This window comes from Caballeronia sp. LZ008 (assembly GCF_031451435.1).
Lineage (GTDB): Bacteria > Pseudomonadota > Gammaproteobacteria > Burkholderiales > Burkholderiaceae > Caballeronia > Caballeronia zhejiangensis.
In genome coordinates, this window is record NZ_JARUXK010000003.1 from 897,349 (window position 1) to 955,019 (window position 57,671).

48 protein-coding genes and 1 pseudogene (1 of these 49 running past the window's edge) are annotated in these 57,671 nt (G+C 64.5%); 22 read left to right on the top strand and 27 right to left on the bottom strand.

Going from position 1 to position 57,671, the window contains the following annotated elements; translation table 11 throughout:
• Nucleotides 1–405: 405 nt before the first annotated feature.
• The 7 genes from QCE49_RS23105 to QCE49_RS23135 all read left to right on the top strand — a co-directional run bounded on the left by QCE49_RS23105 (nt 406) and on the right by QCE49_RS23135 (nt 11,815).
• Nucleotides 406–1,815: a PLP-dependent aminotransferase family protein gene (locus QCE49_RS23105; protein ID WP_250459890.1), complete on the top strand. Its 1,410-nt coding sequence runs from the start codon at nt 406–408 to the stop codon at nt 1,813–1,815.
• 536 nt (nt 1,816–2,351) lie between these two features.
• The gene (locus QCE49_RS23110; RefSeq protein WP_250436763.1) at nt 2,352–3,614 is read left to right on the top strand and encodes an efflux RND transporter periplasmic adaptor subunit; all 1,263 of its coding nucleotides are present in this window, start codon (nt 2,352–2,354) and stop codon (nt 3,612–3,614) included.
• A 43-nt stretch (nt 3,615–3,657) separates the two neighbouring features.
• Nucleotides 3,658–6,870 carry an efflux RND transporter permease subunit gene (locus tag QCE49_RS23115; protein ID WP_175981170.1) on the top strand — a complete coding sequence of 1,071 codons (3,213 nt, stop codon included), beginning with the start codon at nt 3,658–3,660 and terminating at the stop codon, nt 6,868–6,870.
• Between the two features lies 1 nt (nt 6,871).
• Entirely contained in the window at nt 6,872–8,362 is a 1,491-nt protein-coding gene (locus QCE49_RS23120; RefSeq protein ID WP_008348477.1) for an efflux transporter outer membrane subunit, read from the top strand.
• Nucleotides 8,359–9,645 (top strand): paraquat-inducible protein A, encoded by a 1,287-nt coding sequence (locus tag QCE49_RS23125; RefSeq protein ID WP_008348479.1) that lies wholly within the window; start codon nt 8,359–8,361, stop codon nt 9,643–9,645. Before QCE49_RS23120 ends, QCE49_RS23125 begins: the two co-directional genes overlap by 4 nt.
• Entirely contained in the window at nt 9,642–11,231 is a 1,590-nt protein-coding gene (locus tag QCE49_RS23130; protein ID WP_008348480.1) for an intermembrane transport protein PqiB, read from the top strand. The genes QCE49_RS23125 and QCE49_RS23130 overlap by 4 nt, the downstream gene beginning before the upstream one ends.
• On the top strand, nt 11,231–11,815 hold the full coding sequence (locus QCE49_RS23135; protein ID WP_250459887.1) for a membrane integrity-associated transporter subunit PqiC: 585 nt from the start codon (nt 11,231–11,233) through the stop codon (nt 11,813–11,815). The genes QCE49_RS23130 and QCE49_RS23135 overlap by 1 nt, the downstream gene beginning before the upstream one ends.
• 9 nt (nt 11,816–11,824) lie before the next feature.
• On the opposite strand, the gene QCE49_RS23140 is transcribed toward QCE49_RS23135, so the two are convergent.
• From QCE49_RS23140 to QCE49_RS23180, 9 genes are all read right to left on the bottom strand, one after another.
• Nucleotides 11,825–12,826, bottom strand: coding sequence for a hypothetical protein (locus tag QCE49_RS23140; RefSeq protein WP_250459885.1), 1,002 nt, complete (start codon nt 12,824–12,826; stop codon nt 11,825–11,827).
• Nucleotides 12,827–12,828: 2 nt separating this feature from the next.
• Nucleotides 12,829–13,611, bottom strand: a complete 783-nt coding sequence (fabI, locus tag QCE49_RS23145) for an enoyl-ACP reductase FabI (protein ID WP_175981176.1) — start codon at nt 13,609–13,611, stop codon at nt 12,829–12,831.
• Entirely contained in the window at nt 13,608–14,810 is a 1,203-nt protein-coding gene (locus tag QCE49_RS23150) for an acetate/propionate family kinase (RefSeq protein WP_250459883.1), read from the bottom strand. The genes fabI and QCE49_RS23150 overlap by 4 nt, the downstream gene beginning before the upstream one ends.
• A 4-nt stretch (nt 14,811–14,814) precedes the next feature.
• Nucleotides 14,815–15,753, bottom strand: coding sequence for a phosphate acetyltransferase (locus tag QCE49_RS23155; protein ID WP_008348487.1), 939 nt, complete (start codon nt 15,751–15,753; stop codon nt 14,815–14,817).
• Between the two features lie 39 nt (nt 15,754–15,792).
• Nucleotides 15,793–18,084 carry a DUF3141 domain-containing protein gene (locus QCE49_RS23160; RefSeq protein WP_250459880.1) on the bottom strand — a complete coding sequence of 764 codons (2,292 nt, stop codon included), beginning with the start codon at nt 18,082–18,084 and terminating at the stop codon, nt 15,793–15,795.
• Nucleotides 18,085–18,231: 147 nt separating this feature from the next.
• The gene (locus QCE49_RS23165) at nt 18,232–19,926 is read right to left on the bottom strand and encodes a SulP family inorganic anion transporter (protein ID WP_175981178.1); all 1,695 of its coding nucleotides are present in this window, start codon (nt 19,924–19,926) and stop codon (nt 18,232–18,234) included.
• Between the two features lie 25 nt (nt 19,927–19,951).
• On the bottom strand, nt 19,952–20,785 hold the full coding sequence (ppk2, locus tag QCE49_RS23170) for a polyphosphate kinase 2 (protein WP_008348496.1): 834 nt from the start codon (nt 20,783–20,785) through the stop codon (nt 19,952–19,954).
• Nucleotides 20,786–20,886: 101 nt separating this feature from the next.
• Nucleotides 20,887–21,144 (bottom strand): RNA-binding protein, encoded by a 258-nt coding sequence (locus tag QCE49_RS23175; protein ID WP_008348497.1) that lies wholly within the window; start codon nt 21,142–21,144, stop codon nt 20,887–20,889.
• 58 nt (nt 21,145–21,202) lie between these two features.
• The gene (locus tag QCE49_RS23180; RefSeq protein WP_033536232.1) at nt 21,203–21,415 is read right to left on the bottom strand and encodes a DUF2964 family protein; all 213 of its coding nucleotides are present in this window, start codon (nt 21,413–21,415) and stop codon (nt 21,203–21,205) included.
• A gap of 232 nt (nt 21,416–21,647) precedes the next feature.
• On the opposite strand from QCE49_RS23180, the gene QCE49_RS23185 reads away from it, so the two are divergent.
• Entirely contained in the window at nt 21,648–22,574 is a 927-nt protein-coding gene (locus QCE49_RS23185; protein WP_008348502.1) for a hypothetical protein, read from the top strand.
• Nucleotides 22,575–22,584: 10 nt separating this feature from the next.
• On the opposite strand, the gene QCE49_RS23190 is transcribed toward QCE49_RS23185, so the two are convergent.
• The 8 genes and pseudogenes from QCE49_RS23190 to glgX form a co-directional block, all read right to left on the bottom strand.
• Nucleotides 22,585–23,097, bottom strand: coding sequence for a hypothetical protein (locus tag QCE49_RS23190; protein ID WP_008348503.1), 513 nt, complete (start codon nt 23,095–23,097; stop codon nt 22,585–22,587).
• A 35-nt stretch (nt 23,098–23,132) separates the two neighbouring features.
• Entirely contained in the window at nt 23,133–23,732 is a 600-nt protein-coding gene (locus tag QCE49_RS23195) for a hypothetical protein (protein WP_250459878.1), read from the bottom strand.
• A 38-nt stretch (nt 23,733–23,770) separates the two neighbouring features.
• Nucleotides 23,771–24,244, bottom strand: coding sequence for a glycine zipper family protein (locus QCE49_RS23200; RefSeq protein ID WP_033536292.1), 474 nt, complete (start codon nt 24,242–24,244; stop codon nt 23,771–23,773).
• A 21-nt stretch (nt 24,245–24,265) separates the two neighbouring features.
• A pseudogene (locus QCE49_RS34595) lies at nt 24,266–24,493 on the bottom strand (DUF2950 family protein); the annotation flags it as partial.
• An 88-nt stretch (nt 24,494–24,581) separates the two neighbouring features.
• Complete coding sequence (locus tag QCE49_RS23205) at nt 24,582–25,253, bottom strand: VIT1/CCC1 transporter family protein (RefSeq protein ID WP_175981181.1); 672 nt, start codon at nt 25,251–25,253, stop codon at nt 24,582–24,584.
• A 10-nt stretch (nt 25,254–25,263) separates the two neighbouring features.
• Nucleotides 25,264–26,259: a 2-hydroxyacid dehydrogenase gene (locus tag QCE49_RS23210; protein ID WP_008348512.1), complete on the bottom strand. Its 996-nt coding sequence runs from the start codon at nt 26,257–26,259 to the stop codon at nt 25,264–25,266.
• Between the two features lie 42 nt (nt 26,260–26,301).
• Nucleotides 26,302–27,891, bottom strand: coding sequence for a TrkA C-terminal domain-containing protein (locus QCE49_RS23215; RefSeq protein ID WP_175981183.1), 1,590 nt, complete (start codon nt 27,889–27,891; stop codon nt 26,302–26,304).
• An 89-nt stretch (nt 27,892–27,980) separates the two neighbouring features.
• Nucleotides 27,981–30,080, bottom strand: a complete 2,100-nt coding sequence (glgX, locus tag QCE49_RS23220) for a glycogen debranching protein GlgX (protein WP_250457504.1) — start codon at nt 30,078–30,080, stop codon at nt 27,981–27,983.
• A 196-nt stretch (nt 30,081–30,276) separates the two neighbouring features.
• Between glgX and QCE49_RS23225 the strand changes: the two genes are divergently transcribed.
• Nucleotides 30,277–32,013: a SulP family inorganic anion transporter gene (locus tag QCE49_RS23225; protein WP_250457505.1), complete on the top strand. Its 1,737-nt coding sequence runs from the start codon at nt 30,277–30,279 to the stop codon at nt 32,011–32,013.
• Here the strand turns inward: QCE49_RS23225 and QCE49_RS23230 are convergent.
• The 3 genes from QCE49_RS23230 to QCE49_RS23240 all read right to left on the bottom strand — a co-directional run bounded on the left by QCE49_RS23230 (nt 31,995) and on the right by QCE49_RS23240 (nt 37,650).
• Nucleotides 31,995–33,671 carry a fatty acid--CoA ligase gene (locus tag QCE49_RS23230; protein WP_250436811.1) on the bottom strand — a complete coding sequence of 559 codons (1,677 nt, stop codon included), beginning with the start codon at nt 33,669–33,671 and terminating at the stop codon, nt 31,995–31,997. The two genes, QCE49_RS23225 and QCE49_RS23230, sit on opposite strands and share 19 nt — an antisense overlap.
• A gap of 16 nt (nt 33,672–33,687) precedes the next feature.
• Nucleotides 33,688–34,812 (bottom strand): porin, encoded by a 1,125-nt coding sequence (locus QCE49_RS23235; RefSeq protein WP_175981191.1) that lies wholly within the window; start codon nt 34,810–34,812, stop codon nt 33,688–33,690.
• Between the two features lie 162 nt (nt 34,813–34,974).
• Nucleotides 34,975–37,650 carry a LuxR C-terminal-related transcriptional regulator gene (locus QCE49_RS23240; protein ID WP_250457506.1) on the bottom strand — a complete coding sequence of 892 codons (2,676 nt, stop codon included), beginning with the start codon at nt 37,648–37,650 and terminating at the stop codon, nt 34,975–34,977.
• Between the two features lie 137 nt (nt 37,651–37,787).
• Between QCE49_RS23240 and QCE49_RS23245 the strand changes: the two genes are divergently transcribed.
• From QCE49_RS23245 to QCE49_RS23260, 4 genes are read left to right on the top strand one after another with little or no spacing between them, the layout of a single operon-like run.
• Complete coding sequence (locus QCE49_RS23245) at nt 37,788–38,519, top strand: universal stress protein (RefSeq protein WP_250457507.1); 732 nt, start codon at nt 37,788–37,790, stop codon at nt 38,517–38,519.
• Between the two features lie 38 nt (nt 38,520–38,557).
• A complete protein-coding gene (locus QCE49_RS23250) occupies nt 38,558–39,538 on the top strand; it encodes a quinone oxidoreductase (protein ID WP_250457508.1) in 981 nt (326 codons plus the stop codon).
• A gap of 10 nt (nt 39,539–39,548) precedes the next feature.
• A complete protein-coding gene (locus tag QCE49_RS23255; protein ID WP_008348529.1) occupies nt 39,549–40,397 on the top strand; it encodes a TauD/TfdA family dioxygenase in 849 nt (282 codons plus the stop codon).
• Between the two features lie 11 nt (nt 40,398–40,408).
• Nucleotides 40,409–40,966 (top strand): alpha/beta hydrolase, encoded by a 558-nt coding sequence (locus tag QCE49_RS23260; RefSeq protein ID WP_175981198.1) that lies wholly within the window; start codon nt 40,409–40,411, stop codon nt 40,964–40,966.
• On the opposite strand, the gene QCE49_RS23265 is transcribed toward QCE49_RS23260, so the two are convergent.
• Nucleotides 40,963–42,195, bottom strand: a complete 1,233-nt coding sequence (locus QCE49_RS23265) for a Zn-dependent hydrolase (protein WP_250457509.1) — start codon at nt 42,193–42,195, stop codon at nt 40,963–40,965. The two genes, QCE49_RS23260 and QCE49_RS23265, sit on opposite strands and share 4 nt — an antisense overlap.
• A gap of 21 nt (nt 42,196–42,216) precedes the next feature.
• Entirely contained in the window at nt 42,217–43,164 is a 948-nt protein-coding gene (locus QCE49_RS23270; protein WP_250436924.1) for a GlxA family transcriptional regulator, read from the bottom strand.
• A 118-nt stretch (nt 43,165–43,282) separates the two neighbouring features.
• Here QCE49_RS23270 and QCE49_RS23275 point away from each other — a divergent pair, with 118 nt between their 5' ends.
• Nucleotides 43,283–44,095, top strand: coding sequence for an SDR family oxidoreductase (locus QCE49_RS23275; protein ID WP_008348538.1), 813 nt, complete (start codon nt 43,283–43,285; stop codon nt 44,093–44,095).
• Here the strand turns inward: QCE49_RS23275 and QCE49_RS23280 are convergent.
• Nucleotides 44,081–45,292, bottom strand: coding sequence for an MFS transporter (locus QCE49_RS23280; protein WP_175981204.1), 1,212 nt, complete (start codon nt 45,290–45,292; stop codon nt 44,081–44,083). The two genes, QCE49_RS23275 and QCE49_RS23280, sit on opposite strands and share 15 nt — an antisense overlap.
• 164 nt (nt 45,293–45,456) lie before the next feature.
• Nucleotides 45,457–47,049, bottom strand: a complete 1,593-nt coding sequence (gene garD, locus QCE49_RS23285) for a galactarate dehydratase (RefSeq protein ID WP_250457510.1) — start codon at nt 47,047–47,049, stop codon at nt 45,457–45,459.
• Between the two features lie 204 nt (nt 47,050–47,253).
• Here garD and kdgD point away from each other — a divergent pair, with 204 nt between their 5' ends.
• The gene (kdgD, locus tag QCE49_RS23290; protein WP_008348545.1) at nt 47,254–48,171 is read left to right on the top strand and encodes a 5-dehydro-4-deoxyglucarate dehydratase; all 918 of its coding nucleotides are present in this window, start codon (nt 47,254–47,256) and stop codon (nt 48,169–48,171) included.
• Between the two features lie 119 nt (nt 48,172–48,290).
• Complete coding sequence (locus QCE49_RS23295) at nt 48,291–49,643, top strand: MFS transporter (protein WP_008348547.1); 1,353 nt, start codon at nt 48,291–48,293, stop codon at nt 49,641–49,643.
• A 60-nt stretch (nt 49,644–49,703) separates the two neighbouring features.
• On the opposite strand, the gene QCE49_RS23300 is transcribed toward QCE49_RS23295, so the two are convergent.
• Together QCE49_RS23300 and QCE49_RS23305 are read right to left on the bottom strand one after the other, a co-directional pair.
• Nucleotides 49,704–50,036 (bottom strand): DUF2322 family protein, encoded by a 333-nt coding sequence (locus QCE49_RS23300; RefSeq protein WP_008348548.1) that lies wholly within the window; start codon nt 50,034–50,036, stop codon nt 49,704–49,706.
• Nucleotides 50,037–50,117: 81 nt separating this feature from the next.
• On the bottom strand, nt 50,118–50,564 hold the full coding sequence (locus QCE49_RS23305; protein ID WP_008348550.1) for an SRPBCC family protein: 447 nt from the start codon (nt 50,562–50,564) through the stop codon (nt 50,118–50,120).
• A gap of 164 nt (nt 50,565–50,728) precedes the next feature.
• On the opposite strand from QCE49_RS23305, the gene QCE49_RS23310 reads away from it, so the two are divergent.
• The 6 genes from QCE49_RS23310 (at nt 50,729) to QCE49_RS23335 (ending at nt 56,824) form a co-directional block, all read left to right on the top strand.
• Nucleotides 50,729–52,213 (top strand): MmgE/PrpD family protein, encoded by a 1,485-nt coding sequence (locus tag QCE49_RS23310; RefSeq protein WP_250457511.1) that lies wholly within the window; start codon nt 50,729–50,731, stop codon nt 52,211–52,213.
• 214 nt (nt 52,214–52,427) lie between these two features.
• Nucleotides 52,428–53,303 (top strand): glycine betaine ABC transporter substrate-binding protein, encoded by an 876-nt coding sequence (locus QCE49_RS23315; RefSeq protein WP_175981212.1) that lies wholly within the window; start codon nt 52,428–52,430, stop codon nt 53,301–53,303.
• 154 nt (nt 53,304–53,457) lie between these two features.
• Complete coding sequence (locus tag QCE49_RS23320) at nt 53,458–54,819, top strand: MFS transporter (protein ID WP_008348555.1); 1,362 nt, start codon at nt 53,458–53,460, stop codon at nt 54,817–54,819.
• A gap of 13 nt (nt 54,820–54,832) precedes the next feature.
• On the top strand, nt 54,833–55,804 hold the full coding sequence (locus QCE49_RS23325) for a dipeptidase (protein ID WP_008348557.1): 972 nt from the start codon (nt 54,833–54,835) through the stop codon (nt 55,802–55,804).
• A 75-nt stretch (nt 55,805–55,879) separates the two neighbouring features.
• The gene (locus QCE49_RS23330; protein WP_008348559.1) at nt 55,880–56,440 is read left to right on the top strand and encodes a PAS and helix-turn-helix domain-containing protein; all 561 of its coding nucleotides are present in this window, start codon (nt 55,880–55,882) and stop codon (nt 56,438–56,440) included.
• A 180-nt stretch (nt 56,441–56,620) separates the two neighbouring features.
• The gene (locus tag QCE49_RS23335) at nt 56,621–56,824 is read left to right on the top strand and encodes a hypothetical protein (protein WP_250457512.1); all 204 of its coding nucleotides are present in this window, start codon (nt 56,621–56,623) and stop codon (nt 56,822–56,824) included.
• A 77-nt stretch (nt 56,825–56,901) separates the two neighbouring features.
• Here the strand turns inward: QCE49_RS23335 and QCE49_RS23340 are convergent, their stop codons facing one another.
• On the bottom strand, nt 56,902–57,671 hold the 3' portion of the coding sequence (locus QCE49_RS23340; protein ID WP_250457513.1) for a PhoX family phosphatase. Its footprint extends 1,210 nt past the window's final position; the window shows 770 of its 1,980 coding nt (coding positions 1,211–1,980); its start codon lies beyond the right edge, outside the window; it ends in the stop codon at nt 56,902–56,904.

The following is a 57,671-nucleotide window of genomic DNA, read 5'->3' on the forward strand; positions in this document are numbered from 1 at the left end:
GGCCAGTCGCGCGCAATGCCCGTCACGCAGCCCGCGCCGATGATGCCGCCGAGCGCGATCATCGTGACGTGCCGCTGACGCAGCGCGGAGCCTAGCTTGGGTTGCGAGGTTTCAGGCAAGGACATCGGGGAATCTCCTGCGGACAAAGATCGGATGAATCGGGAAGCGCGGGATGAGACACGCACCAGACAAACTCTGATCCTAGAATCACACAATATTTTTTTGTGTGCAATTAAAAGCGTGGTTGTGTGGTCCCGGGATTTTCCCTGAGTGAAGGATGGAGCGGCACTTGCAGAGGCGTTTCAGCTCTCGTACAGACATTGCGTCGGTGATGCGCTGAGTTAGAATCGGCAGACTTCCGCACAAATCGCGGACAAAGCAATGTTTGTATGGAGACACAGATTCATGGCTTCCGACAAGGATCAGACGTTGAGCGCAAACGGCGAAGCCGACGGCACGACGAAGCGATCGACCTATATCGAGGTGTCCAGCTCCATCGAGAAGGAAATCCGCAGCGGCATGTATCCGCCGGGCAGCCGTCTGCCGCCGCAACGGCAACTGGCGAGCGAACTGGGCATCAACGTGTCGACGGTGTCGCGCGCGTACAAGGAGTTGCAGCTGCGCGGCCTCGTGATCGGCAGCAAGCGGCGCGGCTCGCTCGTGACGGGCGGCGCGATGCCGAGCATTGAGATGCCGCCCGCGAGCACGGGCAGCTCGGTCATCGATCTGACGGTGAACCGGCCCGCGACCGGCGAATTCCTCGCGTGCCTCGCGCGCACGATGGGCGAACTGCCGCGCGATCCGCGCTTTGCGCAATTGCAGGAATATCAGCCGCCGCAGGGGCCGTCATGGGCGCGCGCGGCCGGTGCGCGCTGGATGAGCGCGCCGGGTTTCGCGCCGACGGCGGATCAGGTCGTCGTGACGAGCGGCGCGCAGCACGGGCTGTATGCGGTCCTCAACAGTCTGATCGGCACGGACGGCGTGATTCTCGCGGATCAGCTCACGTATTACGGGCTGAAGGCGCTCGCGCCCGTCTTCCAGTTCGAGATCGTGGGCATTCCGAGCGACCGCGACGGCTTGCTGATCGACGAGGTCGAGCGCGTGTGCAGGCGCGTGCCGGCGAAGGCGATTTTCACGGTGCCGAATCTGCAGAATCCCACGGTCACGACGATGAGCCTGGAACGGCGCATGGCGCTCGTCGATGTCGCGCGGCGGCATGGCGTCGCGATCATCGAGGACGACGTGTACGGGCCGCTCGTCGCGCAGCGTCTGCCGACGCTCGCGAGTCTGTGCCCCGAACTGACGTATCACATCTCGGCGACGTCGAAGATCCTAGCGCCCGGCTTGCGGCTCGGTTATCTGCTGAGCCCGCAGGACAACGCCGCGCTATGCGCGGAGGCCGTGCGTACGACGGCGTGGATGCCCGCGCCGCTGTCGATGCTGATCGCGACCGTCTGGATCGAGGACGGCACCGCGCAGCACATCATGAATGCGCAGCTCGCGGAAATCCGCGCGCGGCATGATCTCGCGCGCGAGTTGCTGCCGCAGGAATTCCTGCAATCGGATCCGGCGTGCATGTTCGTGTGGTTGAAGCTGCCGCTGCCGTGGCGCGCGGACGATTTCGCCGCGAATGCGAAGGCGCGCGGCGTCGTGGTGATGCCCTCGTCGGCGTTCGCGGTCGACCGGTCGGAAATCGAGCATGGGGTGCGCGTGAATCTCGCGTGCGCGGAAAGCCGGGATCAGCTCGTCAGCGGATTGCGGATGCTGGCGGGAACGTTGAGAGACCGGCCGCGGGCGCTGTTCGGGCATTTGTGATTCCGACTCGCCGCCGGAAAGCGCACGGCGGCGGCGTCACGGCGCCCAAGTCAGGATATCGACATTTCGGTTCGGCGTTGCATTTATCGTCACGATGAATCCGACGGCTCGCTAAGCCATCCATACCTTCCCCGCCGATTCAGCACGCCAGTTCAGTAATTGCTGCGCATCCCGATCCACACCATTCAGTCAAAATGCCGATAAACGCTATGGCGTTTTCATCCGAGTTCAGCTATTAGTAGACTCGTCACGCACGTCACGCCACTCGGTGGCGAACCAAGAGCATCTCTCTGGCTATAACTCGACCGTCAAAACCGGAGGCAGCTACGCCACATTACAAGCATCAGGCTCGCGCTCGCTGACGTCGCCCTAAGTCCTGTCCCGCGCGATTTCATCGCATGGCGCAGGCGCACCGGAAATGCGCACGCTTTCCGGGCGCATCCGCCTAAACGCACACCGCGAGCATTGTCGTGGCGAGGCGCTCTGTTGGCGCGTTCGCTCATCAACGATCGGCCATCCCAACGGGGGAGGCGCCCATGGCGTTCGTGTCGGAACACGTACTGGACTGCTGCTCGTTCGCTCCACCTTCGCGCTCCATGCGCGCGCTGCGCGTGGCCGCGATCGCCGCGCTCGCGTCGCTCTCGCTCGCGGCGTGCAAGAAGCCGGCGCCGCCAGCGCAGAAGCCCGCCGTCGATGTCACCGCCGTGACTGTCACGGCGCAATCGACGCCCGTCGACTTCGAATTCACCGCGCAGACGCAAAGCTCGCGCGAGGTCGAAATCCGCGCGCGCGTCGACGGCTTCCTCGAAAAGCGCATGTACACCGAAGGCGCGCTCGTCTCGGCCAATCAGGTCATGTTCCTCATGGACAAACGGCCGTTCGAGGCCGCGCTGCAGACGGCCAAAGGCTCGCTCGCGCAACAGCAGGCGCGGCTGCTCGTCACGCAGCAGAATCTCGCGCGCGTGAAGCCGCTCGCCGCGATGAACGCATTGAGCAAGAAGGATCTCGATGACGCCATCGGCAACGAAAAGAGCGCCGAGGCCGCCGTCATCGCCGCGAAAGGCGAAGTGCAGACCGCCGAACTGAATCTCAGCTACACGACGATCCGCTCGCCGCTCAAGGGCCTGTCCAGTTTCGCGCGCATCCAGGAAGGCAGTTACGTGACGCCGACGCAGGGCGGCCTGCTCACCTACGTCTACCAGCTCGATCCGATGTGGGTGAACTTCAGCATCTCGGAGAACGAACTGCTGGGCTATCGCGAGCAGATCAAGAAAGGCGAACTGCGCTTTCCGCCCGACAACAAGTTCGATGTAACCGTCATCCAGGCCGACGGCTCCGTCTTTCCGCAAACCGGTCGCATCGACTTCACGAATCCGGCGTTCAGCACGGAGACGGGCACGTTCCTCGTGCGCGCGGTGTTCGCGAATCCGCAAGGCACGTTGCGACCGGGACAGTTCGTCAAGGCGCGCGTGGCGGGCGCGGTGCGACCCAACGCGATTCTCGTGCCGCAACGCGCCGTGCTGCAGGGCGCGAAGAGTCACTTCGTGTGGGTGCTCGACGAACAGTCGAAGCCGCATCAGCGCGTCGTCGAAGTCGGCGAATGGCACGGCGACGACTGGTTCATCACGAACGGCCTGAAGGCGGGCGAACGCGTCATCGTCGATGGCGCGATACGCGTCGGCGCGGATACGCAGGTTCGCGTCGTCGCCGCACCGGCCGCGGGCGGCGCGGCGGCATCGGGCGCGCAGGAGGCGTCGCTCGGAGACGCGAAGAACGCAAGCGGCGGGACCGAAAAGTGAAGTGATTTGATCTGACGACAAGCACGTCGCGCGGAAGAGGCCAATGAACATTTCACATTTCTGCATTGACCGTCCGATTTTCGCGTCGGTCATTTCGATCATCATCACGCTGGGCGGCGCGCTGACCATGCTCGCGCTGCCCACCGCGCAGTATCCAGACATCACGCCGCCGCAGATCACGATCTCCGCGACTTATCCGGGCGCGAGCGCGGATGTGGTCGCGAACAACGTCGCCGCGCCGATCGAGCAGCAGGTCAACGGCGCGGACAACATGATCTACATGAGCTCGTCCAGCTCGTCGACGGGCAATCTCACGATCAACGCGTACTTCCAGATCGGCACGAATCCGGAACTCGCACAGGTCGACGTGCAGAACCGCGTGAACCTCGCGCTGCCGCAACTGCCGCAGTCGGTGACGGCGCAGGGCGTGCAGGTGCAGAAGAAGTCGCAGGCGTTCATGATGGTCATCGCCATCTATTCGCCCGACGAGCGTTATGACGCGACGTATATCGCGAACTACGCGAACGTGTACGTCCTCGACGCGTTGAAGCGCATTCCGGGCGCGAACCAGAGCGCGATCTTCGGCACGCCCGATTACGCGATGCGCATCTGGCTCAAGCCCGACCGCATGGCGCAGCTCGGCATCACCGCCGCCGACGTGCAACGCGCCGTCGCCAATCAGAACCAGCAGTTCGCGGTCGGCCGTCTCGGGCAATCGCCGACTGGCGCGCCCGTCGAACAGTCCTTCGCGGTGACGACGACGGGCCGCCTCACCGAGCCTGCCGAGTTCGAGAACATCATCATCCGCGCGCAATCGGGCGGCGCGGCGATCGTGCGTCTGAAAGACGTGGGACGCGCGGAGCTCGGACAAAAAGACTATTCGATCCGCAGCCGCTTTCAGGGCAAATCGGCGACGGTGCTCGCGGTGTATCAGCAGCCTGGCGCGAACGCGCTCGATGTGTCCAAGCAGGTGCGCGCGTCGCTCGCGGAAATGAAGAAGACGTTCCCGCAGGGCATCGACTACGAAATCGCGATGGACACGACGGAGTTCACGCGCGCGTCCATCTCCGATGTGGTGCATACGTTCTTCGAAGCGGTCGTGCTGGTCGTGATCGTCGTGTTCGTGTTCCTGCAAAGCCTGCGCGCGACGCTCATTCCGGTGCTCGCGGTGCCGGTGTCGATTGTCGGCACGTTCATGGGCATGGAAGCGCTCGGCTTCTCCATCAACATGTTGACGCTGTTCGGCATGGTGCTTGCCATCGGCATTGTCGTGGACGATGCGATCGTCGTGATCGAGAACGTCGAGCGCAACATGACGGTGCACAAGCTCGATCCGAAGACCGCCGCGAAGAAGGCGATGGACGAAGTGGCCGGGCCGGTCGTCGCCATCGTGCTCGTGCTGTGCGCGGTGTTCGTGCCGGTGGCGTTCCTCTCCGGCATCACGGGGCAGATGTACAAGCAGTTCGCCATCACGATCGCGATATCGGTGGTGATATCGGGCCTCGTCGCGCTGACCTTGTCGCCCGCCCTCGCCTCCTTGCTGCTCAAGCCGGGACATCACGAGAAAAAGGGCTTTTTCCGCTGGTTCGACAATCAATTCGCGCGCATGACGCGGGGCTACACGCACCTCGTGCGGCTCGTCATCAAGCGTTTCGCGATCGCGCTGCTGCTCTTTGTCGGCATGATCGCGCTCGCCGTCATGATGATGCGCGACATTCCGACGGCGTTCCTGCCGCCCGAGGATCAGGGCTATCTGCTCGGCGCCGTCATCATGCCCGATGCCGCGTCGCTCGACCGCACCGGCGCCGTGTCCGACCGCGTGACCGAATACTTCATGAAACAGCCGGCGGTCGGCAGCATCACGACGGTCGATGGCTTCTCCATTCTCGACAGCCAGAACAAGAACAATTCGTCGACGTTCTTCGTCGGCTTCAAGAGTTTCGAGGATCGCTATACGTCGGCGAATATCCGCACGCAGAACGCGCGCGCCGTGCTCGTCGATGCTTACAAGCATCTCTCGCAGATTCGGGAGGGCATCGTCGTGCCGCTGAATCCGCCGTCGATTCCGGGCCTCGGCACGACGGGCGGCACCGAAATGTGGATTCAGAGCAAGGGCGACGCGACCATCGCGCAGTTCGCCGGAATCGTCGACGATTTCGTCGCGAAGGCGAAAGCGCGGCCGGAACTGACGGGCGTGACGAGCACGTTCAACGCGTCGTCGCAGCAACTGCTCGCCAACGTCGACCGCGACAAGGCCGAAACGCTCGGCGTGCCCGTCGAGGACGTCTACAGCGCGATGCAGACGATGTTCGGCTCGCTGTACGTGTCGCAGTTCAATCGATCGAGCCGCCTGTGGCAGGTGATTCTGCAAGCGGAGCCGCAGTATCGGCTGAAGCCCGACGATCTCACGCAGATTTTCGTGAAGAGCAAGAGCGGCGAGATGGTGCCGCTCAAGTCCGTGGTCAATACGAAGTACGTGACCGGTCCCGATCTCATCACGCGCTTCAACAACTTCCCCGCGGTGAAGATCACGGCGAACGCCGCGCCGGGCTACGCGTCGGGGCAAGTGATCGCGGCGCTGGAAGACATCGCGAAGGACTTGCCGAGCGATTACGGCATCGGCTGGAGCGGCGAGGCTTACGAGGCGAAACAGTCGGGCAGTTCGTCGGCGCTCGTGTTCATATTCGGCCTCATCATGGTCTTCCTGATTCTCGCCGCGCAGTACGAAAAGTGGAGCCTGCCGTTCGGCGTGCTGATGGCGGTGCCGTTCGCGATCTTCGGCGCGCTGCTCGCGATCCTCTTGCGCGGCCTGAACAACGACGTGTACTTCCAGATCGGTTTGACGATGCTCGTCGCGCTCGCCGCGAAAAACGCGATTCTCATCTTCGAGTTCGCCGTGCTGAATCGCGAGGCGGGCGCGTCGGTCTACGACGCCGCGATGACCGCCGCCGAAGAGCGCCTGCGCCCGATCGTGATGACTTCGCTCGCGTTCATTCTCGGCTGCGTGCCGCTCGCGATCGCGACGGGCGCATCGGCGAACAGCCGGCACTCGATCGGCACGGGCGTGATCGGCGGGATGCTCGGCGCGACGGTCATCGCCGTGTTCTTCATCCCGATGTTCTTCTGGGGACTCGAAACGATGTCCTCCCGCTCGAAGAAGAAGAAAGGCGCCGAAGCGAGCGCGCCGGATGCCAAGCAGACGCACGGCGGAAGCGGCCAGAACGCGTCGCCGTCCGCTCCGGACAAGGGAGACTGACATGCGGCGCGCCAGCCTCGTTCACTCGTTTTCGGGCATCGCCGCGGCGCTGTCGCTGTCCGGCTGCCTGCTCGGCCCGAACTACTCGCGTCAGCCGGTCGAAACCCCGGCGACGTACCGCTTCGCCGCGCCCGAAGTCGCCGACGCCGCGAACTCGGAATGGTGGCGTCAGTTTCAGGATCCGGTTCTCGACGAGCTGATCTCGACGGCGCTCGCGAACAACAAGGACGTCAAGATCGCGGCGGCGCGCGTCGATCAGTTCATGGGCCAGTTCGTCACGACGCGTTCCTTGCTGTTCCCGCAGATATCGGCGGGCGCGACGGCCTCGCGGCAGCGCGCGTCGGCGGCGGGACCGCAACCGCTCAACGGCTTCGGGCCGGTCTACAACGACTTCCAGGCGTCGATCGCCGCGTCGTGGGAGCTCGATCTCTTCGGCCGCACCCGGCGTCTGACCGAAGCCGCGCGTGCGAACCTGCTGTCGAGCGAAGAAGGACGGCGCGCGACGATCCTGTCGCTGGTGGCGTCGGTGGCGTCGTCGTATCTGAATTTGCGCAGTCTCGACAAGCAGCTCGAAATCGCGAAGGCGACGACGCAAAGCCGCGCCGAATCGGTGCATGTGTTCACGCTGCGCTTCGAAGGCGGCGAAGTCTCGCAGATGGAACTCGCGCAAAGCCAGTCCGAATACGAAGCCTCGCTCGCGACGATTCCGCAGCTCGAAACGCAGATCGCGCAGCAGGAAGACGCGCTGTCTATCCTGCTCGGCGCGAATCCCGGGCCGATCGTGCGCGGCCGAACGCTCGGCGAGATGGCGACGCCCGTCATCCCCGCCGGCCTGCCTTCGGACTTGCTGGAGCGCCGGCCCGATCTGCTGCAGGCGGAACAGGATTTGATCGCGGCGAACGCGCTGATCGGCGCGGCGCGCGCGCTCTATTTCCCGCAGATTTCGCTGACGGGCCTGCTCGGCACCGCGAGCGGCCAGTTCTCGTCGCTGTTCACGGGGCCGTCGCGCATCTGGTCGTTCGCGGGACAGGTCACGCAGCCGATCTTCACGGCGGGCAACATCTCGGGTCAGGTGCAGTCCGCCGAAGCGCAGCAGCAGGCGGCGCTGCTCACGTATCAGAAGGCGATCCAGGTCGCGTTCCAGGAAGTCGACGACGCGCTCATCGCCTCGCAGAAACTGCACGAACAGCTCGAAGTGCAGGGCCGCCAGGTCACGGCGCTCGCGACCTACTCGCGCCTTGCGCGGGCGCGCTACGAAGGCGGTTATACGAGTTACATCGAAGTGCTCGACGCCGAGCGCAGCCTCTTCAACGCGCAGTTGTCGGCGACGCAGACGCAGGCCGCCGCGCTCGTGTCGTTCGTCACGCTCTACAAGGTGATGGGCGGCGGCTGGGTCGTCGCAGCCGACAAGATGACGACGCAACAGCAGTCGGCCACGCCTTCCGCCGATTCGCCCAAACCGGGCCAGCCCGCTTCGCAGACGGTGCAATGAACACGGTCACATCGGAGGATCGCGACGCGCGGCCGCTGATCGCGTGTCACGAATGCGATCTGATGCAGCGCGAGTGCGACGTGCCGCCCGGCGGCACGCTGCGCTGCTGCCGCTGCCGCGCCGTGCTGTACCGGCGCCGCGGGCGCGGCTTCGATCGCGCGCTCGCGTACGCGCTCGCCGCCTGCGTGCTGTGGCTGATCTCGAACGCGTTTCCGATCGTCGGTCTCGCGGTGAACGGCGATCTCGTCGAGACGACGCTCTTCGGCGCCGTGCGCGTGCTCTATCGCGACGGCATGTGGCCGCTCGCCGCCCTCATCTTCTTCACGACGATCCTGATGCCCGCCGTGCAGGCGCTCGGCATGGTGTGGCTGCTGCTGCCGCTTTATCTGGAGCGCCGGCCGTGGCGCGCCGACACCGTGTATCGCCTGCTGCGCGTCGCGCGCAACTGGGGCATGACCGAAGTGCTGATGCTCGGCTTGCTCGTCGCGGTCGTGAAGCTCGCGCATATCGCATCGGTGGTGACGGGGCCGGCGCTGTGGTCGCTCGCCGCGCTGATGCTGCTGCTCGTCGCGGCGTCATCGTCGTTCGATGAACGCGCCATGTGGCAGCGCGTCGAAGGCGCGCCGCCCGGCATGCCCGCCGACACGCCGCTCAAAGGGCGCACGGCGGCGGAAAGCGGCATCTGCGTATGTCACGATTGCGGCCTTTCCACGCGCGGCATGCAGCACCGCGGCCATCTGTGCTGTCCGCGCTGCGGCGCGCATTTGCATCTGCGCAAGCCCGCGAGCCTTTCGCGAACCTGGGCGTATCTGATTTCGGCGGCGATCCTGTATATCCCGGCGAACATCCTGCCGGTGATGAACACGAGCTCGCTCTTCGGCGCGCAGAAAGACACGATCATGAGCGGCGTCGCGTATCTGTGGACGTCCGGCTCGCCGCCGCTCGCGGTGCTCGTGTTCATCGCGAGCATCGCCGTGCCGATGCTGAAGATTCTCGCCATCGGTTATCTCGCCACGAGCGCGAATCTGCGCATGACGCAGCAGAGCGCGTTTCGCGCGCGCGTCTACCGTATCGTCGAATTCGTGGGACGCTGGTCGATGCTCGATATCTACGTGATCGCCGTGCTCGTCGCGCTCGTGCAGTTCAGCGCGATGGCGACGATCGAGGCCGGGCCGGCGGCGATCGCGTTCGGCGCGGTCGTCGTGCTGACGATGTTCGCGGCGATGTCGTTCGATCCGCGCCTGATCTGGGACTTCTCGCCGACTCGGGAAGGTACGCGATGAACACGCCCGATGCCGAAGTCGTGCCGAAGAGGCGCTGGCGCATTCCGTGGGTCTGGATCGTGCCGCTGGTCGCCGTGGCGATCGGCATCTGGCTCGCGGCGCAGGCCGTGCTGGAGAAAGGGCCGACCGTCACCATCAGCTTCAAGACCGGCGAAGGCCTCGAAGCCGGCAAGACGAAGATCAAGTTCAAGAACGTCGACATCGGCCTCGTCAAGACGGTCGCGCTGTCGAAGGATTACACGCGCGTGATCGCGACGGCCGAGCTGACGCGCGACGCGACCAACATGCTCGTCGACGACACGCGCTTCTGGGTCGTGCGGCCGCGCGTGGCGGGCGGCTCGGTGTCGGGCATCAGTACGCTGCTGTCGGGCGCGTATATCGGCATGGACATCGGCCGCTCGAAGCAGGACCGGCGCGATTACACCGGCCTCGAAACGCCGCCGATCTTCGCGAGCGACGTGCCGGGGCGGCAGTTCATCCTGAAGGCGACCGATCTCGGCTCGGTCGATGTCGGCACGCCGATATATTTCCGCCGTCTGCAAGTGGGCCAGGTGACGGCGTTCGAACTCGACAAGGACGGCAGCGGCGTCACGCTGCACGTATTCGTCAACGCGCCCTACGACCGTTACGTGAACGCCGATTCGCGCTTCTGGCAGGCGGGCGGCATCGACGTGACGCTCGGCACCGACGGGCTCAAGGTCAACACGCAGTCGCTCGTGTCGATCCTCATCGGCGGACTCGCGTTCGAGACGCCCGCCGTGTCGCTCAGTTGGGCGGAAGCGCCGCGCGACACCGTGTTCACGCTGCATCCGACACGCGCCGATGCGCTGCGCGTGCGCGAAAGCATCGTCGATAAATATGTCTTCGCGTTCGATGGTTCCGTGCGCGGCCTCGCGGTCGGCGCGCCGGTCGAATTCCGCGGCATTCAGATCGGCGAGGTGTCGGCGATTTATACGCGCTTCGATCCGGTGACGAAGCGCATCAGCATACCGGTCGAGGTGAATCTGTATCCGGAGCGTTTCACGTCGCGCTTCGCCAACGTGCCGAAGGGCGGCCGCCTCACGAACGACCGCAAGGAACTCGCGGACGTGCTCGTCGCGCGCGGCATGCGCGGGCAGTTGCGCACCGGGAGCCTGCTGACGGGCCAGTTATATGTGTCGATCGACTTCTTCCCGGCTGCGAAGAAAGCGAGCATCGACTGGAGCCGCACGCCGCCCGAAATGCCGACGACGCCAAGCGGCCTCGACTCGTTGCAGGATTCGGTCAACCGCATCATGACGCGCATCGACAAGCTGCCGATCGAGGAGCTGACGGCGAGCGCGCGGCAGACGCTCGACAGCACTACTCGGCTGATGCAGGGCCTCAACACGGAAGTCGTGCCGCAGGCCGCGACGACGCTCGCCGCGGCGCGCGCCGCGCTCGATGCCGCGCATTCCACGCTGATGCCGGATTCCGGGCTGCAGCAGGACACGGCCGAAGCGATCCGCGAACTGACGCGCACGGCAGTCTCGTTCCGCAGTCTCGCGGATTATCTGCAGCAGCATCCGGAAGCGTTGCTGCGCGGCAAGCCGGAGGACAAGAAGTGATGCGGCCCGTACTCGTGTCTCTCGTTCTTTCGATGGCGATGCTCGCCGGATGCGCCTCGCCGAGCGCGAGCTTTTATCGCTTGAGCGCCGATCCGTCGCTGACCCCGGCGACCGCGCGCGCCGCATCGAGGCCGGTGATCGTCGGACCGGTGACGGTGCCCGATCTCGTCGACCGGCCGCAGATCGTCACGCGCAGCACCGACAACGAAGTCACGTTGAACGAATACGCGCGCTGGGGCGAGCCGCTCAAGAGCAGCATCGCGGATGCCATCGCGGGCGATCTCGCGCTGCTGCTCGCATCGGATCAGGTCGCGCCTGCATCGCGCGCCATCGCGGATGCGAACGCGTGGCGCGTGCGCGTCGATATCCAGCAGTTCGAATCCGTTCCCGGCGATGCCGTCGCGATCGACGCGCATTGGTCCGTGCGCCGCTTCGGCGACGACAACGCGCTGACCGGCCGTTCGCTCGTGCGCGAGCCGGTCAGCGGAAGCGGCTGGGATGCGCTCGTGGCCGCGCACAGCCGCGCGCTCGCGAGCGTGAGCAGGGATATCGCGGGGGCGATCGGGGGTAGTGGGCTCAAGTAGAAGCGCCCCTCACAGCACCAGCTTCGCCGCCTCATCGAACGCCGCGCCCGCGGGCGGCACATCGCGCCGCGCGATCCGCACGATCTCCACCGCGCGCGTCTGCGGCGGCTGCGTCGGCAAGTGCGCAAGCTCGATCGCGATGTCGGCGTGCGGCTCGTCGCAGCGCGTTTCCATCAGCAGGTTCATCTGATTCAGACACAGCTCGCGATGCGTGACGGAAATCAGCGCCGCCGGCTCGGCGAGCAATTCGACGATGGTCTGAAGCTGCATCTCGATGGAATCGGCGAGCGAGCCGAGTGCCGAGAGCGCGGCTTCGTTCTCCTCGAAATCGCGCTGCAGCCGCGTGGCGTCGCCGGCCAGATCCGTCGATGCAATCAGGCCGCTCATGCCCGCGCCGCGCCGGCCGAGCATCTGCATGCGCGCGGTCAGCAACGCGCGATGTTCCTGCAGCGCGTCGCGCCGCGCGTCGTTGTGCGCGACGCGCGACATCGCTTCCAGCACGAACTGCTCGACGATCCGCTGCACGAGATCGCGTCTGAGCGCTTCGTCCGTTCCGTTGCAAAAGCGCATGCGCTTGTCGTCGAAGCTGACCGCCGTGCGCGCGACGTCCGAACGCAACGCGCCGCCCTCCACCGCCGCGACGAGCACCTTCCGCTCGACGAGCGTCGCGCCCAGCACCGCGAACCCATGATCGGCGGCAATGTTGCCGTCGAACCAGCCGCGCACATCGTGCGATTCGCCGATCACGCGCGCGACGTCGTCCGGCGTCGCGAACTTCGCGCGCAGATACGGATCGTCCGCCCATGCCGCCGGTGTCGCGTCGCGCGGCGCGGGCAGCGCCCCGACGAGTTCCCGCGCGTGATCCAGCGTCTTGCCGACGACCGGCGCGAGCCGCGACTCGTAACGGCTCGCGAGGCGCACCTGAGGCGCGACCGCGACGATGCGGCCGAGCGCCTCCTTGACATCCTCACGCGAGCTCGCGTTATCGCGCCGGAACAGCCAGTTGAACATGCTTATCCCATGATATGCACGCCGCCGTCCACGTACAGCGTCTCGCCGGACATGCGCCGGGCGAAAGGCGTCGCGAGGAACGCGCAGGTAAAGCCGACGTCCATGATGTCGACCAGCTCGCCGAGCGGCGCGCGCTGTGCGGCTTCGGTCAGGAGCAGGTCGAAGTCCTTGAGTCCCGATGCCGCGCGTGTCTTGAGCGGCCCCGGCGAAATAGCATGCACGCGAATGCCCTGCGGACCGAGCTCGTAGGCGAGATAGCGCGCGCACGCTTCGAGCGCGGCCTTCACCGGGCCCATTACGTTGTAGTTCGCGACGACCTTGTTCGCGCCGTGATAGCTCATCGTGAACATCGCGCCGCCGTCTTTCATCAGCGGCGCCGCGAGCCGCGCCATGCGGACGAACGAATGGCAGGAAATGTCCATCGCCTTCGCGAAGCCTTCGGCGGAACAGTTCAGCAGGCCGCCCTGCAGATCGTCCTTCGGCGCCCACGCGATCGAGTGCACGAGAATATCGAGCTTGCCCCACTCGCTCGCGATACGCTCGAACACCGCTTCCAGTTCCTCCTGGCTCGACGCGTTCAGCGGCATGAAGATCGGCGCTTCGAGGGCTTGCGCGTGCGGCTCGACGTAAGGCCGCGCTTTCTCGTCGGCATACGTGATGGCGAGATCGGCGCCCAGTTCGCGGAACGCTTTCGCGCAACCATAGGCGATCGAATGCTCGTTGGCGATGCCGGTGACGAGCGCCTTCGCGCCCTTCAGCACGGGCTGCGGGACATTCAATGTCATGCGGATGCTCCTTCGCGTTTGTCATCGATCAGCGCGAGCGTGTGGCGCGCGATCATGAGTTCTTCGTTGGTCGGAATCACCCATGCGCTCACCTTGCTCGACGCCGTGCTGATGCGCGGGCCGCCGCTCGCATTGGCTTCTGTATCGAGTTCGATGCCCCACCACGCCGCTTCTTCGCACACGCGTTGTCGTATCTCCTTCGAATGCTCGCCGATGCCCGCCGTGAACACGATCGCGTCGAGCCCGTGCAGCGCCGCGCTCATCGAGCCGAGCTCGCGGCCGATGCGATGCACGTAAAGATCGATCGCGAAGCGCGCGCGTTCGTCGCTGCTCGCGAGCAGCGCGCGCATGTCGCCCGACACGCCCGACACGCCGAGCAATCCCGACTGGCGATACAGCATGTCTTCGATCTCGCGCGCGTTCATGCCGAGCTCGTCGAGCATGTAAAGAACCACGCCCGGATCGAGATTGCCGCAGCGCGTGCCCATCATGAGACCGTCGACGGCGGTGAAACCCATCGTGCTGGCGACGCTCTTGCCCGCGTGCATCGCGCACAGGCTCGCGCCGTTGCCCAGATGCGCGACGACCGTGCGCCCGCGCGCGGCATCGGGTGCAACATCCTGCAGGGCACTCGCGATGTATTCGTACGAGAGACCATGAAAGCCGTAGCGCCGCACGCCGTTCTTCGTGATCGATTCGGGCAGCGCGAACGCCTGCGCGAGCGGCGCCTGCGTCGAATGAAAGGCCGTGTCGAAGCACGCGACCTGCGGCAGGCCCGGATTGCGCTCGGCGACGATGCGTATCGGCCTCAAGTTATGCGGCTGATGCAGCGGCGCGAGCGGCGTGAGCTTGTCGAGTTCGTCGAGCACTTCGGGGCTCGTCAGTACGGGCTTCGTGAAACGCGCGCCGCCGTGCACCACGCGATGCCCCACGCCGACCAGACGATGCCCCGCGCCATGCCCGCGCAGATACGCGCCCAGATGCGCGATCGCTTCGGCATGTTGCAGCTTCGCGCCCTCGCCCCATGAATGCTCCGCGGACTTCTCGCCTCGCCTGTCGTAAGCGACGAAATGCGGCGCGCTGAACAGCGCTTCAACCTGTCCGTGCGTGACGAGTTCGAGCGCGTCGCCTTCGACATCGAACGCGCTGAACTTGATGCTCGACGAGCCCGCATTGAGAACCAGAATCACATCGGCCATGAAATCACCCCACTACTTGCGCTTCTTCGCGGCGCTTCGACGCCACGAGCGATGCGATCGCGCACGATGCGAGCCGCGATTGCAGCGAATCGGCGCGGCTCGTCAGAATGATCGGCACGCGCGCGCCGAGCACGATGCCGGCCGCATCCGCATTCGCGAGAAAAGACAGACTCTTCGCGAGCATGTTGCCCGCTTCGAGGTCCGGCACGATCAGCACGTTCGCGCGCCCCGCGACGGGCGAATCGATCTTCTTCGTATGCGCCGCTTCGAGGTCGATGGCATTGTCGAGCGCGAGCGGCCCGTCGACGAGCGCGCCCGTGATCTGATGACGATCGACCATCTTGCAGAGCGCGGCGGCCTCCAGCGTCGACGGCACCTTCGGGTTCACCGTTTCCATCGCCGAGAGAATCGCGACGCGCACTTCCGCGAAACGCAGCGCGTGGCCGAGATCGATCGCGTTTTGCAGGATGTCGACTTTATCGGCGAGCGTCGGCGCGATGTTGATGGCCGCGTCGCTGATGATGAGCACGTCGTCGTGCCCCGGCACATCCATGATGAAGCAATGCGACACGCGCCGCGACGTGCGCAGTCCGCCTTCGCGCTTCACGACCGCGGCCATGACTTCGTCGGTGTGCAGGCTGCCTTTCATGAGCGCTTCGGCCTTCGCCTCGCGCACGAGTTCCACCGCCTTTTCGGCAGCGGCGTGGCTGTGCGGCGCATCGACGATCGGAAAGCCCGCGATGTTGAGGCCGCATTCTTCCGCCACCTCGCGAATGCGATCGCGTGGCCCGACGAGTTGCGGCGCGATCAGACCCATCTCGTGCGCCTTCACCGCGCTTTCGAGCGATGTCCGGTCGCAGGGATGCACGACCGCCACCGCGAGCGGCGGCAACGCCTGGCAAACCTCGATGAGCCGTACATATTTTTCGCGCGGCTGATTCATTTCACCCTCCGTAGTTACGTGTGATGCAACGCCCGAACATCAGTGCGCGGGCGCGGAACGTCTTGGCGCGCGCGCAGCCTTGACCGGCAGCGCCGCGCGGATGCGCGCGAGCATGTCGTGCTGCGCGGCCGTCGGCTCGAAGCCCTGCATGCGGCTGTCGTCGTGCAGCTTGTCGAAGAGCGTGAGGAGCTTCTTGCGGTCGTCGCTGTCGTCGAGCAGACCGGGCAACGACGCGAGCGCCTGCTCGGGCTCGTAGCGCACGATGATTTCCTGTTCGCCGCGAATGCGCCGCCATTCGTCGCGCGGCATCTGCGGCAAATACTCCGCATAGTCGGCCGCGAGTTCCTGACGCAGCACCATGCGCGTGAGCGGCAACGGCTCGTCGTGACGCATGAGCAGGCACGCGACGCGCGCGACGGCTTCCGCGTATCCGCCGTGCGCAACCGACGCGAGCGCTTCCTGAACGAACGGCAGATCGCGCGGATCGGTCCGATTTTCTTGCGTCTCGCGTTCCTGCACGCGCTGTGCCGGCAGCAGGTTGCCGTACACGGAGAAGAACATCGCTTCGGTCGTGGCGTCGCGCATCGCACGATAGAAGTCGAGGCTCGCGCTGATCATGTCGGAGCCGCAATGCTCCGCACGGCGCAACGCGTCGCGTTCGGTGTCGGGCTTGCGCGTGGCCTTCACCGCTTCCGCCGCCGGGCCGAGCCATGCAAGCCACGGATTCAGATCGGAGAACATCCAGCGCTGCGCGCGCAACGGATGGAACGCGCGCAGCATCGTCGCGGTCGCGTCGTTGGCCATTGCCTGAACGAAGGGTTGCGCGAACAGTTCGTACGCACGCTGATTGAAATCCGATACCTGTTTCACCGCTTCGAACGGCAGTTCGTCGATACGCTCGAAACGGTTGAAGCGCGCGGTCACGTCTTCGAGACGTCGCTCGTGAAAGCTCACGTCGTATTCGGTCTTGCCGTCCGCGCTCTTGCGTTCGGCGATCTCCATGCCGTACAGCCCCGGCGGAAACGATTCGATCGCTTCCAGCACCGATGCGATCTGCGTGTATTCCTTCTTCGCGACCTTGCCGCTCACGAAGATGCCGAGATGCCCGATGCTCTTGTGCATCAGTCCGACGATCACTTGCCCGCGTGCCTTGATCTCGTCGGTGCTGCCGTAGATATCCGCGACCCAGTTGAAGGCCTGTTGCGGCGGCGTGATGTTGTCGCCCATCGAAGCGAAGAGAATGATCGGCGATTTGATCGCGCGCAGATCGAACGATGCGCCCGACGCGCCGCGCACTTCGCCCGACCACAGCTTGTTGCCGACGAAAAGATTGCGCGTGATCCATTCGATCTCTTCGCGGTTCATCAGGTAATAGCCGCCCCACCAGCGCTCGAAGTCGAGAAAGCGCGGCGGTTCGGTGTCGATCTTGTCGAACAGCGTGTAGTACTTGTCCCAGAAACTGTTCGCCGGATTCAGGTTCTCGAAGTTCTCGACGAGATACGCGCCGTCGAACTTGCCGTTGCCGAGATCGGCCGTCAGCGAAGCGAGCCATGTTCCGCCGAGCATGCCGCCCGAGTAGCGCATCGGGTTGTCGCCCTCGCCTTCGCTCCACGCGCCGCTCCAGTAGGACATCGGCGCGCCGTTGATGACGAGCGGACCGGTATCGTCGGGCTGCGAGCTCGCGAGCATCATCGCGGCCCAGCCGCCCTGGCAATTGCCGACGATAGCGGGCTTCGGGCTGTCCGGATGCATCTCGCGCACATGCTTCACGAACTGCTGCTCGGCCGCGCATACGTCGAGCAGCGTCTGGCCGGGCTGCGGGTCGCGAAAGAACGTGACGAAGTACACCGGATGACCCGCGCGCAACGCGACGCCGACTTGCGAATCGTCCTTGAATCCGCCGATGCCCGGACCATGCCCCGCACGCGGATCGATGATGAGATACGGCCGCTTCAGCGGATCGATGACTACGCCTTCGGGCGGCACGATACGCAACAGCGCATAGTTCACCGGCCGCGCGAACGTGCGTCCGTCGAGCAGCATTTCATGCGCGAAATGCAGCACCGGTTCGAGACCGCGCTTCGCCTGCTCGATGAAGTTGTTGCCGCGCTGACGCAGGGTGTCCCAGAAGAGCACCGTGCGCTGCATGACATCGACCGCATAGTCGAAGCCGTTGAAACGATCAGCCTCGCCGTTGCCGAGGACACGCACGCCTGCTTCGCGCGCGCGCTCGCTGAATTGATGCTGCGCAAGCTCCGCGCGCTTCTGATAAACGCGTGTGACCTTTTCCGCGATTTTCTGGCTGCGCGCCAGTTGATCTGCATACGTCATGACGTGATCTCCGCGAGGGAACGTGCAAGGGACAACGCAGGAAGCAGATGCATCGGCGGCCATGATGAACGCATGGTCCGATGACTTGGATACCATCATCAAAATATATGCGCAATGTGCGACAAGCAGGTGGCAAAAATTCGCGACTCAACGACGCGCGACTTCATCGCCATTGCGCGAAACAATCTCCTGATACTTCGCGACGACATGTTCGAGGTTATAGAACATGCGCGCTTCGCCGAGCCGCGCGCCGAGCGGCGAGCGCCGCACCGCCGCGAGCACGCCCGGATTCAGGCCCGCGAGCCAGAGCGTGGTGCCGTTCGCGGCGAGGCGCGCTTCGGCTTCGATCATCATCTTGAGCGCGGTGTATTCGACATCGAAGACGCGGCTCAGATCCAGCACGACGATCTTCGCGTCGGAATCGCGCACGAGCGGGCGGATCTTTTCGGCGACACGTTGCGCATTCGCGAAGAATATGCGCCCTTCGGGACGCAGCAGCAATAAGCCGGGAAACGCTTCGTCGTCCGGATGCCGCGACGAAGCGCGCCGGAACACGTTGGTTCCCGGTATCCGCTTCAATGCGTACACAGGCGGATTGGACACCTGATGCGCGAGCGCGAAGAGCGACACGACGATCGCCACCACGATGCCTTCCAGCGTTCCGAACAACACGACGCCCGCGCATGCCGTGAGCGCCCACACGAATTCGGTGCGGCGAATCTTCAGGATCGCGCGGAATTCGGCGGGGCTGAAAAGCCCGATCGAATAGAACACGACGACGGCCGCGAGCGTCGCGTGCGGCATCAGCGCCATGAGCGGCGCGAACAGCAGCATGACGGCGAGCGCGAGCGCCGCGGTCACGAGTCCCGCGAGTTGCGTGCGCGCGCCCGCCTGCCGGTTGACGGCCGTCTGGCTCGTTCCGCCGCCTGAGACCATCGCGCCGAAAAGCGCGCCGGCCGCGTTCGCGAGGCCGGTCGCGAGCAGTTCGCGGTTCGCGTCGGGCGCGGGTTCGTCGTTGCGTGCGAACGCCCGCGCCGCCGCGATGCTTTCGGTGAAGCTCATCAACGCGATGCCGAGCGCGTCCGGCCACAGCTTCAATGCAAGCGACAGATCCGGCCGTGTCCACGACGGCAATCCCGCCGGCACCGCGCCGACCGTTTCGACGCCGTGCGCGCGCAGACCGAACGCGGCCACCGCGACGATCGCCGCCGCGACGACGAACAACGGCGCGGGCGCGCGCGGTGCGAAGCGTTCGAGCGCGATGAGCGCGGCGAGCGTCGCCAACGCGAGCGCGAGCGTGCTCGCCGACAGATGCGGCAAGCCCGCGACGAACGCGCCGACGTTGTGAAAGAACGATCCCTTCGGATAGTGAATGCCGAAGAGCTTCGGCAACTGATCCACGACGATGACGATCGCCACGCCCGCCTTGAAACCGACGAGCACCGGCTCGGAAATGAAGTTCGCGACGAACCCGAGACGCAGGCACGCCCCCGCGACGAGCATGATGCCGACGAGCATCGTCAGCGTCGCGTTGGCGACGGCGAGCGCGTGCGGATCGCCATTCGCGACGGTCGCGCCGAGCGCGTTCGCCGCGAGAATCGCGAGCGTGGTCGTCGTGCTGACGGACAGCGCGCGCGACGTGCCGACGAACGCGTACACGATCATCGGCACGCAGGCCGTGTAGAGGCCGACCTGAACCGGCAGGCCCGCGATGGTCGCGTACGCGAGCGCCTTCGGTATGACGACCGCCCCCGCCGTCAGGCCCGCGACGATATCGGCGCGCGCCCACGGCTTCTCGTAACGAAACAGCCATTCGGGCGCGATGGACGCGCGATGCGGCATGACGATCCCGCGTTCCGAAGTCGCGCTAAAAACGCTCGGGCACGTAGCGCAGCGGCCGATCGCTTTCGCGATAACCCTCCGCCTTCTGGCGCTTCGGCAACTTCACCTTTTCGCGCGGCACGGCCTTGTACGGGATATTCGCGAGCAGATGGCTGATGAGATTCAGGCGCGCGCGGCGCTTGTCGTCGGAACGCACGACGTACCACGGCGCCTGTTCCGTGTCGGTGGCCTCGAACATGTCGTCGCGAGCGCGCGAGTAGTCGTACCAGCGGCTGTAGGAACGCAGGTCCATCGGCGAGAGCTTCCAGATCTTGCGCTCGTCGTGGATGCGTTCCTCGAGACGCCGCGTCTGCTCTTCCTGACCGACCTCGAGCCAGTACTTGAGCAGAATCACGCCCGAATCGATGATCGCGCGCTCCACGAGCGGCACGCCTTTCAGAAAGGTTTTCGCCTGGTCCTCGGTACAGAAGCCCATCACGCGTTCGACGCCCGCGCGGTTGTACCAGCTTCGGTCGAAAAGCGTGATCTCGCCCGCGGCGGGCAGATGCGGCAGATAGCGCTGCACGTACATCTGCGTCTTCTCGCGCTCGGTGGGCGCGGGCAGCGCAACCACGCGGAAGATGCGCGGGCTCACCCGCTCGGTGATCGCCTTGATCGTGCCGCCCTTGCCCGCGCCGTCGCGTCCCTCGAACACGACGCAGACTTTCGCGCCCGTGTAGACGGCCCATTCCTGCAACTTCACGAGTTCCACATGCAGGCGCGCAAGCTCTTTTTCGTACTGTTTCCTGTTCAGGCGCTCATGCACGCCCGCGCCTTCACGCACGCCTCTCGATTCGCCGACAGCCCTCTCTTCGTTCATTGCTGTCTCCCGATATTTTTGGATGCCATCCGCGCGGACGAATCGAGTCCGCCGTCGCGACGATGCGCGCGGCACATGGTCGCGGACCCGTCATGACGCCGTCAGGTTTCGTTGCGCTCGGGCACGACCTGCACCACGAGCGTGCGGTTCTTCCAGAACATGTTGTGGATGCGCGGCTGAAAGGTGCGCAGCACGTGCGGCTCGATCGAATCGAAGGTGACGACCGCGGCCGGATGCTCGCCGGTGCCCGTCACGCGCTGAATCGAATCGTAGGGTGGAAAGCCGTAGCGGCAGAGAAATTCCCTGATTTCGTCGTCGGTCGTGGACTCTTCCACGTTGCCTATCCAGAGATCGCCCATTGCAAGATTCTCCGTTGAGTTGTGCGACGTTTCTTCGACTAATACACCAACGGACGGCTCAGGTCGACCCATCTCGCTTGGCCGATTTGCGCTGCGCGAGCGGATTCAGCGCGACGACGAAAGTCACGATCCCGATGCCGAGCGCCCACATGCCGTAACGGAATTCGAGTTTCATGTCGTACAGAAGGCCGTGGATCGTGAAATACAGCCCGGCGAGCCAGATGAACACGCCAATCGAGGCAACCACCATGCGCGGCTCGTTCAGTCTCATCGATGTCTCCCGGAAGCGGTGCGCGAGATAGCTTCAGTTTAGGAAAACTTCCGTCGTCCTGTGAACACACTCGTGTGCAATGACCTTGGCGCGCCGCGATCGTTAGGCTACATTTCCCGCGTATGGCGGAGCAGCAAATGCAACGCATGACCAACTAAACCAATTAACGTTCTGACGCGCCCCGCAGATGCAAAAGCCAACCCCTTTCCCGACCAGGTTGCGAAATTTCGTGATGCTCTTCGTCCTCGCTGCCGCGCCCTGCGCCGCGCTGGCGCAGGGCGCGCCGGACCGCGCGGTCGTCGGCGCAAACGTCAAGCAGTATGCGAATTCCGTGCTCGCGATCATGTCGTACACCGCGGTGCCGGATGTCACGACAAGTTCACTGTCGATCAATAGCGGCACGACCGGCAATCCGGGCTTCGGTCAGACGCAACTCGGCGGCGGCTTTACCCTCAGCAATTCGTTTCCGCTCTACCTCGAAGGCACGCTCGCGTACAGCCGCTACGATCCGACCTTCATCGCGACCGACGGCGACCAGCAGCGCGCGGTGCCTGCGAAATGGAACACGTTCAGCACGACGGTTGGCGTCGGCTGGGACTTCCCGATCACGAGCGAGCTGAAATTTCGCCCGATCATCAACGGCATGATCGGCCGCGTCGCGAGCGATGCGCGCATCGCGCAGACGGTGTTCAATCACGTCGCCAACACCAATCTGCAGTTCCTCGAGGACGGCGCGCTCAATGCGTACGGCGTCGGCGGCTCGCTGATGCTCGATCTGGAGCATTATCGCGAGCACTACGAGGTCGATGTCGAACTGCGCGCAACCGATATTTATCTACGCAGCTTCGGCAGTTCCTCGGAAGCGGTGCAAGGCTCCGCGACCGCGCAGCAGTTCAGCCTGTGGGCGCGCTGGCGTGCGCCCACAGGCTTCGCCGCGCTCGACAGGCCGGTGCGCTACGTGCTCGAAACCGCGTACTCGCATTACTTCGGCGACAGCGCGGGCGTGCTCGGCTTCAACGATCTGACATCGCTCGGCGTCGGGCTCGAACTGGACAGCAGCAAATATCCTGTCGTCATCACGCGCACGCGCGCGATGGTGCGCTACGTGTTCGGCCACAACGTGCACGGCGTGTCGTTCGGTCTCGCCGTCAGCTTCTAGCGCGCGCCGTTCAAAGCACGTTGCGCTGGCTCGGATCGTATTTCGGATCGGGCTGCTTCTGCGTCTGCCGGAGCACGCCCTGAGCGTCGAAATAGAAATGGAACAGCATGTGGTCGATGTTGTTCTCCAGGTATCGATACGTCCACACCTCGCGATCCATCCGCTTGAAATAGGCCGTCTCGAACGGGCGTCCGAACGCGATCATCACGTCGTTGCGCGTCCACTTGTTGACCTCGGCGCGGTAGAACTCGTTTTCCTGAAGCACTTGCCGAACACTGACCGTATTGCCCGACGCATCGAGATCGACGGCCGTGGTCGTCGATCCCATCGGCTGCGTGGGCCACATCAGACGCTTGCCGCCGTTCGGCAGGTCGTAGGTTTCCTTCGGCGGCCCGAGCCTGGCGACGATCGCCTGCTGATCCATGCCGGGCTGCACGCGCTGTTCCGGCTGCGCGCAACCGGCGAGCGCGAGCGCGACGGCGCACGCGCCGTGCGTCAGCGCGAATGCAAAGCGTTTTTTCATGGGTCTCTCCCGCGTCCGCCACGGTTCGTGGCGCCTTATTTTGTCATGGCGGGTTCCACGGATATGGCGAACGCTTCCGTATAAACGGCCTTCACCTGATCGCCCTTCTTGACGCGCTTCAGGCGCTCGGGATCCTGAACGTGCAGATCGACCGTCTCGCCGCGCGGCCCGCGCAGCGTCACGGTTTTCGCATGACGATCGACGGCGATCACATCGGCGATGATCGTCACTTCGCGCCCGACCTCGCCGCCCGGCTTCGCGCCCGGCGCCGCGCGCTCGGCCGAGTCGCTCTCGGAACGCGACGGCTGCGTCTTCTTGTCGAGCAGGCTCAGCGTCAACGACTCGCGGTACTGCGCGGTGACGACATCGCCGACTGCGAGCTGATCGAAGTTGCGCGCTTCGTTCGTGACTTCCAGTTCCATTACCTTGCCGGCGTTCGTTTTCAGCGTGACGGTGCGCGTCGCCGGATTGATGCCGACGATCGTCGCCGTCACCTTCGCGACGCCCTGCACCGTCGCGCCGTCCGGGTTTCGCACGACGCTGACGTCGGCCTGAGGATCGGCGGTGGGATCGGCTGCAAAGGCGCTTGCGGATAGCGCAAGGCATGACAAGACAACGAGGCTGACGCGTTTCATGTTCGCGCTCCTTTTGTTCTATCGATACCGCGATGACGTTACTGGATCGTGTAACCGCGTCCCTGCATGCACGCCGACCACGCGCGATAGTACGTCTGCATCGCGCCCTGGCTCTGCGCCTGCGCGTTGGATTCCTGAGCCCGCTTGTTCTGCCGTGCGCGCATGCCGCCGGCCATCGTGCCCGTCGCCGCGCCGATGGCCGCGCCCTTGCCCGCATCGCCCGCGATCGCACCGATCACCGCGCCGCCCGCCGCGCCGCGCGCCGCGCCGCCGACGCGCTCGCCGCCGCCCACAGCCGGTCCGCCTTGCGGTGGCGGCGCCGCCGATGCCGTCGCCGGGTCGATGCCCGTGTTGCTCTTCGCCCAGCTGTAGCACGCGCCGTCGTCGCTTTGCTGCTTCTGCGCGCTCTGTCCCTTGGCCGGATAAGCGATCGGCTTGCTCTGCGCAATGGCGTCGAGCGCCATCACGGCGATCACGATGGCGCAGCCGGCACGCAATCTCGTTGCATTCATGGCGACTCCTTGCCTGATTTCCAGAGTTGGCGATTCAAGATTCTTTTGATACACGACGCCGTCGTTATTGACAATGAAAGTCATCGCGCCGCTTGCGCCGGATTGCACGCGATAGTCTGCAATACAGACCACTCCGGATTCAGGAAGCGAACGCGTGAAGAACCTCTGACCAGAACAGCAAATTTGTATTCTCGTGTTGCCGTTTGTAGCTTGATGCGCGCCGGACGCAGCGCCGCGAAAAACATGCATATTCGAAGATATGCGAACGTCCTGGCGAATTCAAGAATCGCCGCATAGGTGTTTGTTCGCTGATTTGTCGAACGACTCGGGCTTTTAATTACCCGCCTAAAGCGATGATCGCCATCGTCAGAAGCACGCCGAGCGCCATCATCGCGAGACCGGCTTTCCAGCCGCGCCAACCCGCATAACCGCCCAGCGCGAAGCCGCAGCAAAACAGCATCGCGAGCGTGAGCACGCGCGATATGAAGAGCGCGGTCGGAACGTGCTTGACGAGAACAAAAGGCGCGGCGACCGGAAAGGTCGACAGTACGATGATGATGAAGATGCCCAGCGCCGCGAGAAAATCGTCGCGCACGAAGCGCGCGCGTTCCGGCAGGCTGTCGCTCGCGGCGATGCGCTTGCGGATGGATTCGAGATCGTCGTCGGAGATGAACGGATCGAGCGTCGCGGATACTCTCTCGCGCAACATGCGCACGCCCGCCGCCGCGTCGCGCTCGCGCTGGATCGCAAGCGCGAGCGCGTGCCTGCGCGCGCGGTCCGCGATCGTGCGAACGAGATACATGACGGCATCGGCGAGACCCCACGCGAGATTGCAGCCGAGCGCCGTGTAGAGCATCTTGTGTCCCGCCGCCTCGCCGCCCGTCGCCGCCGATACCGTGCCGACAAACGTCAGCGCCATGAAGAGGCCGAAGCACAGCTCCGACACGCGATCGACGGTGTCGAGCACCGGCGCTCGCGTGCGTTTGCCCGGCGAAGTCTCGTCGTGCATGAGCGCGCGGCTATCCGACCTTCACCTCGTTTTCCAGGGGTTGATTGTTCTCGAAAGCCGTGATGCTCTGCAGCGTGGTTTCGCAGATCGTCGTCAACGCTTCGCGCGTCAGATAAGCCTGATGCCCCGTCACGATCACATTCGGAAACGACACGAGCCGCTGGAAAACGTCGTCGGTGATGATTTCGCTCGAGAGATCGCGGAAGAAGAGATCGGCTTCCTGTTCGTAGACGTCGATTGCGAGGCCGCCCAGTTGTCCCGTCTTCAGCGCTTCGATCACCGCTTCGGTGTCGATCAGTCCGCCGCGGCTCGTATTGACGAGCAACGCGCCGTGCTTCGAACGCTTGAGCGATTCCGCGTTGATGATGTGATGCGTCTCTGGCGTCAGCGGGCAAAAGAGCGCGACGATGTCCGCCTTCTCGCCGATCTCGCCGGACGTCGCGTAACGCAACCCGAGCGCCTCGAACTGTTTCGACGGATACGGATCGTAGCCGATCACGTTGCAGCCGAAGCCCTGCATGATCTTCGCGAACACGCAGCCGATCTTGCCCGTTCCCACGACCGCGACGGTTTTGCCGTACAGATCGAAACCGATGAGGCCGTCGAGCGAGAAGTTCGAATCGCGCGTGCGGTTGTATGCGCGATGCACTTTGCGATTGATCGCGAGCAAGAGCGCGACCGCGTGCTCCGCGACCGAGTTCGGCGAATAGTTGACGACGCGAACCACCTTGATGCCGAGCTTCGCGGCGGCCGCGAGATCGACGTTGTTGAAGCCGGTGCAGCGCAGCGCCACGAGACGCGTGCCGCCTTTGTGCAGCGCTTCGAGCACTTCGGCATTCGCCGTATCGTTGACGAAGATGCAGACCGCGCCGTAGCCCGCCGCGAGCTCGACGGTGTCCATGTCGAGCGACATGTCGTGGTACCGGAGCTTGTGGTTTTCCTTCTTGTTCGCCTGGTCGATGTACTGACGCTCGTAAGGGGTCGAACTATAGATCGCCACTTCCATGATGCACTCCTTGAAAATTGTATTGACGGGCCGGTCAAAAGCCTAACCCGCGGCCAGCGATATGGCGATCTGCACGAATAACACCTTGACGATGGTCATCGACGGAAAAATCATCGCGTACATGATGTCCGGCTGATCCGTCGGCGCGACGCGGTTCGCGAACGCGAGGATCGCCGGATTGCCGGTCGCGCCGCAGATCACGCCGATCGACGTGTCGAACGGCAGCCTGAAAATCCACAGGCAGCATATCGCCGTGACCGCCACGAGCACGAATACCGTGATGATGCTGAAGACGAGCAGAATCGGCCCGGCGGTGCCAACGGTGTCGACGAACTTCGGCCCGCACGAAATGCCCACTTGCGCGAGAAAAATCGTGAGGCCGAGATTGCGCAAGACGAGATTCGCGGACAGCGGCATCACCCAGACGAACGGCCCGTTGCGGCGCGCCTTGCCGAGACACAGCGCGACCAGGAGCAGCGCGGCGAGACCCAGACTGAACGCGCCGAGGCCGGGAATCGGCAGCGGAATCGCGCCGGCCAGCAAGCCCAGCGCCGCGCCGATGCCGAGGCAGATGAAGCTCAGGTCCGCCGTGCCCTTGATCGAATCGCCGAAGAACGTCCGCATGGTCGCCTGATGCGCGCGATTGACGAGCAGCCCGACGCGATCGCCCGCTTCGAGGATGAGATCGGGCGTCGAGAGCATGTCCGCGTCGCCGCGCCGCACGTGCGCAATGGCGCAGTTCACGCCATCGGGAAAGCGGATGTCGCCGAGCGCCATGCCGACGACCGCCGGATTCGACGCGAACACGCGCATGTAGTCGAGGTCCTCGCGATGGCTCGTCATGCGGCCCGGCTGCATTTCGCCGCAGAGCGCGGCGGCTTCTTCGAGCAGACGGCGATCGGTGCTCGTGGCGAGCAGCACGTCGTCGGCGCGCAGCGTGAGGTCGGCGGCGGGCAACTGATTGTGATGCGCGCGCCGCACCGCCGCGATCGCCACGCCCGAGGGCAGCCGGCTCGACAGCTCCGACAACCTGAGGCCGATGAGGCCCGCGTTTCGCAGCGCGATTTCGGCCGTTTCGAGTATCTTCGCGGGCGGCTTCTGAATCTTTACCTTCAGCGCAACGTTGAGCAGATAGATGAGCAGGATCGGCCCGGCGACGCCGAACGGATAGGAAATGCTGTACGCGACGGCCGCATCGTTGCTTTTCATCGATGCGATCGCGACCTGCAGGCTCGCCGTGCTGGTTCCGCTGCCGGCGAACATGCCGAGCGCATCGGCGAGCTTGATGCCGAAGTGGATGAAGCCGCACGCCACGAGGCCCGCGACGATCACGCCGACGCACGCGGCGATGTTCGCCTTCATGCCCTCGCGGCTCGTCAGTCCGCGAAAGAACTGCGCGCCGTACTGAATGCCGATGCCGTATAGAAACAGCAGCAGCCCCAGCGTGCCGAGCAACGGCGGCGGTGCGGACTTCGGCGCGAATGCGCCGATTGCGAGCCCGACGAACAGCACCGCGCCGGAGCCGAGGGCCACGCCTTTGATGTTGATTTCACCGATCAGATAGCCCAGCGCGATCGTCAGAAAAAGCGCGAACAACGACTGATTCTCGAGGAAGGTTCTGACTGCATCCATGCCGCCTCCTGTGGGTGGACAAAGCAACTCGGCAGTACACGAACATTAAAGGCGCTTTGCGTCGCACAGTCCAGCACCGCCGTGCGCATTCAACGGGACTGAAGCACGACGACGCTGCGCGCCTCGACGCGGCACGCACCGCGCTCGACGAGCGCCGTTTCGACATTCGGAACAATGTCGTTCGGCGATTCGGCAGATGTATCGACGACGCGCAGCCAGCTCGAATTGTCCACCGCCGGCAGCGCGGCCTCGCGCGCATCGTCGTTCATGTTGAGGACGATGTGCAGCATCGGCTCGCCCGGCGCGTGGCCCGCGAGCGTGAACGCCACGAAGCGCGCGCCGGGGTCGTGCCACGCGGGCGCATCGAGACGTTCGCCGTGCCATGCGACATCGGGATGCGTCTGTCCGTTCGCCGGACGTCCCGTCAGAAAGCGTCGGCGGCGCAGGCTCGCGTGACGCTTGCGCAGCGCGATCATCTCGCGCGTGAAACGCAACATGTCGCGCGCGTCGTCGGAAAGTTGCCAGTCCATCCACGAAAGCGCGTTGTCCTGACAGAACGCGTTGTTGTTGCCGCGCTGGCTGCGCAGGAGCTCGTCGCCGGCGAGAAGCATCGGCACACCTTGGCTCAGCAGCAGGATCGCGATGAAGTTGCGCGCCTGCCGAAGCCGCAGTTGGATGATCGCGGGATCGTCCGTCTCGCCTTCCGCGCCGCAATTCCACGACAGATTGTCGTTGCTGCCGTCTCGGTTGTCCTCGCCGTTCGCCTCGTTGTGCTTCGCGTCGTAGCTGACGAGATCGGCGAGCGTAAAGCCGTCATGGCACGTCACGAAGTTGATGCTGTTCGCGGGCAGCCGGCCATCGTCCTCGTAGAGGTCCGCGCTGCCCGCGATGCGCGTGCACACTTCGCCGACGATACCCGGCTCGCCGCGCACGAAGCGCCGGATCGCGTCGCGATAGCGCCCGTTCCACTCGGACCAGTCCATGCCGGGGAACGTGCCGACGTGATACAGACCGCCCGCATCCCAGGCTTCGGCGATCAACGGCACGCGCGCGAGGATCGGCGATGCTTCCATCGCCCAGGGTAACGGCGGCGTGCGCAGCAATTCGCCGTGCTCGCCGCGAGCAAAGACGCTCGCGAGATCGAAGCGGAAGCCGTCGACGCCGAGTTCGCGCACCCAGTATTCGAGGCAACGCATGATGAACGCCGACACCAGCGGATGATTGCAATTGACCGTATTGCCGCAGCCCGTGTAATCGAGGTATCGCCGCGAATCGTTCGGGTCGGACTGATAGAAGGCGTCGTTGGCGAAGACCTTGAAGTGGATCAGCGGGCCGTTGCTGCCCGCCTCCGACGTGTGATTGAACACGACATCGAGCAGCACGCGAATGTCAGCCGCGTGCAATGCGTCGACGAGTTCGCGGAATTCCTGCGGCGCCCGCGCGGGCTCGACGCAATAGCGCGGATGCGGGCTATAGAAGCCATATGTGCTGTAGCCCCAATAGTTGCGAAGTCCGCGCTCGGCGGCGAAGGCGGGAAGGTCCTGTTCGTCGAAGGCCATCACGGGAAGCAGTTCGACATGCGTGACGCCGAGCGCCTTCAGATAGGGAATCTTTTCGATGAGACCTGCGAACGTGCCCGGATGACGCACGCCGCTCGACGCATGCCGCGTGAAGCCGCCGACATGCAGTTCGTAGATGATCGCGTCGTCGAGCGTGCGGATGTCCACGTCGTCGACGGGCCGATTCAACGGCTCCGTCACGATGCCTCTGAGCGACGCGTGTTCGGCGGCGTGCACAGCGGCGGCCTGCGCGCGATCGTAGAAGCGGTCGCTCACGCCGCGCGCTTGCGGATCGAGCAGTTCCTTCCGGCTCGCGGCTTCGTCGCTCATCTGGGGCACGTCGAGCGGGCCGTATGCGCGCCACGTATAGCAGCAACGCAGCGGCAGATCTTCGACGAACACATGCCAGAAGAAATACGTGCGGTTCGTTTCGCTCGTGAGCGCGATGACCTGAAACGGTTCGACGCTCTCTTCCGATGCGTACAGCAATAGTTCGACGCGCGTCGCGCGGCGGCAGAACGCGCAGAAGTTGACGCCGCCCGGCATGACCGTCGCGCCGAGCGGGAAGCGCGAGCCGGTCCGCGTGCGATAGCCCGCGTGATCGTGCGCGACTGCAGGAACATCGCTCATGGTCGTCTCCCGCTTCGCTTCGTCACACTGAGCAAGGATATGTGAGGCGTCGCGGATTACAAGTGGACGGCTCGGGCGCGCGTCGCATCGGCGAGTGTTAAGCGTTTCAATATTTCTGTCGGATCGTTTCATCCGCTTGACCCCATTCGGATTCCGGCTACAACGGAATCAGTGCACACGTTGCGTGGAATCGGTCATGCCATCCGAACAAACGTTACAAGAAGGCTCGAGCGGCGGCGGCGTGCAAGGCTGGTCGCGTCATGTGCCGTTGATCGCGTTGCTGCGCGACTATCGCGTGGGGTGGCTGAAGAACGACATCATCGCCGGACTCGTGCTGACGACGATGCTCGTGCCCGTCGGCGTCGCATATGCGCAGGCGTCGGGCGTGCCGGGCGTGTGCGGCCTCTATGCGACGATCGTCCCGCTACTCGCTTACGCGATCTTCGGCCCGAGCCGCATTCTCGTGCTCGGCCCCGATTCCGCGCTCGCCGCGCCCGTGCTCGCGGTCGTCGTGCTGAGCGCATCCGGCGATCCGTCGCGCGCGATCGCCGTCGCGGGCATGATGGCGATCGTCTCCGGTTTGGTGTGCGTCGTTTTCGGCCTGCTCAAGCTCGGCTTCGTCACCGAGTTGCTCTCGAAGCCGATTCGCTACGGCTATATGAACGGCATCGCGCTGACCGTGCTGATCAGCCAGTTGCCGAAGCTCTTTGCGATATCCATCGAAGATCACGGGCCGTTGCGCGATCTCGCGACTCTCGCCAAAGGCATCGCCGCTGGCCAGTCGAACTGGTACAGCTTCGCCGTCGGCGCGGCGAGCCTCGCGCTCATTCTCCTGCTCAAGCGCTTCGACAAGGTGCCGGGCATTCTCATCGCCGTCGTGCTCGCGACGCTATGCGTGAGCGTGTTCCATCTCGACCAGCGCGGCGTGAAAGTGCTCGGGACCATCCCGCAAGGACTGCCCGCGTTCTCGCTGCCGTGGCTGAGCGATGCCGATTTCGTGCGCATCGTGCTCGGCGGCTGCGCGGTCGCGCTCATCGCTTTCGCCGATACCAGCGTGCTGTCGCGCACCTTCGCGGCGCGCGCCAATACGCGCGTCGATCCGAATCAGGAGATGATCGCGCTCGGCGTCGCCAATCTCGCGACCGGTCTGTTTCAGGGCTTCCCGGTCAGCAGCAGTTCGTCGCGCACGCCTGTCGCGGAAGCGGCGGGCGCGCGCACGCAGGTGACGGGCATCGTCGGCGCGGTGGCGGTGGCGGCCGTGCTGCTCGCCGGGCCGAATCTGCTGCGTCATCTGCCGAGCAGCGCGCTCGCGGCCGTCGTGATTGCCGCGGCCATCGGACTATTCGAGTTCAGGGATCTGAAGCGCATCTATCGCATTCAGCAATGGGAGTTCTGGCTGTCGATCTGCTGCTTCGCCGGCGTGGCGGTGTTCGGTGCGATTCCCGGCATCTGCATCGCCGTGGTGATCGCGGTCATCGAATTTCTATGGGATGGATGGCGGCCGCATTACGCCGTGCTCGGGCGCGTGGAAGGACTGCGCGGTTATCACGACACGATGCGATACCCGCAAGCGGAACAGGTTCCGGGCCTGCTGCTGTTCCGCTGGGACGCGCCGCTTTTCTTCGCGAACGCCGAGCTGTTCCAGCAGCGCGTGCTCGAAGCGGTGAAGCAGGCGCCGACGCAAGTCAAACGCGTCGTCGTGACGGCCGAGCCGGTCACGAGCGTCGATGTCACGTCCGCCGACATGCTGCGCGAACTGCATCGCGCGTTGCAGGAACGCGGCATCGCGCTGCATTTCGCCGAGATGAAAGACCCGGTTCGCGACAAGCTCAGGCGCTTCGAACTGACGCCGATCTTTCCCGATGCGTGCTTTCATCCGACGATAGGCAGCGCCGTCGACGCCTGGCTCGCCTGTCAGACGCCCGCCGCCTGAATGTCGGCGAAGCGCGCCCGGAGCGTCTTCTTGTCGATCTTGCCGACGCTCGTCTTGCTGATCGCGTCGATGAAGCGCACGTCGCGCGGCACCGCATAGCGCGAGATGCGTCCGGTTTCGGCGATGCCGCGCAGATATCGCGTGATCATTTCCTCCGTGATCGGCGCCGCGCAATCCGGCTTCTGCACGACGAGCGCGAGCGGGCGTTCGCCCCACTTCGCATCGGGCACGCCGATCACCGCGACTTCGGCCACGCCCGGCAACTGCGAGATCAGGCTTTCGACTTCGAGCGACGACACCCATTCCCCGCCCGACTTGATGACGTCCTTCGCGCGATCGGTGATGCGCAGATAGCCGTCGGCATCGACGTTGCCGATGTCCTGCGTATGCAGCGCGCCGCCTTCCCACAACGTCGCGGATGCCTCGCGATTCTTCAGATAGCCTTGCGTGAGCCACGGCGCGCGCGCGACGATCTCGCCGCACGTGCGGCCATCGCGCGGCGCTTCGCGCAGTTCGTCGTCGACGATGCGCAAGTCGACGAGCGGAATCGCGCGGCCCGTCGTGCAACGCAGGCGCACTTGCTCGTCGGCGTCGAGCGTGTCCGCGTGCGGGGGCAATTGCGCGAGACTCAGCAGCGGACCGCTCTCCGACATGCCGTATCCCGAGAACACGTCGATGCCGCGTCCGAGCGCCGCGCGCGCGAGTCCTTCGGTCAGCGCGCCGCCGCCGATCACGACCTTCCATCGGCGCAAATCGACGGCTTCGGCATCCGGGCATGTCAGAAGCATATGCAGGATCGTGCCGACGCAATGCGAGAACGTCACGCCTTCTTCCTCGATCAGACGCATGATGTTCTGCGGCACATAGCGGCCGGGGTACACCTGTTTCACGCCGAGCATCGTCGCGATGTAGGGCATGCCCCACGCGTGCACATGGAACATCGGCGTGAGCGGCATGTAGACATCGCCGCGATGAAAGCGCTGGCCGCTCGCCGGGCTCGCGAGCGCGGCCATTCCGGCAATCGTATGCAGCACGAGCTGGCGATGCGAAAAGTACACGCCCTTGGGCTTGCCGGTCGTGCCGGTCGTGTAGAACGTCGTGGCGCGCGTGTTCTCGTCGAAATCGGGAAACTCGCGCACGGGATCGGCGGCGGCGAGCATCGCTTCGTATTCGCGCGCGAACCCGATGCCGTGCTCCGGAACCGCGACGCCTTGCTCATCGATCCAGATGAAAGTACGCACGGTTTCGAGGCGCGTTCTGATCGCGTCGATCACCGGCAGGAAATCGGTATGCACGATCAGCATGTCCGCGCCCGCATGATTGAGCGTGTACAGAATCTCGTCCTGCGAAAGCCGCACGTTCACCGATTGCAGGACCGCGCCCATCATCGGCACGGCGAAATAGCATTCGAGATAGCGATGGCTGTCCCAGTCCATCATCGCGACGGTGCTGCCATGCTTCGCGCCGAGCGCGTCGAGGGCATTCGCGAGGCGCGCGACGCGCTCCGTCATCGTGCGATACGACTGCCGCACCGCGCCGCGATAGACGATCTCCTGATCCGGCGAATTCGCGAGCGGCGTGTGCAGCAACTGCTTGATGAGCAACGGGTACGAATACGCGTCGGGCGCGGCGTGCGGGTCGAAATACGTGTCTTGCATCCTTGTCTCCAAATATTCAGAAGTTGTGGCGCAGGCCGAGCATGGCCGCGGTCGTCGACTTGCCCGGCGCGGTCGGCTGGCCGTAGGCGATCATCTGGTTCATCGTGCCGTTGTTGTCGACGTGGCCGACTTCGGCATACGCGAGCGTGCGCTTCGACAGGTTGTATTCCGCGCCGATCGCGAATTCCAGCGAGTGATTCGACGACTGGTTCTTGTCCTTGATGTAGTAGACGCCGGTCGTCACGTTGAGATTGGGCGCGAAGCGATAGCCAAGACCGCCCGAGTACATGTCGAAGTTCGCGCGATCCGAATCGGCGGGGTTCTTGCCGTTCGCGTAGGACATCGAGATCGAGAAGCCGTGCGTCGTGTACAGGCCGCCGAAATACATCATGCGATTGTTGTTGAGTCCGGTGGGCACGGAGCCGGGCGCGGGATTCGCGTCGTGGCCGTTGTAGTAGACAGCCGTCAGCGTCAAGCCGAAGTTCGAGTACTTCAGCACCGCCGATTCGCGCGTGCCGCCCTGAAACTGTCCCGCCACGCCGCCGGGCGCATATTCGAGCGATGCCGACAAACCCGCATACGTCGGCGACTGATACACGAGCGCGTTGCTGTCGTAGAGCGCGCCGATCGAGCCGTTGGTGCTCGTGCCGGGCCAGCCGGCCGCCGTGTTCATGCCGAGCCATGCGGTCAGCACGCTGCCGAAATACTGCGCGCGGCGCACGTCGGTGTCGTACATCGCCCAGATCATCGGCACGATCTGGCGGCCCGCGTTGAAGGTGCCGAACGGGCCGGACACGCCGATCGTCGCGTATTGATTGAACATCGCGGTGGCGCCGGGCGTATCGGAGAGGCCGGTCTTGCCGGTGCCCGAATCGAACGAGCCTTGCAGCTTCACGTTGATGAAGTAGCCGCCGCCGAGATCTTCGCTGGCCTTCAGGCCCCAGACGCTCGAATAGATGCCGCCGTCCTTGAAGCGATACACCTTCCCCGTGTCCCGCGCGTTGCGCGCGAAGCTCGCCGCCGACGTGCTCTGATACATGAGGCCGGCGTCGAGCACGCCATAGAGCGTCACGGTGGATTGCGCATGCGCGCCGCCGGCGGCCAGCACGAGCCCTGCGGCAGTGGCGAATCTGAGCTTCATCGAGTCTCCTGATCTTGTTCTGGATGCGCCGCGCACCGATAGGGTCGCGGCGTCAGGAGGCAAGAATACGCATCGGCCAAGTGCCGAACCCCTCTCACGGAGAGAGGGGTAGGGATTGCGAGAGAGGCGGGAAAACCCTGCTGAAAACGCTTGAAAAAGGCGCTATTGCACGCCTTCGAGCAGGCCGAGCGCGATGGCGCGGCGCACCGCGTGCTTGCGCGAACTGGCGTCGAGCTTGCCGAAGAGATTCTTCAGATGCCACTTGACGGTGCCCTCGCCGACCGCCGCCGCGAGCGCGATTTCCTTGTTGCTCAAGGTGCGCGCGAGCAGTTCGAGAATCTCGCGCTCCTTCGGCGTGAGGATCACGCTCGGCAACGCGCGCGGCCCGCCTTCGCCCGAACGCGGCGGCACGCGCACGACACGCGGCGGCACGACCGGCCGCTCGCCGGCATCCACGCCGCCCGCTTCGCTCACGCGCCGCGCCCAGTCGGCGAGACCGGGATGCGCGTCGATCAACACGCGCCCGAGGTGATACGTGCGCGCGAGGTTCAGCGCTTCGAGAAACGGCGCGTGGCCGTCGCCCGTCGCGCGTTCCTGGGCGAACGCGCGCAACGCCATCAGCTCGATGCGCTCGCGTCCGCGCTTCATCGTCGCGGCGATCTGTTCCGCGCGCGCGAGCGGTTCGACCGCAGCCGGCCAGTCCTGACGCGCGAGCGCCGCGCCGCCGTGCGCCATCGTCTGCAGCATCTGCACGGAGCGGCTCCAGATCGGCCCGCGCGTGGCGATGTGTTCATCGACGATCGCGTCGATACGCTCGACGAGCGCATCGCAGGTCTGCGCGCGATAGCGTCCCGCATGCGCGCTCACCTGCTCCGCGAGGCTCGTCACGCAAAGACGCGGCAGATTGCGCGCGACGCCCATCGCGTAAAGCATTTCGAGCAGATCGAGCGCGCGATGCTCGTCGCCGCGCAACGCCGCGATGCGCGCCGCCGTGCGATACGCGAGCACGACGGTCTCCGGCAACGCCGCGCGTTCGAGCACGTCGAGACGGTTGGCGAGCAGCGCGGCGGCCTCGTCGATGCGATCGTCCTCATACGCGATCGACGCGCACGTCGCCGCGAACATGCACGTCAGCGGATGACGCCGCCCGAGGTCTTCTTCGGCGCTCGCGAGCGCGGGCAGCAGGACGCTTTCGGCGAGCTTCACCTGTCCTTCCTGAAGCCACGTCAGGCCGACCATGTGATCGCCCCAGCGCACGACATAGCCGAGCCCCTTGCCGATCTGCGCGCGCGTCACCGCCTGTTGCAGACGCCGCGCCTGCGCCGGCTCGCCGAGCAGCATCGCGCGGGCGGCGAGGCGGTTCGCATGCGACTGCGCGAGCCACGAGTCCTTGGGCGGCGGCGTCTGCGCCCACGGCTCGAAAAGCGTCAGGAAGCGGTCGGGATCGTCGGCGTACCACGCGGCCGCGCTCAGGATCAACGCGCATTCGTAACGCAAGGCGTCGTCCGCACCCGGCGATGCAAGCACGCGCTCGACCTGACGCTGCGCCTCGTGATGACGTTCGCCCAGCGCGAGCGCCCACGCGACCGCCAGACACAGGCGCGGACGCTTTTCCAGTTCCGCTTCCGGCAGACGTTCCAGCCACTCGAGCACGGTGCCGAGCTGGCCTTGCTTCACGGCGTCGTGCAGCGACTGCTCCGCGAGTTCGTACGCATGTTCGCGCTCGCCCGCCGCGTGCGCGTGGCGCGCCGCCTGTTCGAGCATGCCGCGCGCGCCGAGCCAGCGCGCCGCGCGCCGATGCAGCTCCGCGCGCGCATCGTCCGCGAGCGCGGCAAAGCGCGTCTGCAGCACGTCGCGCACGAGCGGATGCAGGCGGCACCAGTCGCTCTCCTCCGCCGTCACGAAGACGGGCGTATCGCGCGTGAGACGTGCAAGGCGTTGCGGCGCGTCGGCGTCGCCGGTCAGGGCTTCGCACAAGTCGGGATGCAGCACGTCCACGACGCTGATGTCGACGAGCAGGCGTTCATCGGCGGATGACAGCTCGCTCAACAGCGCCGCGACGAGCGGTTCGCGCAAGCCGCGCGGGCCCGCCGCGAGATTGTCGAGCGCCGTGCGCGGGTCCTGCGCGCGCGCCATCGCGGTGAGCGCGAGTTGCAGGCCGAGCGGCCAGCCGCCGGTGATTTCGAAGAGGCGCGCGGCGGCATCGGCGTCGACGCGCGCGCCGAAACGCTGCGTGACGAGCGCGATGGTTTCATCGACGCGAAAACGCAGCGCGTCCGGCGCGACGAGTTCGGCCTGTCCGTAGGCGAGCAGTTCCGCCGCGGGCTTGTCGAGCCCCTGCCGCCCCGCCGCGACGATGCGCAGATTCTGCGGCGCGTTGTGCATCACGTAATCGAGCAGTTGCGCGCCGGGTTCCGGCAGACGATCGGCTTCGTCGACGATCAGCACGACATCGAGCGAAAGCTGCGCAAGCTCGGCCAGCCACGCGGTGGCGAGATCGAACGCGCCGGCGGGCACGCCCGGATTTTCCGCGATGAGACGCCCGAACGAGGGCCGCGCGCAGCATGTCCGGATCGCGTGGACGAGCGCGCGCAGGAAGCGCTCCGCGTCGTCGCGATCGTCGGCGAGCAGCCACGCGACCGCCGCGCCGTGCGCCAGAAACTCGCGCCGCCATTGCGCGAGCAGCGACGTCTTGCCGTAACCCGCGCCGGCCTGCACGAGCACGATCTGGCTGCGTGCGGTGTCGGCGTTCAAACGGGCGCGCGCGAGCAGCCCGGACGGCGCGCGCGGCGCCATCGTCTTCAGAACGAGCTCGGTGGATGGGGAGTCGGTGGGCATCGGTAATTTTTTGTCTTCCATCTAGGATGGTTCGGATCGCGCGCGTGCGTCAAGCCCCTCCCGCCGCGAGAGGGGCGCTCGCCCGCCGCCCGCACTACGATTCGATCAAACGTGCAATTGAAAACCGAAGGATCACCATGTACCGACATCTGCTCGTGCCCGTCGAGCGCAACGACGCCAGCGTCGAGGCGACTGGCCATGCGGCCGAGCTCGCGCGCTCGCTCGGCGCACGCATCACGTTCGTCAGCCTGCATGCGGGCGCGAGCGACGATGCGGCGCAGCATCGCCGGATCGCGGCCGCCCTCGCCCGCGCCGAAGCCGCCGCTCGCGCGCACGGCGTGCCGGCGACGGTGCTCGGCGTGCAGGGCATCGATTCGGCGGCAGCGAACGATTACGACCTCGTGTGCATCGCGCAAGGCAGCGCGGTGCCGCCCTTGCCGGGCGTGGCCGTGCTGATCGCGCCGAGCGACGCGCGCCCGATGGCCACGAAGGCGGCGGGCGCGCTGCTCGCCGTGCATCGGATGCGCTCGGACGCTTACGACGATGCATTGCGCACTTCGCGACCCGATGCGCGGACGATCGAGCGTCTTCGCGAAACACATCACGAAGAAACCGCGCTGACCACGGCATTGCGCGAGCGCACATCGACGCTCGATGCCGAACTCGACGAACTCGCGCGCCTCGCCGAACGCGAAGCGGCGCTGCTCGCGCGCGTCGCGGCATCGATCGCGAATGGGGAGGTCATCGACGACACATTGCTTGCGAGCGCGCGCTTCGCGTGCGAACGCATGGGACGCATCGAAGGCGTCGTGCTGCCGGCCGCGCGCCGCTATCTGCGCGACGCCGACTGGAACGCGCTCGCGCGCTGAACGCCATACAGGAAACAGAGACTCAAGGAGACGAAACAATGGCACATGCAATCCGCTTTCACGAAACCGGCGGTCCGGAAGTGTTGCGCTGGGAAGAAGTCGCCGTGGGCGAACCCGGCCCGTTGGAGGTCCGTCTGCGTCACGAGGCCGTCGGGCTCAATTTCGCGGACACGTATTTCCGCTCGGGCCTCTATCCGGTGCCGCTGCCTTCGGGCATGGGCGTCGAAGCGGCGGGCGTCGTCGAGAAGGTCGGCGCGAACGTCACGCATCTGAAGGAAGGCGATCGCGTGACCTACACTGGTTTCATCAACACGCTCGGCGCGTACAGCACGGAGCGCATCATTTCCGCCGCGCCGCTCGTCAAGCTGCCCGATGCGATCGACTGCACGCGCGCCGCCGCCATGACGATGCGCGGCCTCACCGCCGCCTATCTGATGACGCGCATCCGCCGCTTCGAGCGTGGCGACACGCTGCTTTTGCACGCGGCGGCGGGCGGCGTCGGGCTGATCGTGTCGCAATGGGCGAAGCTGCTCGGCGTAATGGTGATCGGCACGGTATCGAGCGAAGAGAAAGCGCGCGTGGCGCGCGAGCATGGCGTGGCGCACACGATCGACTACAGCCGCGAGGACGTGGCCGCGCGCGTGCGCGAACTGACCGATGGCAAGGGCGTGAACGCGGTATTCGACAGCGTCGGCAAGACCACTTTCAACGCATCGCTCGATTCGCTCGCGCGCCGCGGTCTGATGGTGTGCGTCGGCACCGCATCGGGTCCGATTCCGCCGTTCGATCCGCAATTGCTCGCGATGAAAGGCTCGCTCTATCTGACGCGCCCGGCGCTCGCGGATTACATCGCCGATCCGGCCGAGAAGAATGCGCTCGCCGCCGAACTCTTCGATCACGTCGCGAGCGGGCGCATTCGCATCGAGATCAACCAGCGCTATGCACTGCGCGACGCGGCGGACGCTCATCGCGATCTCGAAGCGCGCAAGACCACGGGTTCGTCCGTGTTCGTCGTCTGAGGAGACATTCATGCGTATCGAACAACTTACTTGCGCGATCGGCGCGGAACTCACCGACGTCAATCTCGCCGACGCCATTCACGACGACGCCCTCTTCGCCGAAATCCGCGCCGCGTTGCTAGCGCATCGCGTGCTTTTTCTGCGCGATCAGGAAATCACGCGCGCGGAGCACGTCGCGTTCGCGCGGCGCTTCGGCGAACTGGAGGATCATCCGGTCGCGGGAAGCGATCCGGACCATCCGGGGCTCGTGCGCATCTACAAGTCGCCCGATCAGCCGAACGACCGCTACGAAAACGCGTGGCACACGGACGCGACCTGGCGCGTCGCGCCGCCCTTCGGCTGCGTGCTGCGCTGCGTGGAAACGCCGCCCGTCGGCGGCGACACGATGTGGGCGAACATGGTGCTCGCGTATGAGAAGCTGCCCGCGCACGTCAAGGAACAGATCGCGGATTTGCGCGCGCGGCACAGCATCGAGGCGAGTTTCGGTGCGGCGATGCCTATCGAGAAACGCCTCGCGCTGAAGGCGCAGTTTCCCGATGCCGAGCATCCCGTCGTGCGCACGCATCCGGAAACGGGCGAGAAGGTGCTGTTCGTCAACGCCTTCGCGACGCACTTCACCAACTATCACACGCCGGAGCGCGTGCGCTTCGGGCAGGACGCGAATCCCGGCGCGGGGCAGTTGCTCGCGTATCTGCTGAGCCAGGCGTATATCCCGGAATATCAGGTGCGCTGGCGCTGGAAGAAGAACAGCATCGCCATCTGGGACAACCGCAGCACGCAGCATTACGCGGTGATGGACTATCCGCCGTGTCATCGCAAGATGGAGCGCGCGGGGATCATCGGCGACGTGCCCTTCTGATGGATCGACGCATGAACGCACCGACGATACTCATGGTCCCCGGCCTGCGCGATCACGTCGAGGACCACTGGCAGACGCATTACGCCAACGCGCATGACAACGTGCGTACCGTGCCGCCGCTGCAACGCGACAAGCTCGATCGGAGCGCGCGGGTCGCCGCGCTCGACGCGGCGCTCGCGCAGATCGACGGACCGGTCGTGCTCGTCGCGCACAGCGCCGGCGTGATGATTTCCGTGCACTGGGCGCAGCGGCATCGTCGCGAGATTCAGGGCGCGCTCTTCGTCACGCCGCCCGATTTCGATTCGCCGCTGCCGGAAGGCTATCCGTCAGTCGATGAACTCGAGCTGCACGGATGGCTGCCCACGCCGCGCGAACGCCTGCCGTTTCCGTGCGTCGTCGCGGCGAGCCATGACGATCCGCTCGCGCGCTTCGAACGCGTCGCCGGCATGGCGCACGACTGGGGCGCGCGGCTCGCCGATCTCGGCCGCGTCGGGCACATGAATCCGGCGTCGGGATTCGGCCTCTGGCGCGACGCCGGGCGATACATCGCGGAGATCACCGAGCGTTAAGCCGACAAGCTCGCGAGGATATTCGCCGCTGCCCGCGCCGCCACTTCGCAGCCGAGCACGATGTGCGACTCCGCCGTGTCCTCGATGAAATCGTGACTCGCTCCGCCGATGCTCGGCACGAACAGCATGCACGCCGGCACATGATGCGCGATCACCTGCGCATCGTGCGACGCGCCGCTCGGCATGCGTTCCCACTGACCCGGCGCGAGCGCTTCGGCGGCCTCCGCGATATGCGCCTGCAAGGCGGCGTCCATCACGACGGGCGCTTCGGGCGGCTCGCTGTCCGTCATCGCGACACCGATTTTCCCTTCGGCATTGAAGTCGCGGATCAGCGCGGCGAGCGCGGCTTCCATCGCGCGCAAACGCTCCGCGCTGGCGTCGCGGAATTGCAGATACATGTCCGCCGCGCCCGGCACCACGCTGAACGAACCCGGATCGAGCTCGATGCGCCCGACGGTCCAGACGGTGTCGGCATCGGCGATCGCGCGAAACGCTTCGTCCATGCGCGCGATGAACGCAACGAGCGCCGCGCCCGCATCGCGCCGGATCGACATCGGCGTCGTGCCCGCGTGATTGCGCTGCCCGGTGAAGCGCAGCTTCAGCTCGCGTATGCCGACGATCGTCGTCACCACGCCGATCGACTTGCCGTGCGCCTCCAGCCGTCCGCCCTGCTCGATGTGCGGTTCCAGATACGCCTTGTGCCGCGCCCTGTCGATACGCACGCGCGCCGCGCCGATGAGTCCGGCTTGCGCGAGCGCATCGCCGAGCAGGACGCCTTCGCGATTGCGCGCGTGGCGCAGGGCTTCATCGACGGCTTCGCCGACGAAACTGCGGCTGCCGAGAAAGCCCGAGAACGTGCCTTCCTCGTCGATCCACGATGCGACGTCCACCGCGAAATGACGCGTCGTTTCGCATTCGGCGAGCGCCCGCGCGATTTCGAGGCCGTAGATGACGCCGAGCGCGCCGTCGAGCCAGCCGCCGGTCGGTTGCGTGTCGGTGTGCGAGCCGATCAAAAGCGCCGGGCCCGCGTTGCGCGAGCGGCCGAACACGGTGCCGACGCCGTCGATCGTCGCGGCGAGTCCCGCTTCGTTCATGCGGCCCGCGAGCCAGCGGCGCGCGTCCATATCGACCGATGACAGCGAGAGGCGCACGACGCCCGGACCGGTCGCGCCGAACGTGCGCAGATGACGGAGGTCGTCGAGCAGGCGGGCGGGATTGATCTTCAGCACTGTTTGTCCTCGATGTAGTCGTTACGTTTGAGTGCGCGCCTCGCGCCGCACTTCCTGCGGCGGCACGCCGAAGCCGCGCATGAATGCTTCGCGCATGTGACGGCGGTCCCTGAAGCCCGTTTCCTGCGCGATCGTTTCGAGCGAATGCCGGCTTTTCTCGATCATCAGACGCGCCGCTTCGAGCCGCAATCCTTCGATGGCTTTCGCCGGCGACTGCCCCGTCTCCAGCGTGAAGACGCGGCTGAACTGACGCGGGCTCAGATGCGCCTCGCCCGCGAGCTCCTCGACCGTCAGCGGCCGGTTCAGATTCTTGCGCGCATAGTTCAGCGCATTCTGGATGCGATCGGACTTCGGCGCGAGATCGAGCATTTCCGAATGCTGCGACTGCCCGCCCGCGCGACGCTGATGCATGACGAGCTTGTGCGCGACCGAACGGGCGATATCGGCGCCGAGATCCTTCTCGACCATCGCGAGCGCGAGATCGAGCCCCGCGGTCATGCCCGCCGACGTCCAGACCGGGCCATCGACAATGAAGATGCGGTCTTCTTCCACTTGCACATCGGGATAAAGCCGCTGCATGTCGCGCGCGTAGGCCCAATGCGTGGTCGCGCGGCGATTCGCGAGCAGGCCCGCTCCGGCCAGCACGAATGCGCCCGTGCAGATGCCCGCGATACGCCGCGTGCGCTTCGCCGCGCGGCGCAGGAACGCGAACACGTCGGCGGGCGGCGCGATCGTGAGCGGCGTGGTGACGCCGACGGCGATCCAGGTGTCCATCTGCGTGCGCGCGGTGATCGCTCGCGTGTCGATCTTCATGCCGAGCGACGAGCGCACTTCGCCGCCCGCCGTCGAATAATTTTCGATGCCGTAGAACGCCTCGCCGGATACGTCGTTCGCCATTTCGAAAACCGTCTGCGAGGCGAGCGCCATGATCTGGAAGCCGTCGCTCAATAAATAGCCGATGCGGTGCATGTCGTTTTCCTGCCGCGCGATGTCACGAATCACTACCCTATACGTCATTTGCGTCACGGTCAAATCCGGCCAGAATTCACTCACGCAATCAACCACTTGTTTTCTGACGGAGTGAAACATGACGCAGACACACCTCGGCACCGCGCTCGTCACGGGCGCGTCTTCCGGAATCGGCGCGGTCTATGCGGAGCGCCTCGCGCGGCGCGGCTACGACCTCATTCTCGTCGCGCGCAATCGCGACAAGCTCGCGGCGCTCGCCGAACGCATCACGAACGAGACGCGCCGCAGCGTCGAGATTCTCGATGCCGATCTGAACGACCGCAGCGCGCTCGCCACTGTCGAAGCGAAGCTGAAGAATGACGCGAGCATCACGCTGCTCGTGAACAACGCGGGCATCGGCACGCATACGCCTTTGCTCGACAGCGACGTCGACGCGATGACGCGCATGATCGATCTCAACGTGACCGCGCTCACGCGCCTCGCTTACGCGGCGGTGCCCGGCTTCGTCGCGCGAGGCCGTGGCGCGATCATCAACATTGCGTCGATCGTCAGCATTGCGCCGGAGATCCTCAACGGCGTGTATGGCGGCACCAAGGCGTTCGTGCTCGCGTTCAGCCAGTCGCTGCATCGCGAACTGGCGGGCAAGGGCGTGCGCGTGCAGGCCGTGCTGCCCGGCGCGACGGCCACCGACTTTTGGGAAACGGGCGGCCTTCCGATCGAGAATCTCGACAAGGCGATCGTGATGTCGGCGGGCGATATGGTCGATGCGGCGCTCGTCGGCTTCGATCGCGATGAGCTCGTGACGATTCCGTCGCTGCACGACGGCGCGAAGTGGGATGCGTACGAAGCGGCGCGGCAGGCGATGGCGCCGGAGTTGTCGGCGAACAAGCCGGCTGCACGGTATGTATCGGGCGCTTCAAGCCTTTCGTGACGCGGAATCCGCTCGCCGTGGCGCGAAGCACATGACGAGCGGTATCAGCGCGAGCGCGGCGCCGGTGTAGAAGGTCGCCGGCGCGCCATGGCGATCCCAGATCCATCCGGCGATCGCGCTCGCCAGCACCATGCAGACGCCGCTCGCGAGATTGAACACGCCGAATGCGGTGCCGCGCAGGGAAGGCGGCGCGGATTCGGCGACCATCGCCGCGAGAATGCCTTGCGTGAAGCCCATGTGCAGTCCCCACAAGGCGACGCCCGCGAACAGCGTGAGCATCGACGATCCCGCGCCGAGCAGCACATCGGCCGCGATCAGCAGCGCCAGGCCGCAGGCGAGCAACGCGCGCCGGTCCCATCGATCGGACAGCACGCCCGCCGGATACGCGCTCGCCGAATACGCGAGGCTCATCACGACCATCACGGCGGGAATCCACGCGATATCGAGTCCTGTCTGCTGCGCGCGCAGTACCAAGAACGCCTCGCTGAAGCGCGCGAGCGTGAAGGTCGCGCCGATCGCGACGACATACCAGTAGCGCCCAGAAAACTCGCGCATCGACCGCCAGTGCAGCGGCGAGCGGAAGCTCTCGCCTCGTGCGGACGCGCTTTCCGGCTCACGCACGCCGAACAGAATGATGATGACGGCGATGAACGCCGGCACCGTCGCGAACCAGAGCACCGTGCGGATGTGATCGGAGAACGCGAGCATCAGCACGATGGCGAGCAACGGCCCGGCGAACGCGCCGATCGTGTCCATCGACTGCCGCAGGCCGAAAGCGGCGCCACGGATTTCCGGCGGCGCGACATCCGCGACCAGCGCATCGCGCGGCGCGCCGCGAATGCCCTTGCCGAAGCGATCGACGAGACGCGCGGCCACGACCAGCGCGGGCGTTTCGGCGAGGGGGAACAGCGGCTTTGTCAATGCCGCGAGGCCGTAGCCGAAGAGCAGCAGGCCCTTGCGGCGTCCGAGCCAGTCGCTCAGCGCGCCCGAAAAGACTTTCACGATCATCGCGGTTGCTTCGGCTGCGCCTTCCAGCGCGCCGAGTGCGGTGACGCTCATGCCCATGGTCGTCACGAGGTAGATCGGTAGAAGCGCATGCACCAGCTCGGAGGACAGGTCCATGAACAGGCTGACGAGGCCGAGCGCCCAGACGGTGCGTGGGATCGGCGGGCGCGGTGTGGCGAAAGGAGATGGCATGGGCTCGATTCGTGTCATCGATTCGATGTCATCGTGCCAAAGAATGGCCCAGCGTGGCGGTCCGATCGCGCATTCCGCTCGCTCATCCGCCTCACACCGCGCCCGCAAAAAAAATCGCCCCGCTCAAAGCGGGGCGATTTCGTTTCCGGCGAGCGCGCATCGAATCACGTCACCGGCGCCGGATTGAACAACACAAGCGCGTTGTGCAGCTTCAACGCCTCGGCCTTCGTCTGCTTCTTCCCGCTCGCGACATCGAGCATCAGCCGGAACAGTTCCCAGCCCACATCGGCGATGGTCGCCTCGCCCGTCGCGATGGTTCCCGCGTTCACGTCCATCAGATCGTGCCAGCGGCGCGCGAGATCGGAGCGCGTCGCGACCTTCAGCACCGGCACTTCGGCGAGGCTGTACGGCGTGCCGCGCCCCGTCGTGAAGACATGAAGGTTGATGCCCGCCGCGAGCTGCAGCGTGCCGCAGATGAAATCGCTCGCAGGCGTCGCCGCGTAAATCAGACCCTTCTGCTTCACCTTCTCGCCCGGCGACAGCACGCCCGAAATCGTCGATGACCCCGACTTGACGATGGAACCCATCGCCTTCTCGACGATGTTCGACAGCCCGCCCTTCTTGTTGCCCGGCGTCGTGTTCGCGCTGCGGTCCGCGCCGCCGCGCTTCAGATAATCGTCGTACCACTGCATCTCGCGGATGACCGCCTGCGCCACCTCACGGTTCGCCGCGCGCGCCGTCAGTTGCGCGACGCCGTCACGCACTTCCGTGACCTCCGAGAACATGACGGTCGCGCCCGCGCGCACCAGCAGATCGGTCGCGAAACCGACCGCCGGATTCGCCGTCAGCCCGGAAAACGCATCGCTGCCGCCGCACTGCACGCCGACGACGAGATCCGCCGCCGAACACGTCTCGCGACGGCGATTGTTGAGGCGCTTCAGATGCGTCTCGGCCATCCGCATGATCGACTCGATCATCGAGCCGAAGCCGACGTGCGCCTCGTCCTGCAACACGACCGTGCCGCCGTTGTCGTCGTGCGTGTTGTCGCCGATATCGGCCACGTCTTCCGTTTCCGCCGATGCCGCCGCGATCGGAATCGTGCCCGGCGGCATCAGGCGTTCCGGCTGGAGCTTCTCGCAGCCGAGCGACACCATCATCACTTCGCCGCCGAAGTTCGGATTCAGCGCGATGTTGCGCACCGTGCGGATCGGCACCATCGCGTCGGGCGCGTCGATGGCCACGCCGCAGCCGTATGTGTGACCGAGGCTCACGACGTCATCGACATTCGGATACCGCGGCAGCAGTTCCGCCTTGATGCGCGTCACGGCGTGCTGCACGACGTCCGCGACGCATTGCACCGTCGTCGTGATCGCGAGGATGTTGCGCGTGCCGACCGAGCCGTCGGCGTTCCGATAACCCTCGAACGTGAAGCCTTCCAGCGGCGATTCGTCCGGCGCCTTGATCGTCGCAATCGGCAGGTCGTGCAGCTCGGGCGGCGTCGGCATGCGCGTGACGTGCTCGTTGATCCAGCTTCCCTTCGGGAGCGCCTTCGTCGCATAGCCGATCACGACGTTGTAGCGGATGACCGCATCGCCTTCCGCGAGATCCTTCAGCGCGACCTTGTGGCCCTGCGGTACGCGTTCGCGCAGCACGAGGCCATCGGCGAACGTGGCGCCTTCGCCGAGACCGCCGTCGTTCACGACGATCGCGACGTTGTCGTCCGGGTGGACGCGAATATAGAGAGGGGACTGATTCATTCTGACGAATCCTTGAGCAAACATACCGCGCGGCTGCGGCTTGAGTTATGTCATCCTACAACATAGACAATCACAATTGGTTAGTATTTACCCGTATCCATTGATTTTGCACGCGTAAATAGATTGTCTGACGTCAGTCTATGTTGTACGATGACTTACGAGATCGGCAATCGGCCGGTCGCCGAACATCGAGACTTCATCACCATGACGACACCGCAAGAACTGAAGCAAATCGTTTCCGAAGGCCTGCTCTCCTTCCCCGTGACGGATTTCGACCAACAAGGCAACTTCCGCGCGAACACGTACGCGGAGCGCCTCGAATGGCTGGCTCCTTACGGTGCTTCAGCGCTGTTCGTCGCGGGCGGCACGGGCGAGTTCTTCTCGCTGACGCAACCCGAATATTCGCAGATCGTGAAGACGGCCACCGAAGTGTGCCGCGGCAAGGTGCCGATCCTCGCCGGCGCGGGCGGCCCGACGCGCACGGCCATCGCCTTTGCGCAGGAAGCGGAGAAGCAAGGCGCGCAAGGCGTTCTGCTGATGCCGCACTATCTGACCGAAGCGTCGCAGGAAGGCATCCGCGCGCACGCCGAGGAAGTCTGCCGCGCCGTGCCGAACATGGGCGTCATCATTTACAACCGCGCGAATTCGAAGCTCAACGCCGACATGCTGGAGCAACTCGCGGATAGCTGCCCGAACCTGATCGGCTTCAAGGACGGCGTCGGCGAAATCGAGAACATGGTGACGATTCGCCGTCGCCTCGGCGACCGCTTCTCGTACTTGGGCGGCCTGCCGACGGCCGAAGTCTACGCAGCCGCGTACAAGGCGCTCGGCGTGCCGGTGTACTCGTCGGCGGTGTTCAACTTCATCCCGAAGACCGCGATGGAGTTCTATCGCGCAATCGCCGCCGACGACCACGCGACCACGGGCCGCCTGATCGACGAATTCTTCCTGCCGTACCTGAAGATCCGCAATCGCCGTGCGGGCTATGCGGTGTCGATCGTCAAGGCGGGCGCGAAACTCGTCGGCCACGATGCGGGCCCGGTGCGCGCGCCGCTGACCGATCTGACCGAAGACGAGCTCGAGCAACTCGACGTGCTCATCAAGAAGCTCGGCGCGCAGTAAAGGCACAGGCAGGAGACGGGCGAAGCGAGGACGCACGACGCCGTGTGACGCTTCGCCGATGAGGGCCGCGCGAGCGGCCCTCCGTGCATCTCGCACGTACGGAAAGAAAGGGGAAGTCCATGTCGATGAGCCGCACCGCGAATCCCGCGGACGTCATGAAGCGCACCAAGGTGCGCTATCTCATTCTGTTGCTGATCTTCGTGATCACGACGTTCAACTATGCGGACCGCGCGACCTTGTCGGTGACGGGCTCCGCGATGCGCGCCGAATTCGGTTTCGACGCGATCCGCATGGGCTACATCTTCTCGGCCTTCAGCTGGGCGTATGTGCTCTCGCAAGTGCCCGCGGGCTGGCTGCTGGATCGCTTCGGCGCGCGGCGCGTGTATGCGGCGAGCATTTTCCTGTGGTCGCTGTTCACGTTGCTGCAAAGTTCGATAGGCCTGCTCGGCAGCGCGGCGACCGCCGTGACCGCCCTCTTCGTGCTGCGCTTCGCGATGGGCGCGGCGGAAGCGCCCGCGTTTCCGGCCAATGCGAAGGTCGTCGCGAGCTGGTTCCCGACGAAAGAACGCGGCACGGCATCGGCGATCTTCAACTCGGCGCAGTACTTCGCGGCCGTCGTTTTTACGCCGTTGATGGCGTGGCTCACGCATGCTTTCGGCTGGCATCACGTCTATATCGTGATGGGCGTTGCGGGTCTCGCGCTCGCGCTGACGTGGCTCGCCGTGATGAAGAATCCGGCGGATCATCCGCGCGTGAACCGGCAGGAGCTGGAGTACATCGAGGAAGGCGGCGGTCTCGTGCGCGGTCATCAGCGCGCGGGCGGCGTGGCGCGTGGCACGTCCCACAGCGTGGGCTGGCCCGTCGTCAAGCAGTTGCTGACCAACCGGATGCTGCTCGGCGTGTATCTCGCGCAGTACTGCATCAACGTGTTGACGTACTTCTTCCTGACGTGGTTCCCGATCTATCTCGTGCAGGCGCGTCACATGACGATTCTGCAGGCAGGCTTCGTCGCGTCACTGCCGGCGATCTGCGGCTTCACGGGCGGCGTGCTGGGTGGCGTGATCTCCGATGGCCTCATCCGTCGCGGCAAGTCGCTCACTTTCGCGCGCAAGGTGCCGATCGTCGGCGGCATGCTGCTGTCGTCGTGCATCATCGGCTGCAATTACGTCGACACGGACTGGATCGTCGTCGCGCTGATGTCGCTGGCGTTCTTCGGCAAGGGCATCGGTGCTTTGGGATGGGCCGTGGTCGCGGATACGTCGCCGAAGGAAGCCATCGGGCTTTCGGGATCGATCTTCAACATGTTCGGCAATGTCGCGGGCATCGTGACGCCGATCGTCATCGGCTATCTCGTCGCGCAGTCGGGCTCTTTCAATGGCGCGCTGGCGTTCGTCGGGATCAATGCGCTGATCACGGTGTTCAGCTATCTCGTGATCGTGAAGGACATCAAGCGGGTGGAGTTGAGGGTCTGATCCGCTGCAAGCGATGAATCGTAAAAGCCCGTTCTGCTCATGGCAGAACGGGCTTTTGCTTTACTGCGCCCGAACCACGTCGACCCGCAACGCCTCGCCGCCATCGACGATCGCAATCAGCCGATCCACATTCGGATGCGCGCCCGGGCGATTGCGCGCATCGGCGGTATGTTCGGCGAACACGGCGAGACCATGCTCGGCGGCTTGCGCGTCCAGCGCGCCGAACGCCTGCTTCAGATAGTGATAGACCGCGAGCGAGCCCTGCTTGCCCGGCTTGTTCTCGATGCTCGCGACCACGTCACCTTTGCCATCGACCAGATCGATGCGCTCGATGCCGTCGATGGCGGGCAATTGGGCGAGGTTATCCTTGAATACGTTGCTCGGCTGGATCACGAAAAGCACTCCACGTTATGAATTGATGTTGCGGGGCGCCGTATCTTATCCGATCAACGAGAGGCTCGATCGCGCGCATCGTCACTCGGGGATCACAGGCTCGACGAGCCGCGCGAGTTGCTCCAGCGACTCTTGCCAGCCGAGATAGCACATCTCCACCGGAATGACTTCGGGCACGCCCTCCTGAACGATGCTCAGCTCGGTCCCGCACACGACCTGCTTCAACGAAACGGTGACCTGCATTTCGCCGGGCAGGTTCGGATCGTCGAAGCGGTCCGTGTAGCGAATCTTCTCGAACGGCACCAGCTCGACGTACTCGCCACCGAACGAGTGACTATTGCCCGTGCCGAAATTGCGGAACGACATCTTGTGCGTGCCGCCCTGGCGCGCATCCATGTGATGGACCTGACATGTGAAGCCGTAAGGCGGAAGCCACTTCGCGATCGCATCGGGTTCGAGGAACGCGCGATAAAGACGCTCGGGCGTCGTACGCAAGACACGGTGAAGGCGGATGGTTCCGGTGGCCATGGTGTGCTCTCCTTTCGCGGAAAAATTGGACACATCTCTACGACGATGCATCGAAGCGTGAATCGACATGCAAGGGAATCGGGAAAACCCTTGGTTCGCCTCGTTGCCGCGGAATGATACTTGCGCGCGGGTTCCCACTTGTGCCATTTCAAGGAAACGACTCCATGCCCAACATCGATCGCCGTAGCTTTCTCATGACCAGCGCAGCAGGCGCTTTCGCATCGGCGGCAGGCACGACAGCGTTCGCACAGACAAGCAACGCCGCATCTGCATCCGCTTCCGCATCGGCCAGTGGCGCGCATGCGAAGCCGCCGCGCGTCACGCGCATTCTTGCGGACTTCATCGTAAGAACGGGTTATGGCGATCTGCCCGCGCCGGTGCGCAAGGAAGGCGTCAGGACGTTGATGAACTGGGTCGGCGTCGCGGTCGGCGGATCGCACGACGAGACCGTGAATCGCGCAGTCGCCGCGCTCACGCCGTTCTCCGGTCCGCCGCAAGCGAACCTGCTCGGCCGGACCGAGCGCTTCGACATCATGAACGCGGCGTTCATCAACGGCGTGAGCAGTCATATCTTCGACTACGACGACACGCATCTGAAGACGATCATTCACCCGGCGGGACCGGTCGTGTCGGCGATATTGGCGTACTCGCAATATCGCGCCGTCACGGGCAAGGACTTTCTGAACGCGCTCGTGCTGGGCGTCGAAACGGAGTTGCGCATTGGCAATGCGGTGTATCCGAATCATTACGATGTCGGCTGGCACATCACCGGTACGTGCGGCGTGTTCGGCTCGGCGGCGGCGACGGGCAAGCTGATGGGACTGAGCGTCGAGCAGATGGTCTGGGCGCTCGGTCTCGCCGCCTCGCAGCCGGTCGGCTTGCGCGAGTCGTTCGGCTCGATGAACAAGAGCTTCAATCCCGGCCGCGCCGCCGCGAACGGCATCTTCGCGGCACTGCTCGCGGGCCAGAACTACACGAGCTCGGACGGCATGATCGAAGCCAAACGCGGCTGGGCCAACACGATCAGCACGAAGCAGGATTATCGCGAGATCACGGAGGGCCTCGGTTCGCATTGGGAATCGACGTTGAATACGTATAAGCCTTTCGCGTGCGGCATCGTCATTCATCCGTCGATCGATGCAGCGATCCAGTTGCGCAATCAGGAACACTTGAGCGCGGATCAGATCGCGCGCATCGATCTTCGCGTGCATCCACTCGTGCTCGAACTGACGGGCAAGAAGACGCCGCAGATCGGGCTCGAAGGCAAGTTCAGCATCTATCACGCGGTGGCGATCGCGATCATCGACGGCGCGGCGGGCGAGAAACAGTTCAGCGACGCCAAGGTACGCGACCCGAAGACAATCGAGCTGCGCGACAAGGTGAACGCGATCGTCGATCCGTCCATCAAGCCGGAACAGGTCGACATGACGATCACGCTGAAGGATGGCCGCAAGCTGCACAAGTACATCGAACACGCGATCGGCAGCACGCAAGTGCCGATGACCGACAAGCAGCTCGAAACCAAGTTCTCCGATCTGGCGGACGGCATCCTCACGCCGGAGCAAACGCGCGCGCTGATCGATAAATGCTGGCACGTCGAGCAACTGGACAGCGCGAGCGAAATCGCGACTTCGGCGCTGCCGCGTTGATCGTTCATGCGAAGAGCGCCAGCTCGATGTATCGACGTTCCATCCGACGATATAAGCAAAGAACATTGACGTCGCGTTAATGCGCCCGAATACTGCGGACTGCGGGGCGTCGCCTGCAGCTGCTTAATCATCCGTCGCAGATGAATGCGTTATAGATCAGGAGAATCGATCGCGTCGCGTCTTCCATAAAACCTGTCGATGCAAGGAAACGTCAATGAAGAATGCCTTGTCCGTGAGCTTCGCCATGAAAGCTGCCGTTGCAGTCTCCACTGTCACGTTCGCGATGTGCGCGAGCGCCGTCGAGCCGATCAAGATCACGCTAGCCAACTGGGCCGATACGCAAGCGGTCGTCTATACCGCGAAGTACGTTCTCGAAACGAAGCTGCAACAACCCGTTACCCTGACCACGGCGGACCTCGGCATTCAGTTTCAGGGCATCGCGCGCGGCGATGTGGACCTGATGCTCGGCGCGTGGCTTCCGGTCACGCACGCGGCCTACTACGCGCGCTTCAAGAACGACATGGAAGATCTCGGCGTCATCTATTCCGGCGCGAAGATCGGCTGGGCGGTGCCGGATTACGTGCCCGAGAGCGAAGTGGCGTCCATCGGCGATCTGAACAAGCCCGAAGTCAAGAGCAAGTTGAACAGCACGATTCAGGGCATCGAACCGGGCGCGGGCGAGATGGTCGCTTCGGAAAAGGCGCTGAAGGAATACGACCTCGCCGGATATAACCTCATTCGCGCAAGCGAGGCCGGCATGTTGACCGCCGTTGCGCGCGCGTATCAATCGAAGAGCTGGATCGTCGCGACGGTGTGGAGTCCGCACTGGCTCTGGCAGAAGTACAAGATGCGCTATCTGAAAGATCCCAAGGGCGTGCTCGGCGGCGACGAGCAGATTCACGGCTTCTCTTCCAAGCAGTTCGCGACGAAATTTCCGCGCGCGAATGTCTTCATCCGGCACTTCAAGCTGACGCTGGCCGATGTCGAATCGATCGAGCTCGACGGCAACGCATCGAACGACTGGAGCGCGGCGGCGAAGAAGTTCGTCGACAGCCATCCCGAGAAGGTCCAGGCGTGGCTCCAGCAATAGGCGCGAAGCCGCGCCCGGCCTTGCACGCCGGGCGCGGCGGCGTCGTCGGACCGCCGATTACCTAGGTAATTGGCACGTATGGACCTAAGTAATTTGAGCACTTACGCTCCTTTCAATCCGGATCGAATCCGACACGCGAAAGGGGTGAAGCGCCATGCCACATCAAGCAACTCACGAGGTCGATACCAAAACGCTGAGACGTGTCATCGCGGCGGCGTCGATCGGAAACTTTGTCGAATGGTTTGATTTCGCGGCGTACGGCTTTCTCGCGACCATCCTGACGCGCGAGTTCTTTCCCAGTGGCGATCCCACGGTCGGTCTCCTGAAGACGTTCGCGGTCTTCGCGGTCGCCTTCGCATTCCGTCCGCTCGGCGGCCTCTTCTTCGGCGTGGTCGGCGACCGCATCGGCCGCAAGCGCACGCTCGCTTTCACCATCCTGTTGATGGCCGGCGCCACGACGCTGATCGGGCTGCTGCCGACTTATGCGAGCATCGGCTATTGGGCGCCGCTGCTTCTCACGATCATCCGCTGCGTGCAGGGCTTTTCCGCAGGCGGGGAATACGCGGGCGCGTGCGCCTATGTGATGGAGCACGCGCCGCGCCGACGCCGCGCGTTCTTCGGCAGCTTCGTTCCGGTCTCGACGTTCTCTTCGTTCGCATGCGCGGCCGTTGTCGCCTATGCGCTCGAATCGTCGCTCTCGCCCGCGGCGATGGTCGACTGGGGCTGGCGCGTGCCGTTCCTGATCGCGGCGCCGGTCGGTCTCATCGGCGTGTATCTGCGCGTGAATCTGCACGAGACGCCGGCATTCCAGGCGCTCGAAGGCAAGCATGAAGTCGCGCATGCGCCGCTGATGGAAACCCTGCATTCGCAGTCCGGAAACATTCTGAAGCTCGGCGCATTCGTTTCGGTGACGGCGCTTTCGTTCTACACGTTCACGACGTATTTCGCGACCTACATGCAGGTCGCCGGACATCTGACGCGCGGAACATCGCTTCTCGTGACCGTGCTCGCGCTCTTCTTCGCCGCGGCGCTGTGCCCGCTCGCCGGTCTGTTCTCCGACCTCGTGGGCCGCCGCGCGACGATCGCGACGACGTGCATCTTCATCATCGTCTCGGTCTATCCCGCCTTCGCGCTCGGCGGATCGGGAAATCTGTCGCCTTCGCTGCTCGGCGTTGCGCTGCTCGCGGTGGGCGCGGTGCTTTCGGGCGTGGTCACTGCTCCGCTTCTTTCGGAAGTGTTCGCGACGAAGACGCGATACACCGCATCCGCGATCACGTACAACCTCGCGTACACGATCTTCGGCGGCACGGCGCCGCTCGTCGCGACGTGGCTGATCGCGGAAACGGGAACGAATCTGTCGCCGGCGTATTACCTGATCGCCGTATCCATCTTCGCGATGATCGGCGGCCTCTCGCTGCGCGAGACGTCGAAGACCGCGCTCGAAGAAGCAGGTTCGTCGAACAAGAGCGCAAGCAGTGGCCCGGCCGTCGAGCGCGGCATCAAGAGAACCATCTGAACGGATACACGCGATGAATAGCCTTCACGATTCGAGCATCATCATCGACGGACTGAACATCTCGAAGTTCGAGCGCTCCGTATTCGAAGACATGCGAAAGGGCGGCGTCACCGCCGTGAACTGCACCGTGTCGGTGTGGGAAGACTTCCAGAAGACCATCGACAACATCGCGGAAATGAAGCAGCAGATCCGCGAATACAGTGAGATTCTGACACTCGTACGCACGACCGACGACATCCTGCGCGCGAAGAAAGAGAACAAGACCGGCATCATCTTGGGCTTTCAGAACGCGTATGCGTTCGAGGACAACCTCGGCTATATCGAGGTGTTCAAGGAGCTGGGCGTGAATGTGGTCCAGCTTTGCTATAACACGCAGAATCTCGTCGGCACGGGTTCTTATGAACCGGATGGCGGCTTGTCGGGATATGGCCGCGAAGTGATTCAGGAGATGAATCGCGTCGGCATCATGGTCGATCTTTCGCATGTGGGCGCGAAGACTTCTTCCGATGCGATCGCCTGCTCGAAGAAACCCGTCACCTACTCGCACTGCTGCCCTTATACGTTGAAAGAGCATCCGCGCAACAAGACGGATGAGCAATTGAAGGAGATTGCCGAAGCGAACGGTTTCGTCGGCGTGACCATGTTCATGCCCTTCCTGAGACGAGGCGCCGATGCGACCGTCGACGATTATCTCGAAGCTATCGAATACGTCATCGATCTTATCGGTGAAGACAAGGTCGGTATCGGAACGGACTTCACGCAAGGCTATAGCACCGAGTTCTTCGACTGGATCACGCACGACAAGGGCCGTTATCGCCGTCTGACGAACTTCGGCAAGGTCGTGAATCCGGAAGGCATTCGCACGATCGGCGAGTTTCCGAACATCACCGCCGCGATGCAAAAGGCCGGCTGGAGCGAATCTCGCATCAGGAAAGTGATGGGCGAAAACTGGCTGCGCGTATTCGGTGAAGTCTGGAACGGTTGAAGCGAAAGTCCGTGCGAAAAGTGCCGAACCTCGGTGTTACAGTAACTTTTCGCCAGACGCGACAATCTTCCCGACATGACCGATTCGCCCAAGCTCGACTACGAGGACTTGTTCAGGCATTTGCCCGTGGCCGTCATCGTCGCGAGAGAGCGGATCATGGTCGACTGCAATGCACGCGCGCTGGAACTCTTCAGGGCAAAACGCAGCGATATCATCGAGCAGTCGTTCTCGAAGCTCTATCCCGAGCAGAAGGATTTCACCACCACCGGTCATCGTCTGGCGCCGCTGCTTGCAAAGCATGCCGTATTCAGCGATGACCGCATCATGCGGCGCGTCGACGGAAGCTACTTCTGGGTGACGGTCGGCGGCTTCGGCTATAACCCGAAGCGGCCTTTCGAGCTTGCGGTCTGGACGTTCACGGATCTGTCGCAAGGCACGAAGCAATCCGACAACGCAAGCCTGCTGACCGAGCGCGAGCGCGACGTCGCCGCGCTGCTCGTGCATGGCATGACGAGCAAGGAGATCGGCAAGGAGTTGAACATCAGCCCTCGCACGGTCGACATCCATCGTGCAAGCCTGCTGCGCAAATACGGCGCGCGAGCCACACAAGACCTGATCGCGCGGCTCCTGGCCTGAATCGGCGCGAACTGCCGCAATATTCAGACGAAAGCGCTCGCATAAAGAAACATTTTCCGATGCCGATAACCTGAAGCAGAAGGAGCCGGACGCCAGATCGTTCGCGCCTTTTCGACATTCATAACGCGTGTTCCGCAGCCATACGGCGCGGGCCGACGACATCCGGAAGAGAAAGAAGAAATGGTCTTCAGCTACAGGGACATGATGGTCACGCCGGCGGCGGTCCGGCACGGCGACGCGTTTGCCGCGACGGCGCGAATCCAGGATTTGAACGGGATGGAGCGTTGGGTGCGCTTGGCCGGCGAGTTTCCGAACGTGGAAGAAGCGATCCGCTATGCGATTGCGGCCGGCTTCGAATATATCGATTACGAGCAAAGCTGCTGAACTCCGCGAGGCGCGCCGCGTCCGCGACGCACCTCGAAGCTACGCATTGAGGGAAGCGTTGCGCTTCCCCTGGCTCGTCAACTCAGCTTGACCGAGGTTGCATCGGCGGTCAGATAGCCCACCGCCGCGCCGTAGCGATCCTTGTAGTTCGCGCGGATCAGCGGATCGAGCGTCGCCTGCACCTTCGAATGCAGCGGCGTTTCCCAGTCGCCCGCATGCTGGAAGTTGCTCATGATGTAGGTCCAGCCGTTGATCTCGTCGACCGCGTGCAGGCCCGTCGATTCAGCGCCCGACGGCGCCGACAGAATGCGCGACAGCGACTTCGTATCGACGTTGTATGCCCACAGGAAGTTGTTGACGTGCCGGCCGCTGTCTTCGCCGATGAACAGCGTGCGCAGCTTCTCGGAGAACTTGAGGTTATCCGGATTCGCGATGCGCTCCGGGTTGCCGATGTTGCCGAGCGCATCGGCGGAAATGTCTTCGCCGACCAGCGCGGCGGGCGCGGCCATGTCGACCGGAACCCATTCGCTGTTGATCGCCGCGCCGGTCAGATCCTTCTGTCCGCCCTTCAGATTGAACGCGTACACCGCGCCGGAGTTGATGGTCTTGTCGACGGCGAATTCGGCCGCGTGCGCGTCGCCCTTGACCATAGACTTGACGATCTGCGACATCGCCGAGTACACGATCTTGTCCTTCGCGTTGACCGTCGTGCCTTCGAGCTTCGTGAAGCACATGCTCGCGCCGCGCAATGCCGCGTAGCGATGCGTCTCCAGAAACGCGGCCGCCTTCTCCATGCCCGGCTTGATGCGAATCCAGTTGAACGCGCCGTTGTAGTCGATGCGCGTAT

Excerpts from the sequence above, each read along its gene's own strand:
- QCE49_RS23105 (WP_250459890.1), top strand. The coding sequence starts at position 406 with ATGGCTTCCGACAAGGATCAGACGTTGAGCGCAAACGGCGAAGCCGAC.
- QCE49_RS23110 (WP_250436763.1), top strand. The coding sequence starts at position 2,352 with ATGGCGTTCGTGTCGGAACACGTACTGGACTGCTGCTCGTTCGCTCCA.
- QCE49_RS23115 (WP_175981170.1), top strand. The coding sequence starts at position 3,658 with ATGAACATTTCACATTTCTGCATTGACCGTCCGATTTTCGCGTCGGTC.
- QCE49_RS23120 (WP_008348477.1), top strand. The coding sequence starts at position 6,872 with ATGCGGCGCGCCAGCCTCGTTCACTCGTTTTCGGGCATCGCCGCGGCG.
- QCE49_RS23125 (WP_008348479.1), top strand. The coding sequence starts at position 8,359 with ATGAACACGGTCACATCGGAGGATCGCGACGCGCGGCCGCTGATCGCG.
- QCE49_RS23130 (WP_008348480.1), top strand. The coding sequence starts at position 9,642 with ATGAACACGCCCGATGCCGAAGTCGTGCCGAAGAGGCGCTGGCGCATT.
- QCE49_RS23135 (WP_250459887.1), top strand. The coding sequence starts at position 11,231 with ATGCGGCCCGTACTCGTGTCTCTCGTTCTTTCGATGGCGATGCTCGCC.
- QCE49_RS23140 (WP_250459885.1), bottom strand. The coding sequence starts at position 12,826 with ATGTTCAACTGGCTGTTCCGGCGCGATAACGCGAGCTCGCGTGAGGAT.
- fabI (WP_175981176.1), bottom strand. The coding sequence starts at position 13,611 with ATGACATTGAATGTCCCGCAGCCCGTGCTGAAGGGCGCGAAGGCGCTC.
- QCE49_RS23150 (WP_250459883.1), bottom strand. The coding sequence starts at position 14,810 with ATGGCCGATGTGATTCTGGTTCTCAATGCGGGCTCGTCGAGCATCAAG.
- QCE49_RS23155 (WP_008348487.1), bottom strand. The coding sequence starts at position 15,753 with ATGAATCAGCCGCGCGAAAAATATGTACGGCTCATCGAGGTTTGCCAG.
- QCE49_RS23160 (WP_250459880.1), bottom strand. The coding sequence starts at position 18,084 with ATGACGTATGCAGATCAACTGGCGCGCAGCCAGAAAATCGCGGAAAAG.
- QCE49_RS23165 (WP_175981178.1), bottom strand. The coding sequence starts at position 19,926 with ATGCCGCATCGCGCGTCCATCGCGCCCGAATGGCTGTTTCGTTACGAG.
- ppk2 (WP_008348496.1), bottom strand. The coding sequence starts at position 20,785 with ATGAACGAAGAGAGGGCTGTCGGCGAATCGAGAGGCGTGCGTGAAGGC.
- QCE49_RS23175 (WP_008348497.1), bottom strand. The coding sequence starts at position 21,144 with ATGGGCGATCTCTGGATAGGCAACGTGGAAGAGTCCACGACCGACGAC.
- QCE49_RS23180 (WP_033536232.1), bottom strand. The coding sequence starts at position 21,415 with ATGAGACTGAACGAGCCGCGCATGGTGGTTGCCTCGATTGGCGTGTTC.
- QCE49_RS23185 (WP_008348502.1), top strand. The coding sequence starts at position 21,648 with ATGCTCTTCGTCCTCGCTGCCGCGCCCTGCGCCGCGCTGGCGCAGGGC.
- QCE49_RS23190 (WP_008348503.1), bottom strand. The coding sequence starts at position 23,097 with ATGAAAAAACGCTTTGCATTCGCGCTGACGCACGGCGCGTGCGCCGTC.
- QCE49_RS23195 (WP_250459878.1), bottom strand. The coding sequence starts at position 23,732 with ATGAAACGCGTCAGCCTCGTTGTCTTGTCATGCCTTGCGCTATCCGCA.
- QCE49_RS23200 (WP_033536292.1), bottom strand. The coding sequence starts at position 24,244 with ATGAATGCAACGAGATTGCGTGCCGGCTGCGCCATCGTGATCGCCGTG.
- QCE49_RS23205 (WP_175981181.1), bottom strand. The coding sequence starts at position 25,253 with ATGCACGACGAGACTTCGCCGGGCAAACGCACGCGAGCGCCGGTGCTC.
- QCE49_RS23210 (WP_008348512.1), bottom strand. The coding sequence starts at position 26,259 with ATGGAAGTGGCGATCTATAGTTCGACCCCTTACGAGCGTCAGTACATC.
- QCE49_RS23215 (WP_175981183.1), bottom strand. The coding sequence starts at position 27,891 with ATGGATGCAGTCAGAACCTTCCTCGAGAATCAGTCGTTGTTCGCGCTT.
- glgX (WP_250457504.1), bottom strand. The coding sequence starts at position 30,080 with ATGAGCGATGTTCCTGCAGTCGCGCACGATCACGCGGGCTATCGCACG.
- QCE49_RS23225 (WP_250457505.1), top strand. The coding sequence starts at position 30,277 with ATGCCATCCGAACAAACGTTACAAGAAGGCTCGAGCGGCGGCGGCGTG.
- QCE49_RS23230 (WP_250436811.1), bottom strand. The coding sequence starts at position 33,671 with ATGCAAGACACGTATTTCGACCCGCACGCCGCGCCCGACGCGTATTCG.
- QCE49_RS23235 (WP_175981191.1), bottom strand. The coding sequence starts at position 34,812 with ATGAAGCTCAGATTCGCCACTGCCGCAGGGCTCGTGCTGGCCGCCGGC.
- QCE49_RS23240 (WP_250457506.1), bottom strand. The coding sequence starts at position 37,650 with ATGCCCACCGACTCCCCATCCACCGAGCTCGTTCTGAAGACGATGGCG.
- QCE49_RS23245 (WP_250457507.1), top strand. The coding sequence starts at position 37,788 with ATGTACCGACATCTGCTCGTGCCCGTCGAGCGCAACGACGCCAGCGTC.
- QCE49_RS23250 (WP_250457508.1), top strand. The coding sequence starts at position 38,558 with ATGGCACATGCAATCCGCTTTCACGAAACCGGCGGTCCGGAAGTGTTG.
- QCE49_RS23255 (WP_008348529.1), top strand. The coding sequence starts at position 39,549 with ATGCGTATCGAACAACTTACTTGCGCGATCGGCGCGGAACTCACCGAC.
- QCE49_RS23260 (WP_175981198.1), top strand. The coding sequence starts at position 40,409 with ATGAACGCACCGACGATACTCATGGTCCCCGGCCTGCGCGATCACGTC.
- QCE49_RS23270 (WP_250436924.1), bottom strand. The coding sequence starts at position 43,164 with ATGCACCGCATCGGCTATTTATTGAGCGACGGCTTCCAGATCATGGCG.
- QCE49_RS23275 (WP_008348538.1), top strand. The coding sequence starts at position 43,283 with ATGACGCAGACACACCTCGGCACCGCGCTCGTCACGGGCGCGTCTTCC.
- QCE49_RS23280 (WP_175981204.1), bottom strand. The coding sequence starts at position 45,292 with ATGCCATCTCCTTTCGCCACACCGCGCCCGCCGATCCCACGCACCGTC.
- garD (WP_250457510.1), bottom strand. The coding sequence starts at position 47,049 with ATGAATCAGTCCCCTCTCTATATTCGCGTCCACCCGGACGACAACGTC.
- kdgD (WP_008348545.1), top strand. The coding sequence starts at position 47,254 with ATGACGACACCGCAAGAACTGAAGCAAATCGTTTCCGAAGGCCTGCTC.
- QCE49_RS23295 (WP_008348547.1), top strand. The coding sequence starts at position 48,291 with ATGTCGATGAGCCGCACCGCGAATCCCGCGGACGTCATGAAGCGCACC.
- QCE49_RS23305 (WP_008348550.1), bottom strand. The coding sequence starts at position 50,564 with ATGGCCACCGGAACCATCCGCCTTCACCGTGTCTTGCGTACGACGCCC.
- QCE49_RS23310 (WP_250457511.1), top strand. The coding sequence starts at position 50,729 with ATGCCCAACATCGATCGCCGTAGCTTTCTCATGACCAGCGCAGCAGGC.
- QCE49_RS23315 (WP_175981212.1), top strand. The coding sequence starts at position 52,428 with ATGAAGAATGCCTTGTCCGTGAGCTTCGCCATGAAAGCTGCCGTTGCA.
- QCE49_RS23320 (WP_008348555.1), top strand. The coding sequence starts at position 53,458 with ATGCCACATCAAGCAACTCACGAGGTCGATACCAAAACGCTGAGACGT.
- QCE49_RS23325 (WP_008348557.1), top strand. The coding sequence starts at position 54,833 with ATGAATAGCCTTCACGATTCGAGCATCATCATCGACGGACTGAACATC.
- QCE49_RS23330 (WP_008348559.1), top strand. The coding sequence starts at position 55,880 with ATGACCGATTCGCCCAAGCTCGACTACGAGGACTTGTTCAGGCATTTG.
- QCE49_RS23335 (WP_250457512.1), top strand. The coding sequence starts at position 56,621 with ATGGTCTTCAGCTACAGGGACATGATGGTCACGCCGGCGGCGGTCCGG.